Genomic DNA, 57,671 nt, shown 5'->3' with positions numbered 1-57,671 from the left:
GCAGAGCAAGTACCTGGTGCAAAAGTATCTATTCTTCGCACGAATACAGTTGCTCCGCCAAAGCGCAGTGCATGGTTAAAAGAGCAAGTAAGTAGCGGTGTGAATGTAATCATCTGTTCACAAGAATTAGTTAAGGTAGGATTGGACTTGCTGGCCACGCCAACAATAATTTTCTACCAACTATCATTTAGCTTATTTACGTTAAACCAAGCTGCAAGAAGACACTGGCGTATTGGACAAACTAAGCAATGTAGAACCTTCTATCTGGGCTACAAAGAAACATTCCAAGCTCAGATGGCTCAGTTAATTGCTCAGAAGAATAAAGCTGCTGAAGCAATGAATGGTGATGCAACAAGCGATGGACTGAATGCAATGCTTGGTGATACAGGAGATCTACAGACTCTATTAATTCAAAACATTAAGAGTGGAAATCAATTAAAAGGTTCTACAGAGGAATGGACAAAAGCAGCATCTGATGAATCGAAACGCGTCCTTGCGAACATCGGTAATGTCATTACACCTGTATTTGAATCAATTGAAATTCAATTTACGAATTGGGTGGAGAAATTACCAGAAACGATGGACGTAGCATTTATGAAAGAAGCTCAATTTGTACAAAGTGCCGTTGAATGTATTAAAAAAGAACAAGTACCTGGAGTTCGAGTGAAGCAGAATGTACTTGAAGTAGATGGAGAGATAGAGGATATCATTCGAGCTTTAACAACACTGAATACTGATAAGCGTATGCTTGTACAAAAACAAGATATCACATTCTGGGATTCAGTTATTGTTGAAGTGGATTCCTCAAAAAAGAAAGAAAAACGAAAAAACAAAGTAATCGATGGACAGTATGAGTTTGATTTATTTGGATGATCGAGAGGGGAATATTATGTTTACGAAGATTTTTATTGGTCTATTTTGTTATGTGTTTTTGGTAGTTCGTAATTCAAGGAAAAAATTTCTAATAGAAGAAGCCAAGAAAAAAGAAATGGAAAATAAACCGGTGGAAAGACCCGTTTATTGGTGCCCAAGAGAAAATAGACCTATTGGAAGGGAACAAGAGCGTGTTACTGTTCCAACAAAAGAAATCACCTTAGAAAAGGATGTAGCAAATATTTATGATTTAGTTGCTACATCTGTTCATAAAAATCTGGGTGAGGAAGAGAGTAACAGGTTAAAACATGAGGATATAGAAGAAGTGGAGTATGCTGATGCTTTTCATCATACTCCTACTCCTGAAGTTGTTTATGATATTCCTTTTCCAAGTGATGAGGATATACCAGAAGAATTATTAGAATATGAGGACATGTATTCACAACAAGAATATGTTTCAATTCCACCGGAAACGGAACACGTTTTTCCTGTTCAACAAGGAGTAGCTGATGTTGAAGATATGGATTTTGTGAGGTGGACTGCAAAAGTAATAGAACAAGAACAAGGACTAACACGTGTCATAAATATGTCTAATAAAAAGCGTTATTGGATTCATACAGAGGGAGAGATATTACCGAAAAATCAATTACTGTATATGAAATTAGAGGTCGATTCACCTTATTCTTATACACTAGTTGAATGGAGTAATAGACAACTAGGGAATATATAATTCTATTTCCTAGTTGTATTTTCTTAGTTAAATAGCATGAAGCACAGCATTTTCTCACTCATTTGTACAAGAATAAAACATTTTTTTATTTTTGTACAAATGAGTGGGACAGAATGATTCACCATATAAGGATATTCGACTATAATGAGACATTGTACGTCATTGTAATATTGAAATGTTTTGAGATTCAAGTGATTAACAGTCTTAAAACAGGGGAATTGAGAACTCTTCGTAATATTACAATGCTTAAAATAGATTAAATCCATACATGAGGATTAAATGAAGTAAAAAATATTTTGAGTTGAAAAAATAACAATTTTGAAAGGTGAATGTAAATGAATATTAATTCCATAAGTAACAATGTAGTAGAAAAATTAGAACAAACGGTGCGCTATGAAAAGAAACAAGTCCAGGTATTACGTGTAAGTAAAAGTAGTTCTAATATACACGCTTACATGATTTTTCCGGAATTCTCAGAGGTTAAAATTTCAAATACCGAACTGGATGAATATATAGAAAACCTGTCAACAAGCGTGAAGTATGTCATTGATCGCAAGTTGAGTCAACAAGAAATTGAAAAACAAAATCATTCTTTCATTATGACGTGTGAAGTCGAGGAAGATGGTGTGATAGATGATGAAACGATTCATTTTAATACGACGTATGTAAAACCACCAACAATTGCAAATAAAGTATTTAAATTAGTATGTGGATTAGGAAATCGTCTAGATAGCCTAAAAGAGTTACATATCACAGTACTAAATAATAATATTAATCGAATTGAAATTGAATTTTACAATGAAAATGAAACATACATTGCAGTAGAGAAGGAAGAAATTGCGAATGCTATTATGGGAGCATATACGAAGGCAAATATCTATTATGCAGCAGATCTTTATTATGTTGCGGAAGGAAATCAAATCAAATTAAAAAGCGTTAAACCGAAATTAGCGGGTGATGTATGATGAAACAAGAAAAAGGGATGATTGGAGTCCTATGTACGCTCATTTTAATGATTTTACTACTTATGCCCTTACAAGCAGCTCAGGCTTCTGTAAAAGTAGATTTTAATAAATCGAACGGGAATGACCTTTCGTCATCCTTTCAAGAGGGATTGAATAATCGAGCGAAAAAAACAGAGAAAGATGATTCATTCGGCTCATCAATCATACAAAAGATTGAAGGTATGTATGCACCGGCTTTTAAAGTAGGAGTAAATATCTTTTCTATTTCATTCGTATTAGGCGTTATTGTTATGGTTATGGCATTAATTACAAAGAATGGTCAATGGATGAAGTGGGCGACTGGAAGTATGATTTTCTCGTTTATTAGCATGATGTCCATGAGACTAAGTGTGTACTTCTTGTTTAGTTCCGATGTATTTTCGTTTATGAACATCTTCACGGATTTTTTAGACCTGTTTAAAGCAACAGCACTTATTTTCACACCATTTATGTTAATTGCAGGTATTCGTTTAAGAAAGATTTATGAAAGTACGAAACAGCCTGAGTATTATCGTTGGTCTAACCGTGTCATAACAGGATCTTGTTTGCTGTGTATGTTAGCCGTACTCGCTCCATGGCTATTTGCAAATATGTAAAGAATTATATATAAAGATAGAAAAGGTACTGAATCTACATTCAGTACCTTTTATCTACCCATTAGGTTCTTTCTTTCATATTCTTCAAATACTTCTTCTGAAATTGGCGATAGTATGCCGCTCAAATACACAGCGGTATATAAAAAGTATTGCTCATCCCTTGTTTTAATTGTATGAGTACCGTGTTCCTCATTGTTTGGAATAATTCGTTCAATTTTGAGTTGTTTTTTATCACAAATGATCTCTTTTACTCTATATAAATTATGTATCGGTAAACGATCAATATACAAACAAAGGTACTCTAGTAGAAATAGAATAACAGTCATTTGTAGAATGAAAGCAATTTTTAATAGAGTTGGTATGGATGCAAATAATACTAGAAATATAGAGACCAAGAAGATATTTAACTTTGAAAACCATTTTTCGTGTTGATTTAAAGAGATAATACTTTTCTTATTCGGAAACACCTGGAACCTTGTTATAAGAAAAATAATTACAAAGATTCCTTCATAACTAAACCAGGTTTTCCACTCCGTATCAGTAAGTTCTAGCAATATATATATGATACCGGTAGATACGATCAGTGGTACCAGCTGTACCAAACTAAATAGTATGGTATGTTCTAACATTCTTTTCTTGTAGATACGATTAGTAATTGAATCCAAGTTTCTTAACCCCTTCTGCAATTTTCATGATGACACCACCAATAAGAAGATGGTATTCGCCAATTCCTTTTTCATTTACGTACCAACACATATAGTGTCGGATACCTTCTTTTGCACCATGGTCATGTAAAGGAAAAGGAGATGCGTATTTTTTAGATGACATATTATTATCACCGAAAGGAACCTGTTCTGCAAGTGCAAAACGTTTCTTCGAATCATTTATAATCCAACAACCATAGTTTACTGATCCATACCATATAGCGTTTTTATGAATTGGATCAATAGAAGGTTGTGCTGGATAGCTTTCAGCTAGTATTTGCGCTTTCTCTTCACGAAGTTGCTGATGTATGTGTGAATTCAATGGATCTTCCGTTCCGATTTCATAGGTTTCCTCAAAGTTACCACACTCATAAGGGACAAGGGGATTATTAGAATCAGCTGCTAATTGCAGACTGCAAGAATCTGATTTTGAAAGATAGTATACGCAGTCTTTGCAAGTGAAAAAATTTAAAAAAGCAGAATCTTTTTCTTGTTCTGATTCGGTATTATCTACTATAAGTTTTAACATGTCTATCACAATCCTTTTTAGGCTAGTTGGTAAATTAATATAGACGTATCATATCATGCTTATCATTAAATGTAAATATTTTCCAATTATAAATACCCTTATTTATTTTGAAAGGACTGTTTGTTTTGAAAAGAAATCGAGAATATATTATTTTACAAAATTCTATTTTAATAGGTTGGCTGCTCACAATTACTGTTATAGGTCTATCTATCTATTTTTCATCTATTGTATATTTACTAATCGGATGTTTCATTCTATCACTTAAATACGGATTAATGGGCACCATAAAGAATGTAGAAAAACGTTTGCCTACCTGGGCTAATTTTGGTGTTATTGAAAAACCAGTAAATCGAAGAGTGACAAGACCATTTCAGTTTAGGGGTGGGCTTCTTGTTTCATTGGCATTAGGATTCATAGAGATGGTGATAAAAGGCTTATGTATCTCATATTTTATTTTAGGATTAGAAACGCATGTCTATCGTTTAATGCGCAGAAACACAAAGGTCTAAAAAGGAGGCTTCTATTATGAAAGTATTGATATTTGAATTAATTCTCATTGCAGTCCTGATTCCGTTGAATAGTGTTGTGAAAAAACATGTACCGAAATGGAAAGGAAAAGCTGGAGAGAAACTGGTGAAACGTATACTAGGTAAATTAGATCCAAAAAGTTACTTTGTATTACATAATGTAACGGTTTATACGGAGTACGGTGATACAACGCAAATTGACCATATTGTTATCGCTGAAACAGGTGTATTTATTGTAGAGACGAAGAACTATGAGGGATGGATCTATGGAAGTGAGAAAGCAGCAAGATGGACACAAGGTATCTTTAGAAAAAAACATTCTTTTCAAAATCCATTTCGACAAAACTATAAACATATAAAAGCAATTGAATGGGTGATGGAACAACAGCTGCCGTGTATTTCGATTGCTGCGTTTCATCCAAAATGCAGTCTAAAAAGGGTACATGTTCATTCTAAAGATAAACATGTCCTGTATTATAACGATCTACAAAAATGTATTGAATCATATACTGATGTGCAACTAACAAATGACGAGATCCAGCATATTTATCAAACAATATCGCGAGCGAACATTACGGATAAAGATATTGAAAAGAAACATGTGAAGTATTTACAGAATAAGTTTGCTAAACAATAAGAAATGGAGAAAGGCCAATGTTATATGTAGTAGGGTTTATCGTAATCTCTGTAATAGCTATTCGCCTTAACATGAAGTATTACAAGCTAAAAGGAGATTCAAAAAATCTTGTGAAAAGAATAAATAAGTAGTTTAAAATGGTAAAATTAGTAAGAATTATGAATATAAAATCCACCCGGAAAATTTCAGAGAACAGAATAATATAAGTAAAGCGCAATTGAAAATAGAATAGGAGTTTAGCTTTAAAAAACAGAAACTACTTATTTTTAATAAGTAGTTTCTGTTTTTTATGGAATTAATACTTGATATACTAATTCATTATCAGTCATAGTTGGGCATGATTGCCAAGAAGGAACAAATCTATGCCAATATTGCTGTGTCCAACCATTTTTATAAATACATAATTTCCAACGATAATGTGGGTGATGTGAATAATCATCACGTTCATAATCATAACCTGAAAATTCAGGTTGAATGTATAAATTTGTCACCATAATCCCCCCTATAAAATTTAAGTATTTAAAGCATTTTATTAGGTATAGATGTCCAAAGTTATAATAGAAATGCCTAAATTTAAAAAACACTTTATAAACAATTCAATAATTAACTTAAATTGAATGGAATTTTATAAATCACATAAGTATGACTTTGACAAGTAATGCTAGGAATAAAGGTATAAATAGTACCGTAACAAGTTTGATTGCTATGTCATTCATAACTGGACTTAATTGCTCGAAATTAATTATCATACTCACCTAACTTCCTTAAAATCAATATATATTTATAATATAATTAATGTTTTGTCCATAAAAAAAGACACTCATTTGAGTGCCTTTTCTTCGACTTGATAACCACTTTAAATTTAATAAGATGTATACGAGCTACCATCCAAATATAATCATATCATATTTTCTGAAAAATGAAAGCGGATTCCTTGACTTACTTAATTATTTTGTCCATTACTTCTTTATATTTGTTAAATTGGGCATCTTCCATGTCACCATTCATTTGTAAAAGAAAATTACCTTTTGCGTAAGTATGAGAGAATAACATTTGATTACCGTTACCTAAATCGTCGTAGTACTTTTTCGTTTGTTCAAGATCTTGATTGTTTTTAAACTCAAATATTCTACCACCACTATCTTCTCCTAGTGCTGGAACAAGAATGCGTTTCGCATCTTTTCTAGTATTCCCAAATTCTTTTTCTGGTAGATCACTAGGCTGTTCTGCTTCAAGTCCTGCAGCCTTAAATTCTTCTATTACTTTTCCTACTGTAACATTGCTAGCCACCGATTTGATGCTATCACAGGCTGCTAAACCAAATAATAGCAAAGTACCAATAAGAAATACTGATAATTTTTTTAACATATTTATGCGTTCCTCCTACTGTAGATAAATCCTTCGATATCATAACACAATATATATTTATAAAATGTTATATATTATCTAATAGATGTTTATATGGCAATTTTTTTGAATTAGAATAATATCTTTACATTTATAATAAATATTCGTCTTTTCTTTAAATATTAAAACATTAGTTCCGTTACGAGCGGGACAGGGTACTACATTTTAGTATATATTTTAATGCAACACAAATAAGGATAAAAGCTAAACAGAGTATATTTTTTAATAAAACGGTTATATTAATGTATTGATTAATATAACCGTGAGGTGACATATTTGAGCATATCTGTAAAAGTAATGAAATACCAAATAGTTTGTCCTGTAAATGTAGAATGGAAAGCTTTTGAAACATATTTACGTACACTTTCATATTATTTTAGAACTATTGAGAAACGGCCTTATAGACATCAAGCAAACCATTACCATACAAACTTTTATTAGTAGGGGTATCATTGCTAACTCCATTTTTATAAAGATATCTTACGGCCTTATCTGGATCTTTTTTTAAATTATTTTTATCAATAATTAATGCTAAAGCACCTGACACTTTTGGAGCGGCAAGTGAAACACCTACAGAGAGAGCATAACCACCACCAGGGGCGGTAGTTAATATTAGTTCTTTTAACATTAGCTTATTTTTTACCCACTGTTCTAAACCATATTGCTGAAATAATCTATTATCTCCTCCAGGTGCAGCAATATCTATAAAATTCTCACCATAATTTGAAAATAAGGAGAGTAATTTAGAGGGGCCAACAGATGAAACTGTTACTATATTAGGTAACTCAGCAGGAACATCTAATACTTCTCCATTATATGTTACCCCAGTATTTTCATTTTTCTTTCTAAAAAAATCATTCATTTCTTGCTTGTTAGTAACATTAAGACCGTCATTACCAGCTGCAGCAACTATAACACTTCCCTTTGACTTAGCATATTTAATGGCTTTTTTATAAGCTCTAATTTCAGATAATTCCTCACTAGATTCACCGTCTGAAGAAGATACTATACCATTGATGAGGTATTCGCCTAAACTTAAATTGATAACATCAACATTATCTTTAGCAGCTTCAACTATGGCTTTAATAACCCAAATAGCCTCACCCGCCCCATTACCAAACACTCTATACATTTTAATTCCAATACCAGGAGCAATCCCTTTCATAAAACCATTAGCTGCAATCTGTCCAGCAGTAAAAGTTCCATGCCTTCTTAGATCTATTAGGCGATTTAATTCACCTGTTTCTTGAGATTCTTGCCCTCTAAACCCACCTTTAGGCACTAAATTTTTAGATCCAGGTGAAATGTTATTTATTAAATCAGGATGATTTATATCAATGCCTGAATCAATGATACCAACGGTTACATTTTTAGTTCCTGGATATAGTCTATAGCTATCACCATTATGGGTTACTTGTTGCATATCCCATTGATTCTCCCATATTTCATTTAAGGGTAGGGGGGAAGGGACATTGGTTGCTACTTCTCTTGAATTAAACGATTGTAATGACTTATTATATGAATCTATATTAGGATCTGAATGAACGATATTCATTGCTTTTTCGGTAGCTTTCACTTGTATAACACCAATCTCTGGGACACTATAGACTACTTGCACATCATATTTTTGAAACTTACTAGCTAGTTTTTGAGGATTTTGATAATTATTTAACATTATAGTGTAATATTGTGATTTATCTTCAGCATGAACTGAAGCGATAGGTATGAAAGTTCCGGAAATTAAGTTAATTAACAGAAGGAATTTAATTATTTTTTTCATAAAATCAACCTCTTGATATATTATGTATAATCCTTAGCTTACTAAATTGTTAATGAAAAGAGACGTTAAGAGAATTAGTGATTTGAAAACTTTATTCACTTTGATATCGATAAAATATATTTTAGGGATAGGTTCATTAGAGAAGAGAATTAAATAAAAGAGAATGAGTAATTAAAATATATAAAGTATTTAATTACTCATTCCTATGATTTTAAATTTAAATTATAAGTCTTTTTTTGCATATACTTTCAGAGATATTATCATTGATATAAAACCAATAATAATTGAGATGAAACAAGGCATCCATGTTAGGACAGTTGGTGAGAATGGAAAAATACTTTCGAAATCAATATCACTTGATTGTAGTCCTCTTATAAGAGTAGGAGCAACAAAAGGTATTAAAAAAGCAGTTAAAAGTGATATGATTTTGGTTTTGTCATAACCAAATTTAAACTGAACAGGAAGTAGTACACCAAATAAAATACTTAGAGTTAAAAAAGTTATTCCAAGAGCGCTAGCGCTCAGGCTTTCTATACCCGATGGTGCGACAACTGAAATGATTATACGGATAATAGCTGCACAAATAAAAATTACCAAAAGAAAAAGGTACTTCGCTTTTACAAATGCGCTTCGTGTGTATGGGGTAGCACAAAGTAAAGCCGCTCCCTTGTACTGATCCTCAAATTTGGATACCGTTCCGAACAATATATATTCCATCAAAATAACGGTTAAAAGAAAGCTAACAAGACCGCCATCGTTTAATTGTAATTGTGAAGAAAGATAAATAGGAGCTATAGCAGCAAAAACGAGTAAGATTAGAAAATATTTTTTGACTAACAAAAAGTCTTTCATCACTAGGTTAATTAACATGGATGTTCCCCCCAATATATGAAAGCATAATCTCCTCAATAGTTGGTCTTTCTATTAATACATCAGGCATGAGTCGACGTACATCATCTTTTTTATTAGTAATCCCTTCAAATCCATAGTGAGTTTGATGTAAATTTAAAAAAAGAGGTCTTGTTTGTTCATTAATTAAGCAGTTGTCGCCCTTTACCAATGCATGTGTGTCTATTAAAAAATCTTTTTCATCATTCACTAAAACTTTTCCATCATCAATTAAAATAATCATATCAGCAATTTTATCTAAATCAGATGTAATATGAGTGGAAAAAAATACGCTTTTCCCCGGTTCTTTCATGAAATCAAGGAGAATATCCATTAATTCACTCCGTACTAATGGATCCAAGCCACTTGTTGGTTCATCCATTATTAATAGATCTGCATGATGGGATAGGGCTAATGCAACTGCAAATTTCATTCGCATTCCTTTGGATAGAGTAGAGATTTTTTGTTCTAGATTTAAGTTAAACTTTTTAATATAATTTTGGAAAACTGGCTCATCCCATTCAGTGTAGGATGGAGCAATAACATTTTTCATTTCCTTTACTGTTAATTCATCATAGAAATAGCCCTCGTCTAGCACAATACCAATTTTGTTTTTAGACTTTCTTTCATGCTTATCCATATCTTTTCCAAGAAAATTAATTTTCCCAGAATCTTTTAAAATGAGACCCAAAATCGCTTTAATTGTAGTGGTCTTTCCAGAACCATTTGTACCGATAAATCCTGTTATACAGTCTGTGTTAAGTGAAAAGGTAACATCTTTTAACGAAAAATTTCCGTAAGATTTATTTAAATTATTTACTTCTAACACAACATTCATTTTTCATTCTCCTCCTCTAAAATTAAATCTAAAATTGAATGGAGATCATCTGCATGAATACCTATACTACGAGCCATTTGACAAACTTCAGTAAGTTTAACTTCTACCATCCGGCGTTTGGACTCCATTAACAACTCTAAATTTGTAGGAGCTACATAGGTCCCTTTTCCAACCTTTGTAATAATAAAGCCTTCTGTCTCTAATTCTGCATAAACTCTTTTTGTAGTAAGTACACTTACATGTAAGTCGTTAGCAAGTGAGCGAATTGACGGTAATTGTTCACCCTCTTTTAGTTCATTGTTAAATATAGATTCTTTAATTTGCTCTTTTATCTGTTGATATAAAGGCAGACTTGATACATTACTTAAGACTATTTTCATTAAACAACCTCTCTATCAATAAGTGTTATGCTACGTAATGCACACCATACACACCATGCACAGTTAATATTATAAATTATAAAAAGCAGTTTAACAAGATATACTGCGATTAAATCACTTGAAAGTTAACTTAAATAACTTTTCATAAATAATAAAATTTTTAGTATCAGTTAATAAAGATATTTGTTATTTTAAATAAACTAAAAAGAAAGTTTTGTAAATATATGTCACAAAATGTTAAAGAAACACACACAAAATGTTTAAAAATTTTTGATTGTTTTTAGAAAACATAGAGAGTTATACTTTAGTCGCACCACACAATACAGAAAAGGGGGTAGGTCAAATGGAAACACCAGTAGTACAACCAAGGGATTGGACTTGTTGGAGTTGTTTAGTATGTGCAGCATGTTCTGTGGAATTATTAAATTTAGTTACTGCGGCAACAGGGGCTAGTACTGCAAGCTAATATCCTTTCAGAAGTTTTTTGGTTAAAGGCACTAAGAGAATGAGCATTTTTGGTCAAATTAGATTTTCTAGGAGAAAAATAAATAACCAAAAAGGAGATGTTCTAAATGGAAACACCAGTAGTACAACCAAGGGATTGGACTTGTTGGAGTTGCTTAGTATGTGCAGCATGTTCTGTGGAATTATTAAATTTAGTTACTGCAGCAACAGGGGCTAGTACTGCAAGCTAATATCCTTTCAGAAGTTTTTTGGTTATAGGCACTAAGAGAATGAGCACTTTTGGTCAAATTAGATTTTCTAGGAGAAAAATAAATAACCAAAAAGGAGATGTTCTAAATGGAAACACCAGTAGTACAACCAAGGGATTGGACTTGTTGGAGTTGTTTAGTATGTGCGGCATGTTCTGTAGAGTTATTAAATCTAGTTACTGCGGCAACCGGAGCTAGTACTGCAAGTTGAAATTTTAAAATGTGAGAGTGTTTATGGTGAAATTAAATTAGGACTTATTCTAATGACAAACAGTTATGTTAAGAATAAGTCCTATAAAATTATCGAAAATGAGTATGGGATTTTTGTAATACATAAACTAAAAACAAATTAAAATTTTATAGGGGATGATTAAAGTGAATGGTTATTTATTTTGGAAAGAAAAGCTAGAAATAAGAAAATTCACATCAAATTATGAATCTATGTTGGTAGTTCATAAAAACCCAAACGAAAGCGCTCCCACGCTCAAAAACGAAAATACATTTACGATAAATAAAACTGCCACTGAAATTATTGAATTAATTGATGGTACTAAAACATATGGTCAAGTTGTATCCTTCTTATCTTTAAAATACAGTGAAGATCCAATAAGTATTGAAAAGAAATTAAATGCATTTTTGAATAATGTATCCAAAGTTTACAATATGAATATTGGTACGCAAGAGGAACCTATAAATGTACCAGTTAATTTGATTGAAGAACAGACTATCTATCCAAAAGTGGCTTCAATTGAAATCACAAACAGATGTAATGTAAGATGTCGTCATTGCTATGGAGATTTTGGAGCAGTAAAGCCAAAAGTAATGAGCTTAGATCAAATAAAATCGTTATTAGATGACTTAAATAATATAGGAGTGAAATTAATTGAACTTACGGGCGGTGATATAACAGTACATCCAAATCTAAAAGAGATATTGTTATATGCACTTAAATTGGATTTTTCTCAAATAACACTGTTGACCAATGGTATAGCTCTTTCTGATAAAGTCATGGACATAATAATAAAAAATAAGTCGAAAACATTTGTGCAAATTGATATGCATAGTTTAGATGATAATTATTTGACTTGGTTCTTTAAAGTTCCTAATACACTTCATAAAATTAAAAATAACATAATGAAATTAGCAGAAAATGATGTTCGTTTGCGGATCGCCACAATAGTTACACATTTGAATGTGCACGAGGTAGAAGATATAGCTGAATGGGTACATAATTTAGGAATTGATAGTATTGGGGTATCTCCAGTAATACCAATGGGAAGAGCCTTAGGATGTAGTGATCTTTATTTAAATGAAGAGGATGTTAAAACATATGGTGAAGCATTGTTGAAAATAAATAAAAAATATCCTAAATTTGTTTCATTATATGAAGGTGCGCGCGCTGAGATTAGGAATTGTGGTGCAATAACATCACATATTGTGATTGCGCCTGATGGTGAAATTAAAATGTGTACTATGCATAGTTTAGATGACTTGAAAAATAGTATAGGTAATGTTTTTGAACAAAATATTAAAGATATTTATGATGAAAAATTTAAATACATTAATGCATTTTTTAACTTACAAGCACCTCAAATGGACTCGGAGGAATGTAAAGATTGTGAAAACAAACGTTTTTGTAGTACATGCTTCTTAAGAAGCTTTATAAAAGCACAAGAAATTGGCGATAAATGTAAATGGTTTAAAAATCATGTCCCTGAAATAATTAAGGAGCCATTAATGGTAGGGCAAAATTAGTATGATTGGATGAGATGAATATTGTTAAGTTTCTGAGGATAAACCAATATAATTCCATGGATAATGCGCCGGGATAAGGTCTCAAGATATCTATGGAATTATATCAACCTCATTATATTGATTCGTAAATTAATATAATAAATAGACAAAGGAGGAGAAAGAGGGTGAATAAGAAGATAAATAAACAAGATGAAATTCAAATTTCTTATAAAGAGTTATTATTTTTATATCCGTATTTGAAAAATACAAAAACTTTGTTAGTTTTTGGTTTACTTGGGATGGTTATAGCTTCTTTGATTATCGCACCGATACCATATGTTATTGGCTACATTATTGATAAAGTTATACTATTAAACAAAAGCTATGATCAATTATTAAAAACAACGCTTCTACTCTTATTAATTTATTGTATTAACTATTTAATATCGATAGGTTATGAGTATTTATTTACTCGTGTACAACAAAATGTAGTTAATGAAATTCGATTATCTATGATAAGTAATATTATAGATGCGCCTCTTTCTTATATTAATCAGAAGGAGAAAGGTTACATTCTTAGCAGAATTGCTGAATCTGGTAATGTAAGTGCATTATTTTCTCCAAATTTATTAAGGGTTTTTTCAGGCGTATTTGATTTTTTCTTTGCTTTATTTATAATGTTTAATTTAAGTGTTAAACTTACAGGTATCATAGTAATTATTATTCCGATATATTTTATGATATCCAAACATTCATCTAAAATGATATCAAAAAGTACCACAAACGTATACGAGTCATCGGCAGTATTAAACGCAGAAATGTATGAAACCTTAAATGGAATAGAGGATATAAAATTATTAAACGGTAAAAATATACAAACCAATAAGATTAAGGGTAAATTAAATAATGTAATTAAAAGTGCCCTAAAACAAAGTTTACATTTCATTTTCTTTATGCAAAATTTAATATTAACAAATAACTTTGTTACAGTAATAGTATTACTGGTATCAGGTATTTTAATTTTACAAAATCAGCTTACTATAGGGGTGTATACTTCTTTTTCAATTTATATGGCTAAACTCCTTGCGACTACTCAAGCTTTAGGTAGCTTAGATATAACCCTAAAACCCGTGTGTATTAGTATTAAGAGAATTAAAGAGTTCTTCAATTTAGATGTTGAAAAAACACTAGGTACAAATATAATGAAAGAACCAATTAATTCAATAGAATTTAAAGATGTTTGTTTTAAATATAATGAAAATAGTGATTTGATATTTGATCATTTAAACGTGCAGATTGAAAAGGGTGACAAGTTATTAATTGATGGTATAAATGGATCAGGAAAATCTACCTTTATAAAATTATTAACAGGTTTATATCAACCTAAAAGTGGAAAGATATTGATAAATAATATTGACTATAACTTAATACATAAAGAAAGTATTAGAGATAGAATAGGTATAGTTTCACAAAATATATTTTTGTTTAAAGGAACTATATTAGATAACATATTATATGGACAAACAAATAAAACGAGAGAAGATATAGTTAGGTTAATGAAAAGGTATCATTTAACATCACATCTCAACAGATTTGAGAATGGATTAGATACTATAATTGTACAAGATGGTTCCAGTGTTTCAGGAGGCCAAGCCCAATTTATAGCCTTTTTAAGGGCTATCCTCACACAAAGGGATATAATAATATTAGATGAAGCAACTTCTAATTTACATATTGATACAAGAAATCTTATGTATGAGATACTTCAAAATTACAATCTTTGTAATATATTAATTATGATTTCACATCAGCAAGATGGCTTGTATTTTATCAATAAAACATTAGAACTTACACATGGTAATAAAAGAAATGCTGTGAATGGTAGTATACTTTAATCATCGTGCTTTCATAGAAGGGAGCATCCTAATTATGCAAAAAATGAAACTTATTAATTTTGATACATATAGAAATTCAATAGTTTTATTTGAGAACACTGACGAGATTATATCAGTGTCAGCTCATTTTCAATTTTTTGAAGGAAGTGAAAGCTATATTCAAGGTTTTATTGATAATGAACAAGTTATTCACTTTAAATCTAATAATCCTGGTCCAACTATTTCTATATATCGATTTACGCCTAAGAATATTACCAGATTAATTATATCAAGTGAAAATAGAACACATGGAATGGTTATATTGTATACTTCAGAAATATAGCTAACATCTGAATTTTATGCAAAAATTATAAAAATCCTTGCGAATTCATTGTGTTTGAAACCATTTTGAAAAAGAAAATAACTAGCGCGCAAGTAAAAAAGTTATTAGAGTAGAATATGACCGATACAATCTCAGGATTTGAAAGTAAGAAAAACGGAGAGAAATTCGATACAAAATTAACCTATGATGTACAAAAAACGTATTACGTTTATAACGAATAAAAAGAAATAACATCATAAAATCTTTAATTTCATATATAAAATTAATAAGAACTATGATATGATGAAAGTAACAAAATACTTCTAAAACTATCTTGCAAAAGGACACACCTACGCATACATATGCTATAGGTGTGTCCTTTTTTATGTATTTTTAAGATTTCAAGACTCAAAAGGGGGATGTATATTGTGTACCAGTAATATAGCATCTGCTAATGTATCTTTTGAAAAATTGAAAAGTCAGGAAGAGAATGAAAAAAGCATGGCGTCAATATGCCTGAATTGTAAGAAACGTTCATTTAGAGAACTATATAATGATCATCCAAAATGGATACAGTTTTGCCTATGTTGTAATTATCGAGAAGTAAATACATTGGAAAGTCCGTTTGTTTATTAGACACAGCTATTTACGTATTTTAAGTAGGAGGAAGAAATTTCGATATGAAAATATGGATTAAAGCTATTTGTATAACATCATTCGTAATTCAAATGTCAGCATGTAGCAGTTCCGTGCAAACAAAAAATGATTTGAGACCTGCCCAAGCAGTACAAAACCGAATACAACAGAACGTAGAAGGGAAAGGTATTTTTGATATTCCAGAAGCTTATAATAAGAAATTAAAAGGCTTAGAGACCCTTAAAGGGAAGGTATTACATATAAAAGACGGAGATACGATAGACGTAAACGTAAAGGGGCAGAAACAGACGGTAAGGTTACTGTTATTAGATACCCCTGAGTCTGTATCTCAAAAAATCCCACCACAAAAGATGGGAAAAGAAGCTTCTTCCTTTTTAAAGAAACAGGTAGATGGGAAAAGTGTAACCTTGGTTTATGATCAAGGACCAAAAGAAGACAAGTACGGTAGGAAATTGGCTTATGTATTTTGTAATGGTATACACATCAATGAATTAATGGCCAAGTCGGGTTATGGGATTATAGCCTATATTTCTAAACTTAATACTACATTACTACCCGAAATGCTAGAGGCAGAAAAAGAAGCAAAGGCTGGAGTGTGGAGTATTAAAGGGTTTGTAAATGAAAAGAAACGGCATTATAACCGTAATGATGCAGTGTAGCACCCTAATCCATTGCAATACAAATATTTGTGCAAAATGGAGGTTTTTTGAATGAATGAAAACAAAAGAAATATGCTCTTATCCTTTATCATTTCAATTTTATTTATTTTCGTGAGTCTATTGCCATTTAGTAATAATGAATATTTGTATGTTATCTCCAAAATTGGTGCTGCAGCTGGTGTAATAAATATTGTGTTGATGAGCGTTTTCTTGTATTTTCAAAGCAAAAAAAACGGGACATTTATTAAATTAGTGAATTAAAACTTAGTAGTTTTCCTTACTTATATCTTTTTAAACTTGGTAAGGAAAACCGGAAAGGAGTGTGAAAGGTGAGTCAAGTACCTGGATTTTTGAAGTTTGTTTTAGCGAAAGAAAGACGGTATGTATATTTAGTTGTAGCAGAAAAGAAAAACAAAAAAGTACATACACACATGGTATATGGATTTGGTCCGCTTGAAAAAGCATTAGAAACCATGTACGAAATGCGTGATGATTTTGAAAATCTTTTTCCTCTAGAATTAAAAGAGAGGGGATACGACTGGGAAGATATTAATGATTGGATACTTTCTATTGAAACAGGGTACTCGAAACACGGAAATAAACTAGTCATATATTAGCAAATGTTTTGCATTAAAAAAACAGGTGAGGCGAAAATAAGATGTCGATCATTCAAAAGTATCACATTGCAATTGCTTGGACGATAGCTACTAGTGCAATGCTCATAAGTTTGATTTTTAGTGAGTGGATGAAGCTGCCTCCATGTGATTTGTGCTGGTATCAAAGGATGACCATGTATCCATTAGTGTTAATATTGGGAATAGGAATGTATAGAAAAGATCCTAATGTAAGTGTATATGCATTTCCATTTGCATGTATTGGATTAATAATAGCTGTCTATCAAATTACGATTCAGGCTTTTCCAACAAGTGAACTGAAGATATGTTCAGTAGGTGTTTCTTGTACAGAAGATCATTTGAATTTGTTTGGTTTCATCTCGATTCCTATGCTATCTTTTGTTGGGTTTTTAGCCATCATAATACTTCTATATATTAAATCTGATAGGGAGAAAAAAGAACAAACAACATAGTGGTTATGAACAATGTATTCAAGCAAACAAAACATATTTAAAAATAGATAATTAAAATAAAATATAATTATAAAAGGAGAAATTCAAATGACAACAATGCAAGTAAGTAATGAAATGTACAAAATCCCAGAGGCGGATGTAGAATTATTAAAGATTATGGCTCATCCAGTTAGGTTACAAATTGTGAAGGAGCTAGAACATCGCAAAGTTTGTAATGTAACAGAGTTAACAGATTTATTAAAAGTACCGCAATCAACCGTATCTCAGCATTTATCGAAGATGCGTGGCAAGATTCTCCGCGCGGAGAGAAGAGGGTTGGAGATGTACTATCATGTTGCAAATTCCAAAGCATGCGAGATTGTTAGTGTACTAGGTTTATAATTAGTTCAAACTAAATTGCAGAGTATAAGATTAAAAATAAAATAAGGGCAGCCTGATATGGCTGCCCTTATTTTATTTTTGATTTTGCATATATTTTTGCACTTTTAGTATAACTGTAGTTTTGAAATAAAGTTGCGATGTTTATAAAAAAGACGCGATGCTTTATCTCTTTAATCAAAGAATTGTAAATAAGCTATGACCAAACTTTTTTATAAACAGAAACATAAACCTGCTGGATAAGAAACCATTTTGATTAAACTTTTTTCAAAATGGTTTCTTTTTATTCATCATAGAATACGGTTTAACACAATATTTTTAATTAAACTTTATTTTAAAGCCACACATTGCTTTTTCTTATGGTGAATTTGTTTCTTAGTTATTTCCTGCATTTTATATCATTCACCAATCATGTAATGTTAAGGGAGATGACAAAAGAAAGGAAGAATGTACAAATGAGTATAGTAAAAAACGGAACATTGCAAGTACTTGGAGCAAGCATCTATTATGAGGTGCGTGGCTCGGGTCCAATTCTTCTTTTGATTCATGGTGGGGGTGGTGATGCCGACAAGTTCCATAATATCGCAGATCATCTTGCTAAGTGGTATACTGTTGTTACTTACGATCGTCGTGGTCATTCCCGTAGCAATCTCGTCAATAAAACTGAGGATTACCATGTGCACACACATAGTGAAGACGCTCACGGGCTGCTAGCCAATCTGACCAATGAACCGGCTTATGTATTCGGAAGTAGTTCTGGTGCTGTCATCGGACTTGATTTGTGCATACACCATCCTGAGCAGGTACAGTTACTAATCCCACACGAACCGGTTTTATTACAACTTTTACCTGAAAATGAGTTGAAGCAGGCTATAAATTTCATGGAAGACCTTAAAGGGAATCATCAAAGCGAGGTCATGAAGTTATTGTCAAATATTGATGATAGCAATTCCGGACCATCGAAGGATATGCTAACAGAGCGACTACTCGGCAATTCGATTTATTTCACTGAGTATGAAATCCCAGGAATTCTCAGCTATACTTTAAACATCGATGCATTAAAGCCTCCATTAAAACCTGCATCGATGCAGGTACGTCCAGCCGGTGGAAGTATTTCACGAGAATCTTTTCCTTACCATTGCGCATTCAACTTAGCAGAACACCTCGGAACAGAATTCGCAGAGTTTCCAGGACATCATGTGGGCTATAACACAGTGCATCATAAAGAGTTTGCTGAGAGGTTACACGACATTCTTGAGAATTAATCCGGAAACGTATCAATCGATAGTGTATGAACACAATATCGCGAATAGATATCCAAAGAGCTACAAGACAATTCGTAATTTAGGGTTTTGTCTATATGTCTAAATTATAATACGATTCATGTTGTTTAAGAAAAGAGCGCGTTTGTTGAAGAATAAAGGTAGAAAATGATCAAACTTTTTATAATATCGAAACTTAAATTTGTTAGATAAGAATTCATTTTGATCAATCTTTTTTCAAAATGAATTCTCCTTGTTTACCATAAAGTACGAGTCTGTGAGGTATTTTTAATCAAAGTTTATTTCAAAGCAACAATAACAAACATTATTCTTTTCTATCAAACCTCAATCTTATTTTTTCTCAATATGTTTCGTTTACTTTTATATTATAATCAACTTAGTTCTTTTTATTTATGCATATTTCCTGGGGTGAATCCTTTTACTGAGGATTCCTTTTTTATTTTTAACTATTTCATAAATAAACATAATTCAAATTGGATTTTAAACGGGTATTCATAAAGAAACTGTTGAAATAGCCTGTTTGTAAATGAATTGTTGCTTTCCGTGACTGGAAACTAGCACTGAAAATTTATCAACAGCGATAATGATTCCAGGTACTCTTACTCCGTTTAGTAAAAATATCGTTACTAATCTTTGTTCCGCTATTAATTTCTTATAAAAATTTTCTTGTGTATGCATTAATAGTTTCTTCCTCTCTTTAAATGTTTTAATCTTTTTAGATCCTTCTTATGGATGCAAAACGAACGGTATAATCATAATTTTTTCTGTATATTAAAATTTAATGATTTTATTATTCTTACGCAGAGATCCCATAAAAAAATAAAAGCCCTCACAATGAAGTGAAGACCTTTGTTTATTTATCATCCACCAGTATGGCCGTGAGCATATTGTGCGATTTTATCCTCGCTAAGAGCTTTTTGTGTATCAGTTACATTGTTAGCGTTAAACATAAACGTGAATACGGCTGTTAATCCAATTAAGCTAAACATTACTTTTTTCATTTTAAAGCCTCCATTTCAAAGTTTTGTTCTTCTGCTTGATGGCTAAGATAAAAATAATCGCTTGCTTTTGAACGGTTATTTTCTTGGTGGAATAAAACTGCTAATTTTTTAGCGTATTCCTGTACGTACTCATGTAGGTTTTCTCTTTCAAAATAAGAGATTCCTGTTTTAATTGTCTTCTCTAATTCGTCAGCAGAGACCTTTTGATTTAATTTTTCTAAAATTAAAAAGTGATGTTCGTATTCTTCATTCTTTAGCTCTTTACAAATCTCTAAGCCTTTCACTATAAGATTAGAAGTTTCTTTGGACTCACCGATTTTCATATGCTCCCTAGCTTTAATAAAAATTGCTTTATAATCTTTAGGGAGTTCTTGTGTTACTTCAGAGAGGTATCGTATTGCTAGTTCAGATAAATTTTGACCTGAATACATTAAACCTAAGTTATGGCGTACAAACGTGATATTCTTTTCTTCACCAGATTTTTTGAATGTATTAATAGCTGTAATGAAATGTTCTTCAGCTTCCTCAAATTGTTTTAAATGAGTACAAGCTAATCCAATTAAATTATCACATAATCCAATATTAGTTTCATATCCTGCATGCTTTTTAAAGATATCCTTTGCTTTGGTAGCTTCTTTGATTGCTGCAAGCGGTTTATAAATATGATAATGGAAAGTTGATAATTTAAAACGGAATTCAGCATGTTCAATTTCATCGGGAATGTGTTTTAAGAGTAATTCAGCTTGATTATAATGTTCTTTTGCACATGTAAAATCACCTGTAATATTTGAATGAATAGCTTTAAAGAAGTGGTAGTAGTATTGTAGAAACTGATCTGCAGGTACACCCAATGAATCTACTTTATCAAAACTATCTTTTCCAATACTTAAACTATCAAGCATATATTGATGACGAAAGTCTAAAAGAGCATAGTATAAAAGTAGGTTTTGATCTTCTTCAATGTTATGTATTTTTTGATCAATCTCAAGTTTTAAATTATGTGCCTTTCCTATATGTCTGGCACGTATCTCTATATACCAGTCATTTAACATTTTGGTAACTTGCTCGTTCCCCTTTACTGAAACAATCATTATATATTCCCCCATCCTATAGAAGTATGCTAATGTTATATATTACCATTGTAACAAAACCCCCTTTGTATTTAACTATTTTATATTTATTTTTCAATAAAATTCAGAAAAATCAATTAATAAATGCATCCCACTTATATTTTAAAAGAAGATATCTATTATTATATATCTGAGAATAGTACAATTGAGGTAACTGAACATAATTAGCTAAATGTAGGAGTATTAGAAGAAGTCCATCAGGTAGAGAATCATAATTTATTTGCGGTAAAAGGGAACGAAAGAGGCATGCTGCAGCAGTTAGATATGGACGGATTTAACTTTGAAGATGTTGATTGGGGAGACCTTAATTTATTGGATAATGAAATTATGAGTAGTACGGATGCAATAGAAGAGTGGGGAATTGAATCATTGACATTATGTAAAAGAATAAATGATTTCCCAAAAGGCTCAATCCGTAAAATTGGCACGACATAAGCTGTGGCTCGATTTGGAATGCGCTGTGTTTCGGTTCGAATAAGAAATATGTAAAAATAAAGTAGGGAAGGTGGCGTTCTATGAAGAATCACACAAGGGATTCTAAGGGACAATTACTACAAATTAATAAGAAATGGTCTCACCTAAAGCAAAAACAGAGTGAAACCATATCAAATTGGCTGAGAGAGGCTTATATAGAGAAGAGTAAGTTTCATAATCGTAGATTGAAACCGAGAGAACATGAGGATGTTTTAGAAAGTGTAATGAGTAAAATATATGATCATGAAATTTGGATTCCAAATTACGAAGTTGAAAAGTATTACAAAGGGAAAATAAATAAGTGGTATAACAATCACATTGCATTGGAAGAAAAAAATGATAAGAAGGAGAACATATAAAACATAGCATTGTGAATGTCAGTACTTCATACATAATGACTAGTTAAGAGAAACGTAAATTTCGTACGCTAAGCAAATTTCCATAGAAAAAAAGCCGTTGCCTCTACGTTTAGAGATTATCGGCTTTTTCTTTGCAAATTAAAACAGTAAAATTATATGAAATCTATAAAAACTTAATTAATTAGAAAATGAGTATTTCTGCCTATCCTCTCGAAAATTAAAAGTTTGATTTACTTGAAAATAAGTTTAAATAAAAGTATTACAGGTATTGAAATGAAATACAGAATTACGATAAATAAAAGAATCTTTTTTTTGTAGGTCTTATCAGTAGAATCTATCGTGAAAATAGCTCCTAAAATCGAAGATAACATAACAGCTAATAGAATAATTGGTTGAAATTTAACTAGACTGTTTAGAAGATATAAGATAAAACAAGCAAAAGAAATGACCACTAAAAATAAAGAAACATTATTTGATTTAAACATACTATTAAACCCCTTTCTCAAAAAATAATTGTGTTTTTTTCTGATAATTGTTATTATTTGTATTGTTATAAAAATTACAATTATTGGAGGATGCACTATGAAAATTAGAAAAAATAAAATTATTGTTTCAGCTATTACTTTAGGTTTATTAACATCTATTACCCCAACAGGTGCTTTTGCAGAAACAAATGATTCGGTTATTTCAGCTTCGTCTAGTAAAAATATACAACAAGTAGAACAACCTATTATAAAAATTTTAAAAGAAGATGCCAATGAAAAGATAGTAGAGTCTAAAGACAGTAATATCGTTGTAACGTCTACATATGATAAAAAAAATAAGGTATTAAATATAGCAACAAAAAAGATAGCAGATAATTCTGTAACAACAGAGACTATTAATATACCAAGTGCTAATGAATTTTATGCAAACACAAATAAAAAAGCTAATTATGCAATGGAAGTTTTAGACCGTGCTGTTTCTTTAGATGGAGCGTTTGAATATACCTATTATAAAGGAAATGTATGGGTAATTAAAATTCCATCTGTAGATTATGCTAAAAATCCACTTCAAACTAGTGAGAATAAAGCTGATTTAAATGGCTTTAGAACAGCAGTTAATAACTTAATGACAAATGAAGTTTCGTTTTTATCTAAAGTTGGTGGGGAAATAGGAATAGCTTGTTTAACTTTATTAAGAACTCCAAATCCATGGACTGTAATTGCAGGAGCGGCAGGTGCAATAGGTCTTGCTGCTTGGGCGGTTCCTGATTTATACAAAGTATTTGTGGAAGCTGATAACGCTACTTATTACTTCCATCAAGTTAATTAAAATAAAAGACAGCTGCTAGAGAAAACTTGTAAAAACACAGAGATTTGTCATCTCTGTGTTTTTACTTTGTGACCTATGTCAGAATTCCTGTCAATAAATATCTTAATTTTTCTGGAAAAAGCGTGTTGGATTTTTTATCTCTCCCTGACGGAATTTTATACTAGAAATAGTAAGACTAGCTTTTTTCGTAATCAATTGTAAAAATAAAATAAGCCATATCTTTACTTGTTACTCGTTTAAAAGCCTAAATAAACATAATAAAAAAGAGAATAAGAGCAGTGAAAATATGACTAAATATAAATAAAATATTTTCATTTTTGATTGAATGAGAATATCTAGAATTATGACGAATTAATTTTCTTATTATTAGTCCATATATCATTGAAATTAAAATGAGTAGAAGTAACAGCCAAACAAATTGCATCCTATTATAATTTATGGATGTAGCATTAATAATAGCAGGTTTTATAGAGATAAAATAAGTTGTTAAATATATAAAAAGACTTAGAATACAATATAATGAAAAATTCAACAAGTTTCTGTACAAATAAACTCCCCCTTTTTACTGCAACACACATGATAAATTCCGCCTCTTATAAAAATATCCTTTACCTATTTAATTATTATCATAGCAAATGTGAGTTGCTTTATAGTTAATTTTGAACCATTTATCAATAAAAACCAGAAGATAAAAATAAGTAATCATAGAATTTCTATTAATAATTAAATGTATATATTCATAAATTTTAATGCTCCAAAAGTATTATAATGAATTCAACGAATGGTAATAATATTCCTTTTTGAAAGGGTGTATATTAAATGCAGTATTCTTATATCCAGTATTTTGATGGTTGGGAGAAAATATTTCCTAGTGGTAATTTGATCGTTTTTCAAAAGAAAAGATATATAGAGCTAGATTCTATGGTTATAGACAATGATAAGGAAGCTAAGTATATAAGAGGTAGAAAATCGTTATATCAAGCGAAATGCCCTATATGCAAAGATATCATGTCGTTTAATAAAGGATCTAAGATAGTTAATAAAAATCCATATTTTTTTCATTTAGATAAAGAACACTGTTTTTCCTTTGAATCACTGGCACATGCAAGAACTAAGAAATATTTATATGAATTATTTAGTAAAGCTGGTTACATCGTAAAAGAAGAGAAAAGGCATAAAGACATTTCACGTGCGGATGTAGCGGTGTTGCAAACAATTGCTGGAAAAGAAGAGCTAAAGTTGGCAATCGAAGTACAGGCGTCTAATATTCGGACTAGTAATATTGCGAAGAGAACAAATATATATTTTGAAGAAAATGTACCAACCGCATGGGTGTTAATACTAGATAGTTTCTTTCCACCTAAGGAAAAAGAAATAAATGGTGAAAAAATATACACGGATAGTTATAGTGGTACAAGAATTAGTAGTTTTAATCCAGAAACAAATTCTTATGAGTATACATATATTTCTCCACTAAAAGAGGAATATTTCTTTGTAACAGGGGAAAATAATAAAGCATTTAACTATTTGATGGATGTATATCATGTTATTGTAACTGTTGATCATAATGGGCATGTATTTTTAATTCGAAGAACTCCTGAAAGTTCTAAGCTAAGAGTAGATGCATTGTTAGAGAACCGAGATCATTCAACACAAGATGATATATTTCTGGTGAACCGAATAGCAGAGTCTGACATTGTACCAGTATTATTAGAAACGGAATTATTGCGAGCGCCACATAGTGAAAATGATACGAGGCTGAAAAAGAATACTCAATTAAATGAAGAATTTAAAGGTCAAATTCATAGAAGTGATTCTGATCCTACGAATTTAGTAGATGCTGCTATTGAGTTTGATAAAGCCCGACAGATAGAGGAAGCATTAAATAGTATAGAATTAGCGAGAAAAGCAAGAGAAGAACTAAAAATAGCTTATACTAACAAATTACTAGAGATAGAACAAGAAAAAGCTGAGGAGCGCAGAAGGCAAGAGGAAACATTGGCTGAACAAATGGCAAAGGATTATATGAGCGACTTATATAATCAATATAAAAAGGAATTTAGCATTCTAATAGAACGCTTGGAGACAGAAAAGGTTCAATTTCATTTATCTTCAATTGGTAACTGGTATTCTTGGTTGAATTATTTAAAAGAAGAGTGCCATAAGTGGTATATATTCGTAAAAACTTTATTTAAGGGATTTCCAACAAGTTTCTTAAGTGAAAAGAATGATTATGAAATGTATTTTACTGAGGAACAAAATAGATATAAAAAATGGATTGAGGGTAGAAATTTAATTGAATTTGTAGAAGAATTACAGCAACATTATGAGCAGGTAACCAATCATACTTCAGAAAAAATGTTTTATAAAGGGCTTTTAGATAAGTATGGACAAAAGTTAGATAAAGTGCAAAAAAAAGAAAAAATACAAAGGGAGCAAGAAGAGCTACGTATCGATCAAGAAAAAATAAAGAAAGAGGAAGAAGAACGAAAACGCATTCAATTACAGAAAGAGCAATTATATAGAAAACAAGAGCTTTTAAACAAAGATTATGATGAGATACCCCATTTAACAGGAAATGAAATCGATGATTTTAGAAATCGGTTTTGGGAGGAATACGTAGGTATACCAAAAAAAGAACGTACTGCCTACGAAAGAAAATACTTTCCTACATTCACTTCTGGATTACCAAAATGGTTTGTGTCAAGAAAGTTTAGACATGAAGAAAAAGAAATTGAAGCTGTAAATAAGCAAAAAAGCAAGAAAAAGGAGAATAAAGAAAACTTAAAAGATAACGATGATGGTTTTCTTCAACTTAAGTTATTATAAAAAGAATTAATGTAATTGAACGAGAACTTATATAGATTAATTTTATTCATACATATATAATAATTTATCGTTAAATTTATTTGGAGGATATATATGAGATTAAATAAAAGTGAAAGATCATTGCCTGTATTATTAGCCTATGAAAGAGATGAAATTGGAAATCTTGCAGTTTGGTGCCCATATTGTGCGACATGGCATCTTCATGGATAAGGAGATGGGCATCGTAGTGCTCATTGTCAAAATAGGAGGAGTCCATGTATAGAAACCGGATACATTATTAAAAAAGGATTGAAAAAAGATTATGCTTTCGGTAGAACATATTATGACAGTTATGACAACTTAGATTTGAAATATTGTTACTAGAGGATTTTCTTTAAATTAAGAATCAATTTATAAGTAATGCCAATAAGTTAGTCTTATTTAATCAGATAAGTTATTAGAAGGAGGGGGAATTTATGGGGTATAGTACTTCTATCTCTTGATTTTAAAAATAAAGTAGTTGTCGATAAAACGAAGTGGAAAGAAATATGGGACGATTGTATGGAACCAGATAGTTTTGCTGAGTATGTGTATATAGTGATTGAAAATGCGACGCGCCGATATAAATTTAAACATGACTTTGAACCAGAGATATACATGTTTAATTTAAATAGCCCTTATAAGGTACATCTGAGATTGGGTAATAAAAAATACATATTGATAATGAATCCCTTTGATGAAAGTCAACTTGTTAATGCAGAATAAGGTTATTATAAGTAACACCTTTTAATCAAACTCTATTTCAAATCAATATAAATAGCTGTATTGTTATGGAGGAATTATAGTGCAACCTAAAAAAGAGCATATCTATCATTTTACGAACGTTTTAGATTTTGAATACATCTGTCTTGAGAAGAAGGGGTTTGACTTTCCAGAACTAGAAGAAGTGATGTTTAATTATGTTCTCTCTATGCCACAAGGAACCCTAGAGTTTAAAGAATGTTGGATATCCCGTGAATATGTAGAGGGAGAGGAACTGAGAACAGTCCAAGTTACTTTTGAGGATAGTAAAATAAATAAAGCGGTTCGTTTATGGGGATCTAAAAGGAATATAGATGGTAAAGTGCTTGCAATGACAATGGATTTTTAAAATTTAGAGACAAAGAACTTGAATATGAAATGGATATATTAAAGACTACTTTAGTGGACTTGGAGAACCCTGCAGTATTTAATGAATTATAAGAAGTATTAAATCAGAACCCACAGATTCTTCAATATATAAAAGATGTGATAGATAATGGGGGGGCAAGAATTATGCGAGTTCTTTGAAAATCTATAAAACATAAACACAAGACGGTACCAGCGAATGGTACCGTCTTGTGTTTACCAAACAATAGTAAAGAGAAGCTACTCAGTGAATAGGTCAATTATTACAAATGAATAAGAAGGGTTTAGAATTCGTGAGTGTGAAATTTAAATTTCAGAATATGGGGTAAAACAGTATTATAAGGCAAAGATAGATAAGTGGTATAATATGGTGTGAAAAAGCGTTTCAAAACACGCTCTTTCTTTTTGCTCATTTATCAAAGTTATTAGTATCAATTTGATCAAACAATATTTCAAGGCTACAGTAAAAGATGAATATATCCAATGTTTTAATGAATAGGAGGGAAGATATAACAATAAATCTTCTCTCTAAATAATTGCACAAAATGTTGATTATGTGCAATTATTTATGTTTGTTATTCAAATTGTCTCCGTTCTAGTCGTTTAATAGCTTCACGTTTAATATCTGTGTAGATACTAGTAAAATGCCATAGAAGTACGGCCAAGTTGGTCTCGAAGTAATAAAAGGTCTTTGTTGTTTTTATAATGGGTTGTTGCATATACGGCCATAGTTTATGAGGGCTATGCTTCTCATAAAATGCATTTGAATATTTATCACTTAACTTCTGTCTAGCTTTAACAGTTAGCTTCGTATATCCTCTTATTTATTTTTACACTAGAGGGTGTATTGCACATGCCCATCAACTTAAGAACGAAAACAAAATGAACTTTCGTTCAAACAAACTAAAAAACACGTAATGTACTTTTGGTATTGAAAAGTACACACACCAAATAAACTCTAACGAGTTTCATTTTAAAAATTATGCAGCTTTCTTTTGTTTTCCAAACCCATTATACTCATAGACAACACCCATAATATCAAAGATAGTTTTCTTCTCATATCGATGAGATTTCCGTCCATTCTTCTGTAGGAGGTCGAACAAACGGATTAAAATCTTTGTTAGATTTTGGGTGTTTCTCTGTATCGCTTGATATAACAGCGATACATGATCTTGAATCATCCCAATGGCTTTATATTCACTTAATTCTCTTTTGTTCTTTTGCAAAAGAAGTTTACGCATCTTAAACATCGTAGAAGAACAGATAAAGATGGCAATAAGTCTTCCATACACATGACATTCTAATCGCTCTTTTTTGATAGTTTGCCAATGATGAATTTGAAATAAGGATTTCCACGTTTTAAAAATAATTTCTATTTGCCAGCGAAGGGAGTAAAAGTCATGTATTTGTTCCATCGGAACAACTCCTTCAGGCGTATTTGAGACATATATGTTGATACCCGTTAATCGTTTACTCTTTTCTGAAAATGTAATACCCTTTTTACTTTCAGTGTAACTTTGTTTTTTTCTACGTTCCTGTATCTGTTTGTCTGTTAAACGATAGATAATTACACGTGTGAATAGTTTTTGATTCTTTCCAATGTAAGCTTCTTTTATTTCGTATGTTTGACCGGGTTTTAAATTGTTCATAATATGTTCTAAATCAACTTGGATATACTGTGATTGCTTTTTTACGGTTCCGTTTCGAAAGTATTCTGGAAACGGATTTTTTACATACACGGTATGGTTTAATTTTAATCTGGATATATAATAAGCACCTCGTTGATCCATTTGATCTAAGTCTTCTAATGAAAAATAACCTAAATCACGGATACATAAATCGCTTGGACGTAATGTGTCTAAGCATTCTGTTCCAAAGGTCTTATCATTATTTTTTCCTGGACCTATCTGAAAGTTTAGAAACTGTCCGCTATGTAAGTCATATTCTAATTGAATCTTGATACCCGCTGTTTGTGCACAACCACCTGATCCAGGATATACATGGGCTAAATGTTTTGGTACTTGGAAAATCGTCGCATCTAAAATACGAATTCGTTGAAAATACGTGAGCGCCGCGCTTGAAATGGCCGATGTTTCACAGATTTTACTTTTCCATAATGCCGAAAAAATATATTTCAAAAATTCAACCGCTTTTTTATCAAAGCGTTTATTGAGTCCTTCTGGACTCATAAGAGTGCCTGTGGCCGCATGTAATTGACTGCATAGTCGAACAAGCGAGTCACTCGCTGTACGTTGACTTACCCAAATACATATGGTAGCTAATTCATTTCCAGAAAACTTTCGTTTTCTTTTTACAAAACCTAATTCTTTTGCGAGTTCTTCCAAAAGAGAAGGGGTTAAATGACGATACAGTTCTTCAGAAAATAGTTGTAATTCATCTTGAATCGAAAGATTCATAAAAAATGTCACCCTTTCTAGCTAGCTTTTTAGAAAGAATAACGTTTTTTGTCACTTGGGGGTAGTGAAAATTCTTAAGTTGATGGGCATGTACACAGACCCCAAATCCAAGTTTAAAGGTTATATCGGTCATATTATTACTTAATTCTGATAATAGTTGTTTTGCTTTTGTTACTCTAAACTCTGAAATATGCTGATGAGGAGTTTTACCATATATTTGTGTGTATGTTCTTAATAAATGATTTGGAGATAGACAAGAAATTCGTGCAATGTCATTTAATTTAATAGTTTTGTCATAATAAGCTCTTATGTAATCATGGGCTATACATATCCTTCTATATAATTCTTCACGTGTAGAGGTCCTTATTGCACTTAAAGATTCAACTTCCTTGTATGTATTAAAATGTTCATTCAAAATATATTGCATTAACTTATGAAATTGTTCCTCATAACCAACAGAATTAATTTCGAGACTAGGTAAAATATGTTTGAAAGTTTCAAGTTGAAAAGATAAAGTATTATTTTTATGATAGGTTTTATCAAAAAAAACAATAGAACTCGTATCCATAAATGGATCGTTTAGAAGATTATCGTTTGTTTCTTTTAATGAATTAAAGACCTCGGCTTCAAACCCATCTTTAAAGAAAATACAAAAAGATTCCACATCCTTCGTTTCATCAATTGAAATTGTGTATGAACCTTTATTAAGGAGTAGGTATCTACTTTCTTCAACAGCAAACATGCCTTTATTAGTCTTATAATGGGCTTTACCATTTGAAAATGTTTTTATGGACAGTTGGCCAATTCCTTCCCAGTAAAATTGGTCACTTTTTGCATGTAAAACGAAATTGGTAGAATCATTTTTTGACATAATACACTCTCCATAAGTGGCGTCATTATTTTTTTAACTTTATTATACATAATAATGGAATCTAAGTATGAAAATATATATTATCAATCTAAAACAGTACGGTGGATATGCGTATTGTAAGTGTTAAACTTAAACAACTTATTGTAATCTTAACGTATCCTTATTGCAAATGGTGACAGCTTCGCTGGTACTCACCCTAATATTGCCGTCTATAGCAAAAATATTCATTTTAGTTACAACCCTTAGCGTACCTAAATCAAGGATTTGAATTCCAAAAAATGTCTTAACGTGGGTTTTATGTCATTTGGTTGGCGGGACCCCTTAACGACTAGAAACTTGTTACTTTAGGTCACAACTAAAATACGCCAGCTGCTTCTTAATTGAAACTGAATAGCTTTATCATGGCTACTACTTCTTATTTGAAACTATGTAGCCTTATTATGGCTATAAGCTTTTATTTCAAATTTTATAGCTTTATCACGGCTATTACTTCTTACTTGAAATGCATAGCCATATCGCGGCTACTACTTCTTACTTGAAACTGTATAGTTTTATCATGGTTATTACTTCTTATTTGAAACTATAGCCTTATCATGGCTATAAGCTCTTATTTCAAATTTTATAGCCATATCGCGGCTACTACTTCTTACTTGAAACTGTATAGCCTTATCATGGCTATTACTTCTTACTTTTAATAATGAATAGCTATATAATGGCTACAATTTCGTAATTTATGAAACGTTATAGCTATATGATGGCTACAACTTTGAAAAAATGAAACGAGTATATCTTGAAAATCATTTGATTAAAAAATTTTTTTATTCTATTAAAATTAGTAATAAACGTTGATACAAAGCCATTTCATAAAAAACGTAAAAAAACAAGGTAAAATCATTATAGCTATATGATGGCTACAACTTTCACTGTGAAAATCCCAACAAAGCTATACACACCAAGGGTTACAGCAGTTTTCAATAAAATATAACTTGTTGTAAAAACATGAAACGTTATAGCTATATGATGGCAGTAAACATGAAACGAACTGAAACGTTTATAGCTATATGATGGTTACAACTTTCACTGTGAAAATCCCAACAACCTATATGCACCAAGGGTTACAGCAGTTTTCAATAAAATACAACTCGTTGTAAAAACATGAAACGTTATAGCTATATGATGGCTACAACTTTCAAACGAGATTAGATGAAAACCCTATAAAATCAATGGTTTCGAGGGATTTATCTCACTACATAATACGTTTCATATTCAAAAAACTTCATAGCCCTATGGTGGCAACAAACTTTTTTTAATGAAACGTCAAACCCCTTGTCGCACAAGGGATTGAGGCACGTTTCATTTTTTTATTTTTCCTCTTAAAGGGACAGATTTCACCAGTATTCGATTTGATATAATCAAAAATGAAAATCTATATCTAATTGTGGGGAAAACTGCAACTTAAAATAAAAGGAGGTGAAAAAGATGGCAAAACCTTTCGTTATAAAGAACAAACGTAGTTTGAATGGTGAAACAACAACACCAGTAATTGTAACAATTAAATCATGGCAAAGGTTAGTAGAAGCTTTAGAAGGTAAGTATTACAGTTTTAAAGATACTTATCTAGAAGACATTGTGAAGTCAATGTCCTATGAAGAACGAATTGCAGATGAAGAAGGATTTGTTGCTAAAGCAAAGCCATCTTTTTCACTGAAAATGAAAAAGATTGTAGATAAAGTAAGTGAATTTGATAAAAACGAAGGCAGAAAACATAAACTATATGGTATTACAAATGCTGATCTAGAAGTATTTCTATTTCTTCATAAAAAATGTAATACATATGGTGAGCTTTCACATGTATCGATCCACATGCTTTGGGAAGATTATAAAAATTATAAAGAAGCATTTGCACATATTCACCACTCACAATTTTATGTAGCTTTGAAGAAGTTAAGTTTCCATAACATCATTACAATCGAAAATGAATACAGTGGTAAATATAAAATTACCTTAACTGATTTCATGAATAAAGAAACGAATAAAGCAAATGCCTATACATTTATTAGCCCGATAGTATTTACCAAAGAATTCTTTGAGTTATCAATTGCAGCTAAGAAACTATTCATGGATGTAGCAATGCAGCAGAAACGCGAAACTACCCTGAAACGTTCTTTATTCAAAGTTGATGAGCAAGGAAACTCAACTCATTTTGGTGGTATGTATCATTACTTACATAAGAAATACCCACATCAGATTCGTGCTGTACTAGATGAATTAGAAACAAAACTTTCTGCAACTGGATCTCCTTTATTTAAAATTTGTAAGTTAGAAAAAGGGAAGAGGAATAAAAAGCAATACACAACATTGCATTTATCTGTACATCCTGATTTCTTATGCGCGAAAGAAGAAGGAGCAGAATACCGTGATCCTTTTACACCACGAGATACATATAAGCGTAAAGTTAAATTCATTGAAAACTTGTTAGTTGAAATGAACATTGCTGAATTTGCAAAGGATATGAACCAATTCATTAACGTTTTAAAACACTCTTGTCACCGTCAAATTCGCCAAGTAGTTCGTGGCTTACGAGAAATGATTGATCGACAAGAAGGATATCCTAAAAAGCTTGTTTATACACTAAGTAAATTATTAAAGCAATCTTCTCAATATCGTGTATTAGACACAGCTGCTAAAACTGGTATTTATCCTTTAATTACACACAATGTACCTAAACATGATCAAGAAGAGGCCATTTTTAAATTCGGTACTCATTTTGCTATATACTCTTTACGCAATGTTCAAAAGCTATTCCGAAAAGCGCATGACCTGCTTCATGCAAAATATGCTGTACCTGTAACTATAGATGCTTACCATCGTAATTACATGCAGTATCAAGAGGAATCACTATTTAGAAAATATGCTTATGAACAAGGCGTAAATATTAACGCATATACAGCATTAGAAATTGAAATTCGCGAACTCTTAAAGTCCAGTGGACATAAAGGAAATCAAATCCCTAGCGATATTCGTGAACTGTTCATTGAAAAAATTGATAAATTGCCGAAAGAAAAGATTCGTGTGATTGAGGTCCCTGAAGACTTTGATTTAATCCAGTTTCTTCATTCTTTAGAAGCATACTACCGTTCAACAAAAAAAGTGCCACATACTGTTGATCAGCTGCTTCCAGCAATGTAATGATAAGCTCTCTATTTTTGAAAAAACCAAAAGTAGAGGGCTATTCGTGTTGGAGATAACATTTAAAGTGGATTGCTTCAAATAAAAAAGAGAGGCGTTTTCATTAAACTTGAAAACTTCCTCTCTATTTTTATGCAATTTCATATATTGCAGACTGCGTAAATTTTATTATTCACAAGTTTCCAAGTTTATAAATCTGAATTTTCTGTCTTGAAATTCGTTTATTATCTACAAAAAAACATAAACTTTTTTTAATATTGTGTTGATATCTTAATAAATTAGACCATGTGTGTATAATATATTGCTCGAAATACAGTTCTTATAGGCTTTTATCTTTAAATCTACTTAAAATCAGAAAAATCTATGTTAGTTATGTTTAAAAAGTGGATACTGTTTCTAACTTTGATCACTTTGTTAGTAGTTTGTGTATAGTTTTCATCTAAATGTGGAAAATTTGTTTGTAAGTCCTTAAGATTTAGCTTTATTATTTATTCAGTTTTCCGCATCAATATAATGATGATTATATGTAGGTTTTATATTTCCACTTTTTGATTTTATGTAGTTTAAAAACGTAACCATAAGTAATAATTACGTTTCCAGTATTTGTTGTTTATGATTTTTTATGACTAAAATAATAATGGACCCTTGCTACAGCAAGAGTCCAACACTACTTTTTCTTTGTATAAAAGTTTTATCTTTATTCTTTAAATATATTAAAGATATATATTATATTAGGTTTTATATTAGAGTAATACTTACTATAGGGAAGCGATTCTGTGTAAAACCAATTTCATTTCTAAATGGAATTGGTTTTTTATGTATTCTAATAAACATTATAACTGATTCTAAAAAAATTTAATATAAAACATAATTTTTTTCATTTTCTCTTAGATTTCCGAAAAAAGTAAATCATACTTAAATTAGATAGTTGATTAGTGGAAATTACAATGAAATTTGTAATCTCCTAACCATTTAAAAAGAGAGGTGAAGACATGGTAAAAAAGAAATCCCAGAAAAACCCCGAAAAAAAGAAATTTACATTCTTTAAAAAAGCAAAAAATAAAACAACAGAAATATTAGATATGCAACAAGAGAATTCAGAAGCTCTTAAAGAAAAGAAGAAACGTAAAACAAGGGAGAAAGTTCCAGCGATAACAGGAAGAAAAGTAGGGAAGGTTACATTTTGGTTTGTAATGGGATTTGTGGTTGTAGGAAGCTCCCTTTCATTTATCCAACTTGCCGGTCCTCCTAGAGCAGTAGCTGTTCAGGAAAAGAAAGAGGAACCTGTAAAAATTAAAATGTCTGAAGCAGAATTAATTGCATATGCGAATAATTTTGCTGCTAATTATTTTAATTGGAAAGTTGATATGAATGTAGCTGAAGAACGAAGAAAACGATTAGAGAAATTTCTAGTTGAAGGATCTGATGAGCAAGGTGGATTAAATAGAGACACTTTAAAAAACGCTTCTAGTACTTTAGTTAAATCGGAAGCAGTAGAGGTCCGACAAAAGGGAAATGAAGCAGAAGTTACATTAAAAATCATTCAAAAACTAGAACCTGTAAATAATCCTGCTCCTGGAACGACACAAGCTCCAGACACACCAAAAGAACCAAAAGAAGTAACAAGATACTTCTCAATTCCAATTTTAATGGAGAAAGGGAAAATGGTAGTCCCTAACAATCCTACAATCGTTCATGGAGAGAGAGAAAAGGCAGCTTATAAAGTAGCAACTTTCAAATCAGAAGGACGAGAAATTAATACAGATGCAGAAATAAAAAAAGTAGAACAATTTTTACAATCTGTATTTAAGGTATATACAGAAGGAACACCAGAAGAAATTGCTTACTACTTTGAAAAAAGTAATATAACAAATGGACTAAAAGGTATTATGACATTTAGCAAATTAGAAAATCTACGAATTTATGAAGATAAGGATAAAGGATACAGAGTCTTAGTTGATGCCAAGTTAAAAGACAATGATAGCAGCTTAGAGTACACATACACATATGATTTAAATCTTGTAAATAAAGATAACAAGTTTTCAATTAGCTCTATGAAGAAATTTGAAAACACATTAGAGAAAGTGGAGGGTAAATAATTATGGAGCTTTTGGGATTAGATATGGTTGCTCAGCAATTACCTGCTATTACGGATGCAGCAGTCTTAGGCAACATTAACTTTGGAGTGAATGCAAAAAACTGGTTAGTAGCTCAGTTAGGTCCCATTTTTTTAGTTGTAGCAATCATCGGTGTAATAGTTTTACTTGTAAAAAGACAAATGGCTGGTCTAATTGGTTGGTTAGTACTATGTGCGATTGTATCTGTGTTTGTATTCACTCCAGACGTATTCAAAGACCTTGGAACAAAATTATATAATTTATTATTTAAATGATCATTTGTAAAAAATAGAAATTTTAAGGAGTTGGTATAAGTGACTCAGAAACCGACTCGCAAGGAAGTAAGGACTTACAACTCTATTTGGGATATTCCTAAGAGTTTATATGGGATAAGGGATATAACACTCCCTTTCCCTGTACCTTACAGACAGCTGGGGATTTTTGTTGGAACACTATTAATAATAATATTCTTAGAACAGATTTTACCACTAGGAAATAACGTCTTTTTCAAATATCTAATATTACCTGGTGGTATAGCGTACTTCTTTGGAAATGTAGAATTGGATGGAAAAAGTCCACACAAATTTATATATCGATTCTTTGTATTTACATTTGAAAAAAAGAAGTTGAGTCGTTATAAAGATACAACTGGCAATATTGGAAGCTATCAATATAAGACAGTAGTTCGATTTAAGGATGATTCAATTAAGAAAAAGTAATTAATTAATCTATACGGAAGAATTAGTTTAGTCTCATATTCTTCTCTAAGGAGGCACAAATGAATCAGGTTGAATTTCCAGTCAAATATTTTCATGATAATTTGATTTTTAACCAAGATGGTTCTTGCTGGGCGTATTATGAGGCATACGGTATTCCTTATGAATTTAAAGGAGACGATGATAAAAATACGTTGTTTATGCGCCAACTCGGATTATTTTGGAATTACGAAGAAGAAAAACACCTCTTAATGATACCTGTTTATCAGAATTTTAAAGAGAAAGCCGATGAGTTTAAACAAACAATCAGTGGAGAATTAAAAGAGCTGGCAATAGATCATACTGACGACGTTGTCCATGAGTTAGAAAGAAAATTTGGTAAAAATGCTGTAGAGTATCGTTACTTTATTGGTGTGAAATTAAAAGTACGTCACGTACAAGAGGGACTTAAGGAAATGCTTTACACTGCATTTCATACCTTTAAAAACACTGCAGAGCAGTTTGGATTGCTTGGTGATACCAAAATATTAAAAACTGATTTGGAGATGTATAAGCGGGAAGCTAGTGCCTTTAGAAACAAAATAAGAAAACATTTAGCAGTAAGAAGTTTAGAAACAAATGAAACACAATGGATTGTATTACGAAACTTCTATCGTACATTAGAAGCACCAGTTACAGCAGGATGGACACCACCAGTAGTTGATGACGATTCTGCAATCTTTCCGAATCAAGAGAGTCTATTACGTTTAACGGAATCAGAAGTAGAGGTTAAAGGAAGACATATAGAAATGAACCAAATTGGTTCTGATGGATTAGATTATCCAGCATATATGAGTTTCTTATCAGCATCCAAGATTCCATATACAATGGAGTTTCCAGACCAAGAGTGGATGTATATGATTCAAAATATCGATTTTCCAATTGAACTGAGTGTACGCACAGAAAATATTAATCATCGCAAAGCACTATCTAAACTAAATAAAAAGAAAAAAGATTTAGAAGATCAAGAGGCACATGCAAGGGAAAATTCACAAACTGTTGGACTAAACGTGTATGAGGGTGTTCAAGAAGCTACTGAATTACAAGCCCTTATACAAAAGACACGTATGCCACTAGTTAAGACATCAGTATCTTTCTGTATATGTGCTGAAGATTTGGATACAATGCGTCGAAATACCAATTCACTCATTTCTATTTATAGAGAGATGATGATTGAACTAGTAAGACCATATGGAGATCAGTTCCTGCTGTTTAATGAATTTATCCCTGGTTCTAGAAGGTATGTAAATGATTATATACACTTTATGGAACCTGGAGTTCTAGCAGCCGGTATGTTTGGTGCAACACAAGATTTAGGAGATAATATCGGGTTTTATATTGGAACAACTGGTATTTTAAATAAAGCAGTTTATATGACACCCTCACTTGCAGCAACTAATACCGTTGCAAATCAAAAAACAAGCGCACTTTCAGTTGCAGTAACAGGAAGTACTGGTTCCGGTAAATCATTTGGAACGAACTTAATTGTTTACCTAGCCGTACTTGGAGGAGCTCAAACACTGATAGTCGATCCAAAAGGTGGTGCGACACGTTCCTAAGTGAAAAGCTTAGGCATTGTCGAACTTACAGTTCAACAGTGAACTGTCATTCCAAGAAGTCAAATGATAGGGTAACGCCTTGAAGGACTTCCTTTAATACTCCGACATGCAGTGAAGTTAGTAAGAACTGAACTGTATGAAGCTCGGTGAAGTCGGTTGAGAGTTACCGTAATCCTATAGGATACGAAAGTCACTCAGAGGTGGGTGGTGTAACCTATAAACCGGAAGTCTATAAATTACCTATGGTTAGTATGCACTATGAACCAATAGAGTATGGTATGTGCGGACGAATCTCTGATGGTACGGGTCTATATCGGAAGTAAGTCGAAAGGCTTACTGACACAATTAGTGTCGCTACTGTGGATGAGTAAAACTCGCCTTTATGAAAGTCCATATATTGTTACAGGCAATATCAAGGTAGCAGGCTCATAGGAGAAACCTAACGGTATATGCACAGATAGGAATGACGGAACGTGGTAAGCTGTCAACACTGAGGGCTTGCTTCCGATGAAGTGGTTCTAGGGAAAACAATTGTAAATTGTATAACCTAGGTTTATGACAGTGAAAGTGGTGGCACAGTACCTATGAAACGTGTAACGAACGTGGAGGGATAGCCACTAGTCGATTGAAAACTGACTGTTACTTATGGTTGACATGGTTTCGAGTAAGACTAAAGAGATGTAAACCTCCAGTAAATAAGGGGAGGTTACAGCCCATGTTAAAGAAAACTAAACTAAGGCACAGTGAATATTACGACATGCAAAGAAAGTATGATGAGTTATATTCTAATAACCTTAATGGTAACAATTTCTATAAATTAATTGATATTATCGGTTCGGAAGAAAATATTAGATTAGCATACCGCAACATCAAAACTAATAAGGGGAGTAACACGGCTGGAGTTGACAATTTAACCATTAAAGATATTTGGCACCTAAACGATACAAAGATTATTCATGAAGTTAGAAAACGATTAAATAACTATCAACCACAAGCAGTTAAAAGAGTCCTTATCCCAAAAGAGGGCAGTGATAAGAAGCGACCCCTGGGGATTCCAACAATTTGGGACAGATTAGTACAACAATCTATCCTCCAAGTATTGGAACCTATTTGTGAAGCTAAGTTTCATAACCATAGTTATGGATTTAGACCGAACAGAAGTACACACCATGCACTAAGTAGAGTTGTAAGTCTTATTAACATAGGTCACCAACACTACTGTGTTGATATTGACATTAAGGGGTTCTTTGATAATGTATGCCACAAAAAGCTATTAAGGCAAATGTGGACTTTGGGAATAAAAGACAAATCACTTCTATGTGTTATTTCAAAAATCCTTAAATCTGAGATAGAAGGAGAGGGTATTCCCAATAAGGGTACTCCGCAAGGAGGAATTATTTCTCCTTTACTTTCCAACATTGTTCTAAATGAACTTGATTGGTGGATAAGTAGCCAATGGGAAACCTACAAACCTCACAGAATCTCTACTCGGCATTTAGGGTTTCGACAATATGCTAGGAAGTACACGAATCTAAAATGTGGTTATGTAGTGAGATACGCGGATGACTTCAAAATAATGTGTCGGACTTATGATGAAGCACAACGCTTTTATCATGCGACAGTTGATTTTCTCAAATCCCGCTTGGGATTAGAAATTAACCCCAAAAAGTCCAAAGTGGTTAATCTCAAGAAAAACTCGTCAGTTTTCCTTGGATTCAAAATCAAAGTGGTTAAACAAGGTAAAGCTAAATTTGGATATATTGCAAAAACCAGTATGTCCGACAAAGCTATTACAAAAGCTAAAAGACAACTAAAAGAACGAATCAAAGGAATTCAAAAGGAGCCCACTTCAGAGAAAGTTACTCAATTTAATTCAACCCTTCTTGGTATACAAAATTACTTTAAATATGCGGTTACAATTTACATGGATTTAACGGAGGTAAATTACTCTCTGCGAAGAGTCATAAGAACCAGACTTAGAAACAATATGAAGCACATGAAGTTCTGTGAAACATCTGTGAATTTTAAAAGGAAGACCAAAGGAATACAACCTAACACTAAGATTTACGTTGTACAGAACACTCCACTCTTACCAGTTACAGGAATACATCATAAAAACCCGTGGAATTTTTCGCAGGTTATCTGTAACTATACGGAAACGGGGCGTAATAAAGTACATAGTAATCTTAAGGCAATACCTAAGGATGTTCTCAACCAAGTTATGAGGACTTATTCGAAGAATAAAAGTATTGAGTACAACGATAATAGGATATCAAAATACGTTGCTCAATATGGTAAGTGTTATGTAACTGGTGAGGAAATTGGTATTGAACGTGTTCATTGTCATCACATTGTTCCCATTAAACAAGGTGGGGATGACAAGTACAACAACTTGGTAATTGTAGATTGGTTTATACACAAACTGATTCACATGACGAATCTTAATAAGATTACACATTACCTTCGGTCTTTTAAACTTAACAAGAAACAAATGGATAAACTGAATGTGCTAAGAACTAAAGCTGGAAATGAACCGATAGTAACATAATTTGATTTTAAAGTCAGTTGGAAACGATGGAACGCCGTATGCTAGGAAACTAGCACGTACGGTGTGAGGTGGGGGAAAAGGTGGAGATTACATCAAAGCCTTACCTATCATCATAGAGGGGGAACTGGACAGAAGATTTACACGGCTTAGAAGGTAAGGTAAATGTAATTACACTAGGGACTGATAGACGAGATGAAGGGAAACTAGACCCATTTATCATTCATAAACATAGCCGAAAAGATGCAATTGAGTTAGCTATGACAATTCTTACTTTCATTACAGGTATTAAACCTGATAACTCGGAGAAATTCCCGCGCTTGGCTTCAGCTGTAGAATTCGTAGCAGGAATGGAAGAGCCGTGCTTAACAGCTGTGTCTCAATACCTTGAAGATAGTGATGATAAAGTGGATCAACAATTAGCTGCTCATATTCAAGCATTTGAGAATTTATCATTTGCACACTTAATCTTTGGTGATGGAACAAATAGAGATATTGAACTTGATACAGCAGTAAATATCATACAAATTCAGCATCTTGACATGCCAGATATTCAAAAAGATCCAAAAGATTATACATTACAGGAAAATTTATCAGTTAGTATGTTGATGTCTCTATCTTCTTTTGCAAGAAAATTCTTTCAAAAGGACCCTACTAAATTCAAAATTGTTCTATTAGATGAAGCATGGGCAATCATGGGAACTTCTCAAGGGCGAGAGTTAGCTCGTAAGCTAGTTCGTGAGGGTCGTGCCTTAAACTCAGCAGTATACTTTGCTACTCAAAGTGCAAGTGACCTTGGAGATGAGACATTTAAGAATAATATCGGTATGAAGTTCTCATTCCGTAATACCGACAGTAAAGAGATTTCTTCAATCTTAGATTTCTTTGGATTACCTGATAATGAAGAAAATCATGCAATTATTACTAATTTAGAAACAGGACAATGTTTATTCCAAGATATCCAAGGAAGAACAGGTGTTGTCACAATGGATGTAGTGTTTAAGGATTTATATGATGCATTTGATACTAGACCAAATGCGAGGAAGAATTATAGAAAGTCAAATGATGATGAAAAGCAGGAAGTTAATGCAACCTTTGTCGAAGAAGGGGGAGAAAAAATAAATGTAGGAGTGAGTTAATATGCTAAAAACTAAACTAAAAAAATTAATGCTATCTAGCCTATGTGCTGGCGCTCTAATTTTGAGCGCAGCATGTGGAAATAGCGAAACAAATGTAGGAGAAGAAAAAGATAAACAGGGGCACACTCCTAGAGAAATAATGCTAGATTTTGTAAAAGCTGATTTACAAAGGGATCATAAAACAATACTTAAGCTTGTGGTGGATGGAGAAAAAGATACTATATTAGATAAAAATCAAGGTCCTAAAAATAATTTGTCTTACAAAGATTATAAAGTAAAAGAGTATGTAGTCGATAAGGATACGATTATGTATAACTTTATATCAAAAAAACCCCCTAAAAATATTGATAAAGAAATAAAGTGGATAAGGGTGGTTCGAACAGATAAAGGTTTTAAAGTACGGAGTTATGCTGCCCCTTATCGAAATGAAATCGATGAAGTAGCAAATACTAAACCGACAAATGAGTTTAGTTCGAAAGATTAATAGGTTTCCCTTGAACTACCCCCACTTTCACTTCGTTTAGAAGTGGGGGATTCCTAAGTAAAGAGTTCTATCGAACGCTAATTTATTAGGCTAACCCCGCAGTCCTTGCGGTTAGAAGCCTTATCGCTTCATTCTTTAGATTGATACTTGCGTTAATATCCCTATCATGATGTGTATGACAAGAAGGGCAATCCCATTTACGTAGGTTTAGATTTTTAACGTCTTTATTTTGATACCCACAACATGAACATAATTGGCTGGAAGGAAATGTTTTGGATACGACAATGACTTGTTTGCCATACCATTTTGCTTTATATTCCAACATAGTTCGAAATTGTGACCATGATACCTCACTAATTGCTTTTGCTAACTTATGATTCTTTAACATATCCGATACTTGCAAATCCTCTATACCGATAACATCGTGGTTTTTGATGATTTCAGTCGAGATTTTGTCCAAGTAATCTTTTCTAGCATTCGTCATGTATTCATAAATTCTAGCTACTTTTAATCGTTGTTTATTCCATCGAGAAGATCCTTTCATTCTCCTAGAAAGAACACGCTGTGCTTTTGCCAACTTCTCTTCTAATGATCGAAAAAACTTTGGGTTTTTATAGGTTTTTCCATTTGATAAAATGGCGAACTCTTTTAGTCCCACATCCATTCCAATGTAAGAGTTTGTTTTCGGAAGTTCTTGCACTTCTGTTTCAATTAACAATGACACAAAGTATCTACCAGAAGGGTTCCGTCTAACGGTCACATTTACAATACGTCCCTCTACTTCACGACTTTTGGCAAATCGAACAAGGCCTAGTTTCGGTAACTTTATTTTGTTCCCTACAATGGCAATGTTTTCATTTGTTTGTTTTGTGGTGTAAGATTGTACGTTGTTCTTCTTAGATTTGAAACGCGGGGCACTGTTTTGTTTTTTGAAAAAGCGTATATAAGCATCCGCAAGGTTGCGAACAGACGACTGAATCGCAATACTATCCACTTCTTTTAGCCAAACAAACTCTTTCTTCAAGGCAGGAAGTTTGGCAGAGCATGTACCATATGTCAAACCTTTTCCTGTTTCTTTATATGCATGATCCCATAAAGATAGGAAGTGATTGAATACAAAACGAGAACAACCAATCGTTTTATTGATTAGTGCCGCTTGTGATTTATTTGGATAGATACGGAATTTATATGTTTTATTGATCATCATTCATTTCACCTCCATTTCGATATGGTTCTATTATACGACAAACATACATTCGATAGGTAGCGAAGTAACAATTTATGTATGTCGAACGATTAAGATGGCTTTCTGCCATCCCTTGTCCGAAGCCAAGTCATCTCCTACCTACTCACTTCTCGTTCCTTGAGGAAGGAGTCTTCTTGGCTAAAATGATAAAAGGGGGAGTAACATGTAATGAAAAATTTTATTACCCTATTGTTATTAATTTGTACTTTGCTTTTAGCATTTAATTTACTTTTTAAAGCTGCTCCAGTATATGCAGAGGAAGAGCCCAGACCTTCTCTTATAGACGATATCATTCCAAAGAATAAAGAAAAATTGAAATATGAAGAATACCCTCCAAGTAGCTATGGAATTGACATATATACACCAGAAGGTGGATTTGGTGAATCCCTTAAGTTTTGGAAATGGGGAGACAAAGTAAAAGAACAAATGGTTGCTGTTTTATTTAGTCTTGTAAGTATTGGATGGACCATTAATCTTGCAGTTAGTACTTTTGTTACAAGTATGGTCGGCCAATCTATGAGTCTCAATATTGTAGCTGATGTAGGAGATAAATTAGGCGATGTAATATCTAAAGCAGCAGGATTCAATGGTTCTTGGGGTAATGGAATATATAGTGAATTAATTGGACTTATGTTAGCTTTATTAGCCTGCTGGGTTATCTGGGTAGGTTTTGTACAACGACGCCAGTCAGAGATGCTAGGAGGGTTGTTAAAAGCATTAGGGATCTTAGTTTTTACTTTAGGTTTTTTCGCAAACTCAAGTTATATTATCAAAGGACTGAACACTTTCTCCGAACAAGTAAATAAAACTGTTCTTGATTCCACTCAAAGTATCAGTGGAGCGAGTGAAGGATATTTAAGTGGTGTCGACTCCATTACTGATTTAACACACACCTTGTTAATAAAACAACCGTATACATTACTGCAGTTTGGTACAACGGATATGAAAAAAATCGGTGATGAGAGAATTAAGAAAATGTTAACAACAACTAATGCAGATGAAAGGCAAAAACTTTTAGAACATGAAGTGAAAGATGAAAATAATAAAATTCTGGTGTTAGACGCTACTTTTGAGCGTGGAGCTTTAGTATTACTACTTTTCTTAATCAACGGACCTTTATGGGTTGTCTTAGGTTTATGTAGTATGGCGATGTTGTTCTACCAACTAATGTTTATCATTGTAGCGCTAATGTCACCAGTAATGTTATTGATGGCTTTAGTACCTGCATGGACTGGGACAGCTAAGAAATTTTTATCTGAATTGTTCCGAACGCTGCTTATGAAAGTTGCAATTGGCTTTCTTATAACTTTAATGTTTTGGGTTTCTTCAATCTTATTTAGCGCAACAGATAAGTATGGTTATTTAGTAGTTGCCGCATTACAAGTACTTTCATTCTTAGGTGTTTGGTTATATCGTAAAACTATTTTCGATGCTATTACTACAGTACCAGCAAGTGCAGGGGTAGCAAAAGCTTCAGATGCTATGAGTAATATTAGGCAGAAATATCGTGATGTTAAACGTGGATCTAAGACAGTTGGAAGAGGTGTAGCAACTGGTGCTGCAGTGGCTAGTAATGCGGGGAAATCAGGCTATAGTAAATTTAAACAGATGAAAGCAAACTATGCAGACAGAAAAGAAAAGGTAGGAGAAGGAAAACGTAAGGAAAAAGAGCAAATGCAAGCAGAAAAAGAAAAGAATATTAATCAAATGAAAAAAGAAGAAAATTTAGGTGTTCGCGATAGAAAAGGAAATCAGGAGCAAGAAAGGGTTAAGGAAGAAGTAGCCGCAACAAAAGAAAATCCGGAATTAGCAGTACGAGGGCAACAACAAGATAATAATCCTGAAATACAACAAGCAGAAATAAAAGATAAAGAAGAAGATGTAAAAGCGGATGTTAAACCAGTAGCGCAATCAAGTGAGGAACTAAATAATAAAGAAGAAGATGTGAAAGCTCATGTTAGACCGGTAGCAAATCAAAATAATGGTGGACTTGAGAATAAGCAAGATGATGTAAAGGCGGAAGCAAAACCAGTAGCAACAATTAAAACACCAACAGGTCAAACAAAGCCAGTTACAACACCACAGTCAGGAACAACACCATCGCCAGCGAATCCGTTAGAGAGCAAACCAATCACAACACCACAGTCAGGAACAACACCAACACCAGCGAATCCGTTGGAGAGCAAACCGATCACAACACCACAGTCAGGAACAACACCAACACCAGCGAATCCGGTGGAGAGCAAACCGATCACAACACCACAGTCAGGAACAACACCAACACCAGCGAATCCGGTGGAGAGCAAACCGATCACAACACCACAGTCAGGAACAACACCAACACCAGCGAATCCGGTGGAGAGCAAACCGATCACAACACCACAGTCAGGAACAACACCAACACCAGCGAATCCGTTAGAGAGCAAACCGATCACAACACCACAGTCAGGAACAACACCAACACCAGCGAATCCGGTGGAGAGCAAACCGATCACAACACCACAGGCGGGAACAACACCATCGCAACCGAACCCGAGTGAGAATAAACCAGTCACTACTTCACATGTAGGTACCCCACAAAAACAAGTAGAAGTAAAACCGGTTAATCCACAACAAACTAAAAGTGTTCCTAAAGTGAATAATCAACAACAGGTAAAAGAAGGGGCTGCAATTAAAAAGGTTGAAACGAAAGCACAAACACAACAAGAAGCTTTAAAAAATGTAAAAGCGAAAGAAACTATAAAACCAAAATAATTCAGCTCGTGAGGGAGGGTTTATACATTGAGTGCGGAACCAAATCGCGACTTTGAAAATGAACATCATCCTGAAGCTGAACTAGGGAATGCTAAGCCTGCCTTGAAAAAGGCAGGCCATTCTTTAGGAAAGGCGGCTGGAAAAGGATCCAAAATAGCGGGTAAAGCAGTTGCACAAGTAGGTAAGAAAGTAGCAGTTAAAGTAGCACAGAAGGCAGCTACAGTAGCCGTTGCAAAGCCATTATTAATAGTAGCCGGTGTTATTTTGGCTGTTGTTGCAGGTTTAGGCATTGTGATTTTTTTATTAACTGCGAGTATGAGTGAAGATGAAGTTAGTCCCGGGGGAATTGGTGGTCCTTTTACACCAGGTACTGCAAGTGTTAGCCCTGAAGTAATGAGATGGGAGCCATTGGTGAGAAAGTATGCAGCACAACATGGAATTGAAGCAATGACTCCATTAATACTAGCTCTTATTCAACAAGAAAGTTCTGGGACTCAATTGGATGTAATGCAAAGTTCGGAATCACAAGGATATGGTCCAGGGTATTTTACAGATCCAGAAGAAAGTATTAAATATGGTTTAATGCATTTTGCTGATTGTCATAAAAAATCCAACGGCGATCCGAATATTACACTACAGTGTTATAACTATGGTACTGGTTATGCAAACTATGCACTTTCTAACGGTGGATATACACATGCGAATGCAAGAGCATTTTCAGCAGAACAGACAGCAAAAACTGGTTATAAATGTGCTTCTTGGCGAAGTGCAGAAGCAGTAGCCAATAATTGGTGTTATGGTGATCCAGACTATGTTCCGCATGTACTAAGATATTATCAAGGTGGTAGTGGTGGTGGAGCAGTAGCCGGCGGAGATGAATTATTTAAAAAGGTAATGGATGAAGCCATTAAATATCAGGGGTGGCCTTACGTTTGGGGAGGAAGAACACCACAATCATCATTTGATTGTAGTGGACTCATTCAGTGGGTATATGGGCAAGCAGGTATTAATTTAGTCGGTACTGCAGAAACACAATTTAAAATGACACAGCGAACCAATGATCCACAACCAGGTGATTTAATATTTTTCCAAGGTACGTATAAACCAGGTATTTCACATATTGGAATTTATGTTGGTAACAATCGTATGTTCCATGCAGGAGATCCAATTGGTTATGCAGATTTAAATACACCGTATTGGCAGCAGCATTTTGCGGGTTATGGTAAGGTGGCAAGATAGGAGGGGTGAAATGAAAAAAACGACAATTTTATTAATCGTATTGCTTATAGGTAGCATAGGATTAAATTTTAAAATAAATGCAGATAATGCCCAACTTAAAGATGAAAAGGCAAAGCTGTCTAAGAAAATACAAAAAGTAGAATCACAATATAAGGATACGGAGAAAGAATTGCAAGCTTTAAAGAGTAATAACCAACAACAGGTAAAGGAAGCAGCTGAGAGATTTTTGAAAGCATTTCGAACATATGATACTGGTAAAGGAGAATCATATATTACAAACGTTGAAGCGTATATAACTCCAAATGCGAAGAAGGAATTGACACCTCCTGGTGCACCAAATCCACCTGCTTCAAGTACTGCAGAGGAAAAAGATAAGAAAAAGTTAGCTTTTAAATCAGAGTACATTGGTGGCGAATTATACTATGCTTTCATAGATACTACCAAAGCCAACGTACTTGCTAAGGTTAAAAGTAAAATGATTATCAATGGTGTATCGTCTGAAAATATGTCATTGATGCAAATCAATTTAATTTATGATGGAAATAAGAAGTTATGGCTTGTTGACAAGGTTATTCCACTAGCTGATTTAAGGGATCAAATGCCGTAAGATTAGTACATACTTAACATGTAGAGTACTAGAAAAAGTGCCTCTTTTCATTTTTAATGAGAGGGGCCTTTTTGGGCTTTTGTACACTTAAAATAGCGTCGTGACCTGATTTACTAATGTATGGGTGCTTTATCTCTTCGATCATGTAAATAACATCTGATAGATTGTTCTGAACGTGTATTTGAAATAAAGTCACGAAGTTTATAAAAAAATTACGACTCTTTACTCTTTTGGATATTTTTATATGAAGTGGTGTTTTTATAACAAAAAAAACACATGAATAAAAGAAGGATTAAGGAACTCTTAAGTGACATAAAGTTGTTCCATTAAAGGGTTAGATTGTGGGATAAGATTAACAAGTTAGTTAAAAAGCAGGAAGTTTATTTAAAAATATAAAATCTCAACTGAGCTATAAGGATTTTTCTTGCTCAATAATGAGGCTATTTAATGGAGTAAGGGTACTAACATACAAGGATGATGTTGAATTAAATTTTCTGTGATGAAGAATCTATAAAGAAATCTAATCAGATATTTTTATGGGAATTAATTATTGACTATTCCCATAAAATACCTCAATATGATAATGAGTGAGTCGCTCACTCATTAAAAGAGGGAAGAGGGCATGTTCAAATGAGCCAAACAAATATCCTAAGGGAAATCGTTTTGCGGAAGCGTAATCAGAGCAAGAATGCCAAAGAACTTCAAATCAACACACCAAACAGCATAATAGAAGGTTATTACGTTAAAATTGGCGGTATCGATCAGTGGATCACGATTCGTGGAGAAAATCGGAACAACCCCGTTTTGTTATTGATTCATGGTGGTCCGGCTTCAACCTATTCCATCTTCAGTCCGCTGTTGCGATCATGGGAGAAGCATTTTGTTATCGTTCAGTGGGATCAGCGAGGAGCAGGAAAGACTTTTGGAAAGAACGGTAAAGAAGGCAGCGGAACTGTCACTTTTAATCGTCGCGCGCAGGATGGGGTAGAGGTAGCGGAATACTTACGTGATAAACTCGGTCACCGAAAAGTAATTCTCATTGGAAGCTCTGTGGGTAGCCTGATTGGTATCATGATGGCAAAACTTCGACCAGATCTTTTTTATGCCTATGTCGGCACAGATCAGAATGCCTCAGATCCACAAAGACAAGATCTTTTATACAAGTTAACAGTCAATGCTCTTCGTACAGCAGGTAATACCAAGGGTGTTCAATTACTTGAAAAAATGGGGCCGGATATATCCCAGTGGAGTCGTAAAGACTACGACATGATGAATCGATTGAGAGTTAAAGCTATAACGGATGTTCCCAATATGATTACGGATCTAATTTTGCCTTCAATGCTCTCATCCCCGGAACACAAAATTAAAGATATGATAGATATCTTTAAAGGCATGAAATTTTCCCTTGACCAGCTATTTGATGAATTAATGGCTTTTGACTTAAAAGAAATCGGACTGCAGTTTGAGGTGCCAGTCTTTATCTTTCAAGGAGATAAAGACATTTTAACACCTACTGAGCTGGCTAAAGCATATTACGAAGAGATTGAAGCTCCCTACAAGGAATTTGTTCTAATCAAGAACGCCGGTCATCTTGCTTGTTTTGCCCGTGCCGATCAGTTTCTTGAGGAGTTGATTGGAAGAGTGCGTTCACTAGCACCCACGTCTATCTCCTAATAGTAGAAATGATAAATTTACCAGTTTGATGGTACAATAAATATAACATTTTTCAAAGATTCGGAGGTTGGAATGATTGTCTCCATTAAACAGACAGAAACTTGATCAAATCCGTGATGAACGCAGGGAGGGGATAAAGCAAGCAGCACTTAAAGTGTTTGCCCGCCGAGGGTACACAGGAACAAAAATGAGCTTGATTGCTAAGGAAGCTAGTATTAGCGAAGGACTAATTTACCGCTATTTCAAATCAAAAAAAGAATTGTTTATTACACTCATACAAGAATTGATAGAAGAAGCGAGAAGGGAACTAGAGCATGTTCAGCATTTGCCTGGAACACCCTTTGAACAAATTAAAAGTTTAACTGAAAACATGCTTGATGAAAATAATAAATACGCCTTTATGCTCATAGAACGGGCTCGTAAGGATGATGACGTTCCAGAAAAGGTCACCCGGATTTTTGAAAATATTCCTACTAATGGTCTAACTGATTTGCTTGTTCCAGTCTTTATTAAAGGACAAAAATCTGGTGAGTTTTCCTCAGGAGAACCACGGAAGCTGCTTACCTGGTATTTTACCATCGTCATCAGTCTTCTCACTCAGGAACAGGAGGAGGAAGAGTATGGGTTGCCGGATGTGGAAGTGTTAATGCGTATTTTAGCGAAATAATTTCTAAAGAAGTTTTTAATATCTAAGGTGAAAAGTGATCAAACTTTTTTATAAAACCGAAACTTAAATATGTTAAAGAGGAATCCATTTTGATCAAACTTTTTTAAAAATGGATTTCTTCTCATTTACTGTAAAATACGATTTGTGAGGTGTTTTGGATCAAACTTTATTTTAAAACCATATCAGGGTAATAAAAATCACATTCTGTATCAGGATCAAATAATTTCTTTATTTCTAATTCATTATTAAGCTCTTCTTTTGGAATCTCTCTTTTTTCGGTTAATATTTTTTTGTATGAAGAGAGTGGCAGACTTTCTAATTCTTATTGAAAGACTTCTTTCAATAACCAGCACTTATCACTTGTATCTAAGGTATAAAATTGATATCACTCATCGTAATTTGTTTTGTATAAGTATGTTTGTTGCCCATTAACTGTTTTTTTGTATGATTCTACAATGTACTGATCAAAAAAGTAATGAGTTTGATCATACAAAGTAATATCATCATAATGCTCTTCTTTTTCAATAATGAATTTTTTCTTTTCACCTGCGAATCCATATTCAGACCCATCTACAATAGGGAAATCCTCTGGATAAACGTTCATACACTCATTTTTAATTAAACAATCTTTCACTTCTTTTACAGCATCTGTGGGTATTTCTTCTAAAGTCAAAAATTCTTCAAAGCTATTATTTATATGTATTCCATGAGAAGCCAATATTTGATCTAACTGCTTAGCTCAACCAAACTCTTCAAAAATTATGTATTCATATTCGTTAGGGTTAAATTTATCTAGTAATACATAAGAATCCAATGAATGCATTTTATAAGTATTTATCCATTTAACAGGTTGATGAAATTCCCCGGGCCTGATTAGATAACCCCAAAGTCCTACGTATTTGTGAAATGCATCGGAAGGTAATACGAATTAAAGAGATCCTTCTTCTGTTTCTTTTTCTAATATTCTTATTCCGGTAAGCAGTTTATGCATCTTTTTTCCCCCTCGCACCAAAATTCAAAGCAAAAATAGTTAATCATTTTCAGTATATACATATTTTTTTGCAAGAATTTAATTCATTAAATATATAACTATTTTAACAATAATTCTAATAAATAAGGTTAGTAGCAGGCTTAGTATAAAGAACAAATAAAAATTTTAGAAAATATTTCTAAAAAACTTAGTTTCTCAGTTAAAAGTACCAATAATTCAAGTAGAAGTATTATTTTTGAATTTTATAAATATTGAACGAGGGAGAGGAGATATTTTTATGGATTCAAAAACTTATGAAAAGCTACAGGCACTACGTAGATATAAAGAGCCAATTCAGGCAGTATTGAGAACGGTTAAAAGACATGATAAAGACGATCCAGATACTGAATATGCTGAATTTGCCCTTGAAAACGGTAAGATTATAGGTATTTGTAAAAAAGAGGACTTCTCTGATTATTCTTTTAGAAGTATTACACAATTCACAGGTAATATTTTTAACGTAGTAATTACTCAAATGTCTGATGAACTGGATGTAAATAAAGTTCAAGTATCAGTAAAAGAAGCAAGTAGAAGATCGGCAGATGCTTTAATTCGTGAGTTAATAGAATTGGAGCAAGATGAAAGACTGCAAGAGCCAACCTACGAAGCAGAAGTAACTGGATACAATATGAATGCTCAGGTTCCAACTATATTCTTACGCATCAATGGTGCCGAATGCTTCATGAAATTACATGAACTAAACTATGGAAGAGTGTATAAAAATGCTGTGGATCGTTATGCCCCTATTGGTGAACGCATCCCAGTTAAGGTTCTGCAATTTAATCCAGAGCAACGATTAATCCACGTTTCTAGAAAAGCAGCAGTGGAAAACCCTTATCAGTTATTAGCTGAATTAGCTGAAGGAGATACAATCGTTGGAAGGGTAGTAAATGTTGACCCGCGTTTTGGAGTTTTTGTTGAATTGGACCAAGGCTGCACAATTAAAGGAATTGTCCCTAAAACAATCGAACAGCCAGTATTGGATGAAGTAGTTAGTATGAGAATTGTGCATGTGGATGTAGAAAAAGAGAGAGGGTCGGGGGTTATCTTCAAGTTTCCTTTTGGACGCAAAAAAGTTAACGACCCAACGGCGTTTTTATATAACTAATGAGTGCGCCGCAGGTTTCCGTACAAGAGAATGGAAAGGCGGTTCAATATTGGCTTAATAGGGACCAATCTTTATCACTTTGGGATGACCCCTCTTTGCAAGGGGGACCAATTCTTCCAGATAAATTCAAACCACTCACAGATTTACGTAGTATTTATGACAGGATTAATTCAGGTTTTATAAATGAAAAAGATAATTTAATACTAAAGCTTATTTGGGATTCATTAGCTATTACTGAAGCACAAATCAAAAATTTTGTGGAATCTAAAATTAGTAGGTCACAGGTTTCAGAATCGTTGAAAAAACTGGTACTGTATGGATTTGTTAGTCGATGGGAGATAAAATCTGGGCTATTTCCGGATCAACCCAAAACTTCTGCTCCAATTACATTAAATACTGCTGGTCATTTAATGATGTGGGCTTACCATAATCGCAACACAAACTATTCTTTGAAGCCAGAACAGTGGTTAAAACTTGGAGTAGCGGGGGTACAAAGATTTGTCACTATGAATCAAATAAAATATGAGTTTGCAATAGGCCAACAATTATTAAAAAACTGGTGCTGGTATCCGAAGTTACAAGGTACTGGTACTGGTACTGGTACTGGTTATAATCCAATTGCTGTTGGAGAAGTTAAAACTCCGATTGGAAATCAAAACTTCATATTTGAAAGGGTACAACAAGGTCAGCGGTATGCACAACATTTAAAATCACGATTGAAAATTTGGGAAGAGCAAATTCAAAATGGACCAAATAATTTATTGAATTTCGAAAATACGAAGAGTTTACCAGGAATTTTTATATTATCAATATCTAATCTTGCTTTAGCAGAACATGTTAGAAAGGAGCTAATGTTAGACTTACGAAAGATTCCAATAATGCTTTTAATAGACGAATGCATTCACAGTGAGGGATTCGCAAAATCTTTTTATATCTCAACTCAAAACGGAATTCAGCAAGCACCATTACCATTTTTGAGATAACAAGAGCTGCTTCAGGTAAATATGCTGAAGCAGCTTTTTGTAGTTAAAAGCAAAGCGGGTAAGGGTCTGTACAGAGTAATAAAGGAGATGGAGCTGTTAAAAATGTTCGATACAAATCGATGTCAAAAATTATTTGTAAGATACAAATATAAGTTAATTGTGTCTGTAATGGTTTTAATGGCTTTAGATGCACTACTTATAAAAGGCTTTATAGATATGTTTACAGCAACTCTTAACGGTTCTTTTTTAGTTTTAACAGTAGCAGCGTTGTTTACTGTAGGGTATTACAGAAAGAAGTATCATTACTATAAAGTTCTGATATATGGTGAAGAGGAGTTTACAGAAATCGTAACAGTTACCCATTATTAGTTTAGTAGGTATTCTTTTAAAGGATTAATAAGAAGTGTAGAAGAAAATGATATTTGATATATATATTTGTTTAATAAAGTGATTTGTCATAATAAAGGTATTATCCAAGGTTTTAATTAGTTAATCAGTTATAACACCTTTATAATCTTTAACACACTTTATTATTTGTCTATATAAAGGAGTGAGGATATGTGTCAAATAAGGGTACGCTAGATAAGAACATCGCTAGATATATATAGAAGAAACAACTTTGTTGCCGAAAGCTTACACTGATTTGTATAAGAAAAATACAACAGTTACAGTTAAGGTTGAAAATGTAGTGAAATATGGAGTTTTTGTGCAAATTCAAGATGAAAATAAAGGGAAAGGTTTATTGCATATTACAAAGTTTCAAAATATGTATGTTAAACGTATTGAAGATTACTTGCAAATTGGAGATATAATTGAAGATGTTAAAATAATAGATGTTACTCAGGATAGTCTGGCATTCTCAACCTTACATTTAAAAATTGAACAAAAATATACGGGGAAAACACAAGATCAAACAGATATACAAGAAATTAAAGATATGATTGCACAAAGGGTTGGTATTATTTCAAAGGATGCAGAGAAGAAAATTGATAATGTTATTAAGAAAAAGGGAATTGTACCATTTGTAATGGCCATGGGTACAGTCATAGACGATTTTAATTATGACCTTTCAATTAAATTGGTTGAAGAAATTGAAAAAAAAGCGCGTGATTATCTTTAACAAAAAAAGAAAAATAATCATAACGGACCATGCAAGTGACGCATTTAATAATCGTAATGAAGAAGCTGAATGTATAGAAGCCTCCGTATATAATGCGAAAATTATACTCAAGAACAAGAATCAACTATATATGAAGAGCAATTCATTAAAGTATCCATGTTTAATTGTAGGTCAAGATCTGATTGTTAAGTCGACAATTAAGGAAAATATGAAAATGATACCTTATGATTAAATGATTCTATTGAAAATTATTGTTTGAAAATTCAATTTACTATATAATGGTAACATATCTTTTTTATATTTTTCTAATCCATAACTAATCTAAGCCTTTCGGGTTTACTCATTATTAACGCATTGCGTACATTTTGTTCGCATGTCTAATAACGATGTAATCCTGAAAGGCTTTTTGTGTTTCGGGAATGGAATTAGGAAAAATGAATAGGGGGAAGAAACAAGTACTATCCAATGTTTGGATAATCAATTGTGATTTAAAGAATTACAAATTATAAAAAGTGAGAGGGGAATTAATATGAACGTTGTTTCTAAGGAAAAAAGTGTACTTTTAAGTCATTTAGATCGGGTATTTGAAAATCTTGAAAAAGAAAAAAAGTGTAAAGCTAAAGATGATTTTCGAATAACTGAGGAGTTGAGTGTTGGAGACACGATTTTAAAAATATACTTCGTTGATGAAAAATCAAATGTCTCAAAAGTACCTATAATTCTTACATTAAATCAGCTACAACATTTTCAAAACTATCTTAAGTCTAAACAAGTCATAGTTAAGGATGTAGCAGATAATACACTATTTACACTTTTTGAATTAGGTGTTTGTGAGCCAAATACCAAAATTCATCTTAAGGCGAAAGATATCATTAATGTTTTGAGAGCGTTTGGAGTAAAGGTCCAAATATAAATTGTAAATATTAACGTGCGCAGCAAATAAAAAATTGCTCTTTTGGGGGAGAAATATAATGGGTAAGCGAATAATGATACAATCAGTAAAACTGGTTAAGGAAAGTAACAAGATTTATGATATTGAAAGAAAAAGAATTACTAGTCCAGATGATTTAAATATTCTTGCTAGAGTTGTGTTGTGTGCGGATGAAATTCCACTTAAAGTTTTTGGGTTATTTAACTTAAATACAAAGAATGAAGTTATTGGTTGTAGTATTGTATCGCAAGGATCAATAAATAGTTCAATAGTTTCGCCCCGTGCAACTTTCAGAACAGCCATACTCAATAATATAGTATGCTTTCATAATCAATGGGGAACGTGTATGTTCTACTACAAGTAAAAAAAGACGTTCGTTGAATAATCAGTACCCTTTTTAGAGGACATTTAAAAAAGTTAGACAGCCGTAAGAAGATGATTTCTGTATTCAACAGGAGTCATCTTCTTTAAATTCCACTGATACCTATGCTGATTATAGTATTTCATATAAGCTTTAATTTTTTGTTTTAGCTGGGCAAAAGAGGTACAAGTTTTTATGTGTGCTTCATCTTTAAGGTGTCCAAAAAAGGATTTTTGAGGGGTATTATCCCAACAGTTCCCTCGTCTTGACATAGATTGTCCAAGCTTTAATTTTTTGAGTGATTTTTAATAAGTAGGAATTTTGTAATGAGCGCCTTGATCAGAATAGATATAGGCATCTTTAGTGAATCAAACTCTCTTATTCTTCTTGAGTTAGTGAAGAGTCGCCATTGCGAAATCTAGTGTAAGTCGTTCTGAAACGTGATGAGCCAAAATTTCATTAGTAGGCTTGTCTAAAATGTTAGATAAATATCCTTTCTGATTCTTACCATAAAACAGATATGTGGTATCTGTAAGAAAGGCTTTTCCTGGTACTCCTTGTCTGAATGCTCGATTTAAGTGATTTGGTACCACAAAATGTTCTTTCGTCGTTTTCATCATTCTTTTGTAAGGATTTGCTTTACGAATAGGACAAATAATCCCGTATTTCTTCATAATCCTACGAATACGCTTCAAATTATAAACAACTTGAAATTGACCAGCCAATGTCATTTTGAAATTTCTCCGATTCGCATTTTTCTCTCATTATACAAGAAATACCCTATAGAATAGACTTTTTTTAAGTGTCTATTCTATAGGGGACATTTTAAAATACTTCATTCCTTTCTTTTACTGCTTGATCTTGTAATCTTTTTTGTTGCTATTGTTTTGTTAATCGATGAACAATTACACGAGCTTGCACTTTATCAATCATATCTGCATAAGCATCAGCTATTTCACATGCTTGTCCTGGTTGAAGAGAGTTCATTACCGTCTCCATATCTATCTGTATATACTCTGGAC

The 57,671-nt window shown here is 32.7% G+C and carries 55 protein-coding genes and 8 pseudogenes (2 of these 63 cut by a window edge); 44 read left to right on the top strand and 19 right to left on the bottom strand.

The features are described 5' to 3' along the window. The 4 genes from NST14_RS29185 to NST14_RS29170 all read left to right on the top strand — a co-directional run. On the top strand, nt 1–873 hold the final stretch of the coding sequence (locus NST14_RS29185) for a DEAD/DEAH box helicase (protein WP_048520062.1). It extends 2,418 nt beyond the left edge of the window; 873 of the gene's 3,291 nt are visible here — the last part of the coding sequence; the start codon falls outside the window, past its left edge; its stop codon occupies nt 871–873. A gap of 16 nt (nt 874–889) precedes the next feature. Next, entirely contained in the window at nt 890–1,603 is a 714-nt protein-coding gene (locus tag NST14_RS29180; protein WP_000494367.1) for a hypothetical protein, read from the top strand. Between the two features lie 335 nt (nt 1,604–1,938). Beyond that, on the top strand, nt 1,939–2,568 hold the full coding sequence (locus tag NST14_RS29175; RefSeq protein WP_048520061.1) for a hypothetical protein: 630 nt from the start codon (nt 1,939–1,941) through the stop codon (nt 2,566–2,568). Then, a complete protein-coding gene (locus NST14_RS29170; RefSeq protein ID WP_048520064.1) occupies nt 2,568–3,203 on the top strand; it encodes a hypothetical protein in 636 nt (211 codons plus the stop codon). Before NST14_RS29175 ends, NST14_RS29170 begins: the two co-directional genes overlap by 1 nt. Nucleotides 3,204–3,253: 50 nt before the next feature. Here NST14_RS29170 and NST14_RS29165 read toward each other — a convergent pair whose 3' ends face one another. Further along, complete coding sequence (locus NST14_RS29165; RefSeq protein ID WP_080450259.1) at nt 3,254–3,832, bottom strand: hypothetical protein; 579 nt, start codon at nt 3,830–3,832, stop codon at nt 3,254–3,256. Between the two features lie 19 nt (nt 3,833–3,851). After that, entirely contained in the window at nt 3,852–4,436 is a 585-nt protein-coding gene (locus tag NST14_RS29160) for a hypothetical protein (protein ID WP_048520059.1), read from the bottom strand. 125 nt (nt 4,437–4,561) lie between these two features. Here NST14_RS29160 and NST14_RS29155 point away from each other — a divergent pair, with 125 nt between their 5' ends. Further along, nucleotides 4,562–4,945, top strand: coding sequence for a hypothetical protein (locus tag NST14_RS29155; RefSeq protein WP_073541656.1), 384 nt, complete (start codon nt 4,562–4,564; stop codon nt 4,943–4,945). A 16-nt stretch (nt 4,946–4,961) separates the two neighbouring features. After that, entirely contained in the window at nt 4,962–5,600 is a 639-nt protein-coding gene (locus NST14_RS29150) for a nuclease-related domain-containing protein (RefSeq protein ID WP_048520058.1), read from the top strand. A gap of 287 nt (nt 5,601–5,887) precedes the next feature. On the opposite strand, the gene NST14_RS29145 is transcribed toward NST14_RS29150, so the two are convergent. The 6 genes from NST14_RS29145 to NST14_RS29120 all read right to left on the bottom strand — a co-directional run bounded on the left by NST14_RS29145 (nt 5,888) and on the right by NST14_RS29120 (nt 10,893). Continuing rightward, entirely contained in the window at nt 5,888–6,094 is a 207-nt protein-coding gene (locus NST14_RS29145) for a hypothetical protein (protein ID WP_001996139.1), read from the bottom strand. A gap of 445 nt (nt 6,095–6,539) precedes the next feature. Then, nucleotides 6,540–6,968, bottom strand: coding sequence for a hypothetical protein (locus tag NST14_RS29140; RefSeq protein WP_048520057.1), 429 nt, complete (start codon nt 6,966–6,968; stop codon nt 6,540–6,542). Nucleotides 6,969–7,389: 421 nt separating this feature from the next. Beyond that, a complete protein-coding gene (locus NST14_RS29135; RefSeq protein WP_048520056.1) occupies nt 7,390–8,787 on the bottom strand; it encodes a S8 family peptidase in 1,398 nt (465 codons plus the stop codon). 222 nt (nt 8,788–9,009) lie between these two features. Next, nucleotides 9,010–9,657 carry an ABC-2 transporter permease gene (locus tag NST14_RS29130; RefSeq protein WP_048520055.1) on the bottom strand — a complete coding sequence of 216 codons (648 nt, stop codon included), beginning with the start codon at nt 9,655–9,657 and terminating at the stop codon, nt 9,010–9,012. After that, nucleotides 9,647–10,513, bottom strand: coding sequence for an ABC transporter ATP-binding protein (locus tag NST14_RS29125; protein ID WP_048520054.1), 867 nt, complete (start codon nt 10,511–10,513; stop codon nt 9,647–9,649). The genes NST14_RS29130 and NST14_RS29125 overlap by 11 nt, the downstream gene beginning before the upstream one ends. Further along, nucleotides 10,510–10,893 (bottom strand): GntR family transcriptional regulator, encoded by a 384-nt coding sequence (locus tag NST14_RS29120; RefSeq protein ID WP_000706800.1) that lies wholly within the window; start codon nt 10,891–10,893, stop codon nt 10,510–10,512. The genes NST14_RS29125 and NST14_RS29120 overlap by 4 nt, the downstream gene beginning before the upstream one ends. Nucleotides 10,894–11,236: 343 nt before the next feature. On the opposite strand from NST14_RS29120, the gene tucA (NST14_RS29115) reads away from it, so the two are divergent. The 13 genes and pseudogenes from tucA (NST14_RS29115) to NST14_RS29055 all read left to right on the top strand — a co-directional run bounded on the left by tucA (NST14_RS29115) (nt 11,237) and on the right by NST14_RS29055 (nt 19,582). Continuing rightward, nucleotides 11,237–11,359, top strand: a complete 123-nt coding sequence (tucA, locus tag NST14_RS29115; RefSeq protein WP_000449799.1) for a subclass IId bacteriocin thuricin17 — start codon at nt 11,237–11,239, stop codon at nt 11,357–11,359. A 106-nt stretch (nt 11,360–11,465) separates the two neighbouring features. Then, complete coding sequence (gene tucA / locus NST14_RS29110) at nt 11,466–11,588, top strand: subclass IId bacteriocin thuricin17 (RefSeq protein ID WP_000449799.1); 123 nt, start codon at nt 11,466–11,468, stop codon at nt 11,586–11,588. A gap of 106 nt (nt 11,589–11,694) precedes the next feature. After that, nucleotides 11,695–11,817 (top strand): subclass IId bacteriocin thuricin17, encoded by a 123-nt coding sequence (tucA, locus tag NST14_RS29105; RefSeq protein WP_000449799.1) that lies wholly within the window; start codon nt 11,695–11,697, stop codon nt 11,815–11,817. A gap of 155 nt (nt 11,818–11,972) precedes the next feature. Further along, on the top strand, nt 11,973–13,361 hold the full coding sequence (locus NST14_RS29100; protein WP_048520108.1) for a PqqD family peptide modification chaperone: 1,389 nt from the start codon (nt 11,973–11,975) through the stop codon (nt 13,359–13,361). Between the two features lie 164 nt (nt 13,362–13,525). Next, entirely contained in the window at nt 13,526–15,235 is a 1,710-nt protein-coding gene (locus NST14_RS29095; RefSeq protein WP_048520107.1) for an ABC transporter ATP-binding protein, read from the top strand. Nucleotides 15,236–15,269: 34 nt separating this feature from the next. Beyond that, a complete protein-coding gene (locus tag NST14_RS29090; protein ID WP_041185259.1) occupies nt 15,270–15,557 on the top strand; it encodes a hypothetical protein in 288 nt (95 codons plus the stop codon). 14 nt (nt 15,558–15,571) lie between these two features. Then, nucleotides 15,572–15,788 (top strand): annotated as a pseudogene (locus NST14_RS29085) (topoisomerase C-terminal repeat-containing protein); the annotation flags it as partial. A gap of 428 nt (nt 15,789–16,216) precedes the next feature. Beyond that, nucleotides 16,217–16,852, top strand: a complete 636-nt coding sequence (locus NST14_RS29080; protein WP_048520105.1) for a thermonuclease family protein — start codon at nt 16,217–16,219, stop codon at nt 16,850–16,852. A gap of 51 nt (nt 16,853–16,903) precedes the next feature. Continuing rightward, nucleotides 16,904–17,113 (top strand): hypothetical protein, encoded by a 210-nt coding sequence (locus tag NST14_RS29075; RefSeq protein WP_048520104.1) that lies wholly within the window; start codon nt 16,904–16,906, stop codon nt 17,111–17,113. Between the two features lie 68 nt (nt 17,114–17,181). Continuing rightward, entirely contained in the window at nt 17,182–17,469 is a 288-nt protein-coding gene (locus NST14_RS29070) for a hypothetical protein (protein WP_001996145.1), read from the top strand. A 41-nt stretch (nt 17,470–17,510) separates the two neighbouring features. Then, nucleotides 17,511–17,939, top strand: a complete 429-nt coding sequence (locus NST14_RS29065) for a disulfide bond formation protein B (protein ID WP_048520103.1) — start codon at nt 17,511–17,513, stop codon at nt 17,937–17,939. Nucleotides 17,940–18,026: 87 nt separating this feature from the next. Further along, entirely contained in the window at nt 18,027–18,320 is a 294-nt protein-coding gene (locus NST14_RS29060; RefSeq protein ID WP_048520102.1) for an ArsR/SmtB family transcription factor, read from the top strand. 452 nt (nt 18,321–18,772) lie between these two features. Next, nucleotides 18,773–19,582, top strand: coding sequence for an alpha/beta fold hydrolase (locus NST14_RS29055; protein WP_061536429.1), 810 nt, complete (start codon nt 18,773–18,775; stop codon nt 19,580–19,582). 510 nt (nt 19,583–20,092) lie between these two features. Here the strand turns inward: NST14_RS29055 and hfq are convergent. The 3 genes from hfq to NST14_RS29040 form a co-directional block, all read right to left on the bottom strand. After that, nucleotides 20,093–20,278, bottom strand: coding sequence for an RNA chaperone Hfq (gene hfq / locus NST14_RS29050; protein WP_048520017.1), 186 nt, complete (start codon nt 20,276–20,278; stop codon nt 20,093–20,095). Nucleotides 20,279–20,460: 182 nt separating this feature from the next. Further along, nucleotides 20,461–20,601 carry a hypothetical protein gene (locus NST14_RS29045; RefSeq protein WP_175550440.1) on the bottom strand — a complete coding sequence of 47 codons (141 nt, stop codon included), beginning with the start codon at nt 20,599–20,601 and terminating at the stop codon, nt 20,461–20,463. Then, nucleotides 20,598–21,692: a Rap family tetratricopeptide repeat protein gene (locus NST14_RS29040; RefSeq protein WP_048520018.1), complete on the bottom strand. Its 1,095-nt coding sequence runs from the start codon at nt 21,690–21,692 to the stop codon at nt 20,598–20,600. The genes NST14_RS29045 and NST14_RS29040 overlap by 4 nt, the downstream gene beginning before the upstream one ends. A gap of 141 nt (nt 21,693–21,833) precedes the next feature. Here NST14_RS29040 and NST14_RS29035 point away from each other — a divergent pair. The 3 genes and pseudogenes from NST14_RS29035 to NST14_RS29025 form a co-directional block, all read left to right on the top strand. Beyond that, nucleotides 21,834–22,166, top strand: a pseudogene (locus NST14_RS29035) (helix-turn-helix domain-containing protein); the annotation flags it as partial. Between the two features lie 80 nt (nt 22,167–22,246). Continuing rightward, nucleotides 22,247–22,564: a hypothetical protein gene (locus NST14_RS29030; protein WP_048520019.1), complete on the top strand. Its 318-nt coding sequence runs from the start codon at nt 22,247–22,249 to the stop codon at nt 22,562–22,564. 582 nt (nt 22,565–23,146) lie between these two features. Then, complete coding sequence (locus NST14_RS29025) at nt 23,147–23,878, top strand: geobacillin-26 family protein (RefSeq protein ID WP_048520021.1); 732 nt, start codon at nt 23,147–23,149, stop codon at nt 23,876–23,878. 244 nt (nt 23,879–24,122) lie between these two features. Here NST14_RS29025 and NST14_RS29020 read toward each other — a convergent pair whose 3' ends face one another. Continuing rightward, complete coding sequence (locus NST14_RS29020) at nt 24,123–24,425, bottom strand: NADH dehydrogenase (RefSeq protein WP_073540743.1); 303 nt, start codon at nt 24,423–24,425, stop codon at nt 24,123–24,125. Between the two features lie 272 nt (nt 24,426–24,697). On the opposite strand from NST14_RS29020, the gene NST14_RS29015 reads away from it, so the two are divergent. The 3 genes and pseudogenes from NST14_RS29015 (at nt 24,698) to NST14_RS29000 (ending at nt 27,928) form a co-directional block, all read left to right on the top strand. After that, nucleotides 24,698–26,707 (top strand): competence protein CoiA family protein, encoded by a 2,010-nt coding sequence (locus tag NST14_RS29015; protein WP_048520022.1) that lies wholly within the window; start codon nt 24,698–24,700, stop codon nt 26,705–26,707. Between the two features lie 540 nt (nt 26,708–27,247). After that, on the top strand, nt 27,248–27,451 hold the full coding sequence (locus tag NST14_RS29005; protein ID WP_227585687.1) for a hypothetical protein: 204 nt from the start codon (nt 27,248–27,250) through the stop codon (nt 27,449–27,451). 79 nt (nt 27,452–27,530) lie between these two features. Further along, nucleotides 27,531–27,928: pseudogene (locus tag NST14_RS29000) on the top strand (hypothetical protein). 500 nt (nt 27,929–28,428) lie between these two features. On the opposite strand, the pseudogene NST14_RS28995 reads toward NST14_RS29000, so the two are convergent. The 3 genes and pseudogenes from NST14_RS28995 to NST14_RS28985 all read right to left on the bottom strand — a co-directional run. Then, nucleotides 28,429–28,668, bottom strand: a pseudogene (locus NST14_RS28995) (tyrosine-type recombinase/integrase); the annotation flags it as partial. 165 nt (nt 28,669–28,833) lie between these two features. Further along, nucleotides 28,834–30,270: an IS4 family transposase gene (locus NST14_RS28990; protein WP_001053964.1), complete on the bottom strand. Its 1,437-nt coding sequence runs from the start codon at nt 30,268–30,270 to the stop codon at nt 28,834–28,836. Then, nucleotides 30,248–31,141: an AraC family transcriptional regulator gene (locus tag NST14_RS28985; protein ID WP_322361035.1), complete on the bottom strand. Its 894-nt coding sequence runs from the start codon at nt 31,139–31,141 to the stop codon at nt 30,248–30,250. Before NST14_RS28985 ends, NST14_RS28990 begins: the two co-directional genes overlap by 23 nt. Nucleotides 31,142–32,620: 1,479 nt before the next feature. Here NST14_RS28985 and NST14_RS28980 point away from each other — a divergent pair. The 8 genes and pseudogenes from NST14_RS28980 to NST14_RS28945 all read left to right on the top strand — a co-directional run bounded on the left by NST14_RS28980 (nt 32,621) and on the right by NST14_RS28945 (nt 42,929). Continuing rightward, on the top strand, nt 32,621–34,330 hold the full coding sequence (locus NST14_RS28980; protein WP_001118186.1) for a hypothetical protein: 1,710 nt from the start codon (nt 32,621–32,623) through the stop codon (nt 34,328–34,330). A gap of 992 nt (nt 34,331–35,322) precedes the next feature. Continuing rightward, on the top strand, nt 35,323–36,429 hold the full coding sequence (locus NST14_RS28975; protein WP_000239389.1) for a conjugal transfer protein: 1,107 nt from the start codon (nt 35,323–35,325) through the stop codon (nt 36,427–36,429). Nucleotides 36,430–36,431: 2 nt separating this feature from the next. Continuing rightward, on the top strand, nt 36,432–36,722 hold the full coding sequence (locus tag NST14_RS28970) for a hypothetical protein (protein ID WP_000421394.1): 291 nt from the start codon (nt 36,432–36,434) through the stop codon (nt 36,720–36,722). Between the two features lie 39 nt (nt 36,723–36,761). Beyond that, nucleotides 36,762–37,166, top strand: coding sequence for a TcpE family conjugal transfer membrane protein (locus NST14_RS28965; protein ID WP_000192353.1), 405 nt, complete (start codon nt 36,762–36,764; stop codon nt 37,164–37,166). 59 nt (nt 37,167–37,225) lie between these two features. Then, nucleotides 37,226–38,743, top strand: a pseudogene (locus NST14_RS28960) (ATP-binding protein); the annotation flags it as partial. A gap of 733 nt (nt 38,744–39,476) precedes the next feature. After that, complete coding sequence (ltrA, locus tag NST14_RS28955; RefSeq protein WP_016117798.1) at nt 39,477–41,309, top strand: group II intron reverse transcriptase/maturase; 1,833 nt, start codon at nt 39,477–39,479, stop codon at nt 41,307–41,309. Nucleotides 41,310–41,425: 116 nt separating this feature from the next. After that, nucleotides 41,426–42,445, top strand: a pseudogene (locus NST14_RS28950) (ATP-binding protein); the annotation flags it as partial. Nucleotide 42,446: 1 nt separating this feature from the next. Continuing rightward, nucleotides 42,447–42,929 (top strand): hypothetical protein, encoded by a 483-nt coding sequence (locus NST14_RS28945; protein WP_000920905.1) that lies wholly within the window; start codon nt 42,447–42,449, stop codon nt 42,927–42,929. A gap of 85 nt (nt 42,930–43,014) precedes the next feature. On the opposite strand, the gene tnpB is transcribed toward NST14_RS28945, so the two are convergent. After that, complete coding sequence (tnpB, locus tag NST14_RS28940) at nt 43,015–44,136, bottom strand: IS200/IS605 family element RNA-guided endonuclease TnpB (RefSeq protein WP_000973323.1); 1,122 nt, start codon at nt 44,134–44,136, stop codon at nt 43,015–43,017. A 207-nt stretch (nt 44,137–44,343) separates the two neighbouring features. Here tnpB and NST14_RS28935 point away from each other — a divergent pair, with 207 nt between their 5' ends. From NST14_RS28935 to NST14_RS28915, 5 genes are all read left to right on the top strand, one after another. Then, complete coding sequence (locus tag NST14_RS28935; protein WP_341119470.1) at nt 44,344–46,929, top strand: CD3337/EF1877 family mobilome membrane protein; 2,586 nt, start codon at nt 44,344–44,346, stop codon at nt 46,927–46,929. A 27-nt stretch (nt 46,930–46,956) separates the two neighbouring features. Then, a complete protein-coding gene (locus tag NST14_RS28930) occupies nt 46,957–48,168 on the top strand; it encodes a bifunctional lytic transglycosylase/C40 family peptidase (protein WP_062821228.1) in 1,212 nt (403 codons plus the stop codon). 10 nt (nt 48,169–48,178) lie between these two features. Beyond that, nucleotides 48,179–48,775: a hypothetical protein gene (locus tag NST14_RS28925; protein ID WP_000753850.1), complete on the top strand. Its 597-nt coding sequence runs from the start codon at nt 48,179–48,181 to the stop codon at nt 48,773–48,775. Nucleotides 48,776–49,405: 630 nt separating this feature from the next. Next, nucleotides 49,406–50,449 carry an alpha/beta fold hydrolase gene (locus NST14_RS28920; protein WP_000084204.1) on the top strand — a complete coding sequence of 348 codons (1,044 nt, stop codon included), beginning with the start codon at nt 49,406–49,408 and terminating at the stop codon, nt 50,447–50,449. Nucleotides 50,450–50,525: 76 nt separating this feature from the next. After that, nucleotides 50,526–51,116, top strand: a complete 591-nt coding sequence (locus NST14_RS28915; RefSeq protein ID WP_000074750.1) for a TetR/AcrR family transcriptional regulator — start codon at nt 50,526–50,528, stop codon at nt 51,114–51,116. Between the two features lie 385 nt (nt 51,117–51,501). On the opposite strand, the gene NST14_RS28910 is transcribed toward NST14_RS28915, so the two are convergent. Continuing rightward, nucleotides 51,502–51,834: a hypothetical protein gene (locus NST14_RS28910; protein ID WP_000146398.1), complete on the bottom strand. Its 333-nt coding sequence runs from the start codon at nt 51,832–51,834 to the stop codon at nt 51,502–51,504. A 550-nt stretch (nt 51,835–52,384) separates the two neighbouring features. Here NST14_RS28910 and NST14_RS28905 point away from each other — a divergent pair. The 6 genes from NST14_RS28905 to NST14_RS28880 all read left to right on the top strand — a co-directional run bounded on the left by NST14_RS28905 (nt 52,385) and on the right by NST14_RS28880 (nt 56,652). Beyond that, complete coding sequence (locus NST14_RS28905; protein ID WP_000377604.1) at nt 52,385–53,254, top strand: hypothetical protein; 870 nt, start codon at nt 52,385–52,387, stop codon at nt 53,252–53,254. Continuing rightward, on the top strand, nt 53,254–54,237 hold the full coding sequence (locus NST14_RS28900) for a hypothetical protein (RefSeq protein WP_001275784.1): 984 nt from the start codon (nt 53,254–53,256) through the stop codon (nt 54,235–54,237). Before NST14_RS28905 ends, NST14_RS28900 begins: the two co-directional genes overlap by 1 nt. A gap of 102 nt (nt 54,238–54,339) precedes the next feature. Further along, a complete protein-coding gene (locus NST14_RS28895) occupies nt 54,340–54,606 on the top strand; it encodes a hypothetical protein (RefSeq protein ID WP_002170375.1) in 267 nt (88 codons plus the stop codon). Nucleotides 54,607–54,856: 250 nt separating this feature from the next. Continuing rightward, nucleotides 54,857–55,357, top strand: coding sequence for a S1 RNA-binding domain-containing protein (locus NST14_RS28890; RefSeq protein ID WP_000937006.1), 501 nt, complete (start codon nt 54,857–54,859; stop codon nt 55,355–55,357). A gap of 529 nt (nt 55,358–55,886) precedes the next feature. After that, complete coding sequence (locus NST14_RS28885) at nt 55,887–56,270, top strand: hypothetical protein (RefSeq protein ID WP_001103657.1); 384 nt, start codon at nt 55,887–55,889, stop codon at nt 56,268–56,270. A gap of 58 nt (nt 56,271–56,328) precedes the next feature. Next, the gene (locus NST14_RS28880) at nt 56,329–56,652 is read left to right on the top strand and encodes a JAB domain-containing protein (RefSeq protein ID WP_000518042.1); all 324 of its coding nucleotides are present in this window, start codon (nt 56,329–56,331) and stop codon (nt 56,650–56,652) included. A 53-nt stretch (nt 56,653–56,705) separates the two neighbouring features. Here NST14_RS28880 and NST14_RS28875 read toward each other — a convergent pair. Then, nucleotides 56,706–57,392: pseudogene (locus NST14_RS28875) on the bottom strand (IS3 family transposase); the annotation flags it as partial. A 139-nt stretch (nt 57,393–57,531) separates the two neighbouring features. Continuing rightward, a pseudogene (locus NST14_RS28870) lies at nt 57,532–57,671 on the bottom strand (IS4 family transposase) (its annotated part continues 734 nt past the right edge of the window); the annotation flags it as partial.

The organism is Bacillus sp. FSL W8-0519 (genome assembly GCF_038005585.1).
Taxonomy (GTDB): domain Bacteria; phylum Bacillota; class Bacilli; order Bacillales; family Bacillaceae_G; genus Bacillus_A; species Bacillus_A paranthracis.
The sequence above is the reverse complement of the archived record's forward strand: the minus strand, read 5'-3'. Positions and strand labels throughout refer to the sequence as shown.

What these genes read in the sequence shown, in the direction of transcription:
- NST14_RS29005 (WP_227585687.1), top strand. Translation starts at nt 27,248, where the DNA reads ATGGAACCAGATAGTTTTGCTGAGTATGTGTATATAGTGATTGAAAAT.
- NST14_RS29140 (WP_048520057.1), bottom strand. Translation starts at nt 6,968, where the DNA reads ATGTTAAAAAAATTATCAGTATTTCTTATTGGTACTTTGCTATTATTT.
- tucA (WP_000449799.1), top strand. Translation starts at nt 11,237, where the DNA reads ATGGAAACACCAGTAGTACAACCAAGGGATTGGACTTGTTGGAGTTGT.
- NST14_RS29100 (WP_048520108.1), top strand. Translation starts at nt 11,973, where the DNA reads ATGATTAAAGTGAATGGTTATTTATTTTGGAAAGAAAAGCTAGAAATA.
- NST14_RS29170 (WP_048520064.1), top strand. Translation starts at nt 2,568, where the DNA reads ATGAAACAAGAAAAAGGGATGATTGGAGTCCTATGTACGCTCATTTTA.
- NST14_RS29180 (WP_000494367.1), top strand. Translation starts at nt 890, where the DNA reads ATGTTTACGAAGATTTTTATTGGTCTATTTTGTTATGTGTTTTTGGTA.
- NST14_RS29130 (WP_048520055.1), bottom strand. Translation starts at nt 9,657, where the DNA reads ATGTTAATTAACCTAGTGATGAAAGACTTTTTGTTAGTCAAAAAATAT.
- NST14_RS28990 (WP_001053964.1), bottom strand. Translation starts at nt 30,270, where the DNA reads ATGAATCTTTCGATTCAAGATGAATTACAACTATTTTCTGAAGAACTG.
- NST14_RS29165 (WP_080450259.1), bottom strand. Translation starts at nt 3,832, where the DNA reads ATGTTAGAACATACCATACTATTTAGTTTGGTACAGCTGGTACCACTG.
- NST14_RS29055 (WP_061536429.1), top strand. Translation starts at nt 18,773, where the DNA reads ATGAGTATAGTAAAAAACGGAACATTGCAAGTACTTGGAGCAAGCATC.
- NST14_RS28980 (WP_001118186.1), top strand. Translation starts at nt 32,621, where the DNA reads ATGGCAAAACCTTTCGTTATAAAGAACAAACGTAGTTTGAATGGTGAA.
- NST14_RS28895 (WP_002170375.1), top strand. Translation starts at nt 54,340, where the DNA reads ATGTTCGATACAAATCGATGTCAAAAATTATTTGTAAGATACAAATAT.
- NST14_RS29160 (WP_048520059.1), bottom strand. Translation starts at nt 4,436, where the DNA reads ATGTTAAAACTTATAGTAGATAATACCGAATCAGAACAAGAAAAAGAT.
- NST14_RS28945 (WP_000920905.1), top strand. Translation starts at nt 42,447, where the DNA reads ATGCTAAAAACTAAACTAAAAAAATTAATGCTATCTAGCCTATGTGCT.
- NST14_RS28925 (WP_000753850.1), top strand. Translation starts at nt 48,179, where the DNA reads ATGAAAAAAACGACAATTTTATTAATCGTATTGCTTATAGGTAGCATA.
- NST14_RS28970 (WP_000421394.1), top strand. Translation starts at nt 36,432, where the DNA reads ATGGAGCTTTTGGGATTAGATATGGTTGCTCAGCAATTACCTGCTATT.
- NST14_RS29080 (WP_048520105.1), top strand. Translation starts at nt 16,217, where the DNA reads ATGAAAATATGGATTAAAGCTATTTGTATAACATCATTCGTAATTCAA.
- NST14_RS28880 (WP_000518042.1), top strand. Translation starts at nt 56,329, where the DNA reads ATGGGTAAGCGAATAATGATACAATCAGTAAAACTGGTTAAGGAAAGT.
- NST14_RS29090 (WP_041185259.1), top strand. Translation starts at nt 15,270, where the DNA reads ATGCAAAAAATGAAACTTATTAATTTTGATACATATAGAAATTCAATA.
- NST14_RS29015 (WP_048520022.1), top strand. Translation starts at nt 24,698, where the DNA reads ATGCAGTATTCTTATATCCAGTATTTTGATGGTTGGGAGAAAATATTT.
- NST14_RS29075 (WP_048520104.1), top strand. Translation starts at nt 16,904, where the DNA reads ATGAATGAAAACAAAAGAAATATGCTCTTATCCTTTATCATTTCAATT.
- NST14_RS29025 (WP_048520021.1), top strand. Translation starts at nt 23,147, where the DNA reads ATGAAAATTAGAAAAAATAAAATTATTGTTTCAGCTATTACTTTAGGT.
- NST14_RS29145 (WP_001996139.1), bottom strand. Translation starts at nt 6,094, where the DNA reads ATGGTGACAAATTTATACATTCAACCTGAATTTTCAGGTTATGATTAT.
- NST14_RS29045 (WP_175550440.1), bottom strand. Translation starts at nt 20,601, where the DNA reads ATGAAAAAAGTAATGTTTAGCTTAATTGGATTAACAGCCGTATTCACG.
- NST14_RS29120 (WP_000706800.1), bottom strand. Translation starts at nt 10,893, where the DNA reads ATGAAAATAGTCTTAAGTAATGTATCAAGTCTGCCTTTATATCAACAG.
- NST14_RS29040 (WP_048520018.1), bottom strand. Translation starts at nt 21,692, where the DNA reads ATGATTGTTTCAGTAAAGGGGAACGAGCAAGTTACCAAAATGTTAAAT.
- NST14_RS28885 (WP_001103657.1), top strand. Translation starts at nt 55,887, where the DNA reads ATGAACGTTGTTTCTAAGGAAAAAAGTGTACTTTTAAGTCATTTAGAT.
- NST14_RS29175 (WP_048520061.1), top strand. Translation starts at nt 1,939, where the DNA reads ATGAATATTAATTCCATAAGTAACAATGTAGTAGAAAAATTAGAACAA.
- NST14_RS28935 (WP_341119470.1), top strand. Translation starts at nt 44,344, where the DNA reads ATGAAAAATTTTATTACCCTATTGTTATTAATTTGTACTTTGCTTTTA.
- NST14_RS29030 (WP_048520019.1), top strand. Translation starts at nt 22,247, where the DNA reads ATGAAGAATCACACAAGGGATTCTAAGGGACAATTACTACAAATTAAT.
- NST14_RS29150 (WP_048520058.1), top strand. Translation starts at nt 4,962, where the DNA reads ATGAAAGTATTGATATTTGAATTAATTCTCATTGCAGTCCTGATTCCG.
- ltrA (WP_016117798.1), top strand. Translation starts at nt 39,477, where the DNA reads ATGTTAAAGAAAACTAAACTAAGGCACAGTGAATATTACGACATGCAA.
- NST14_RS28920 (WP_000084204.1), top strand. Translation starts at nt 49,406, where the DNA reads ATGAGCCAAACAAATATCCTAAGGGAAATCGTTTTGCGGAAGCGTAAT.
- NST14_RS28900 (WP_001275784.1), top strand. Translation starts at nt 53,254, where the DNA reads ATGAGTGCGCCGCAGGTTTCCGTACAAGAGAATGGAAAGGCGGTTCAA.
- NST14_RS28985 (WP_322361035.1), bottom strand. Translation starts at nt 31,141, where the DNA reads ATGTCAAAAAATGATTCTACCAATTTCGTTTTACATGCAAAAAGTGAC.
- NST14_RS29065 (WP_048520103.1), top strand. Translation starts at nt 17,511, where the DNA reads ATGTCGATCATTCAAAAGTATCACATTGCAATTGCTTGGACGATAGCT.
- tucA (WP_000449799.1), top strand. Translation starts at nt 11,466, where the DNA reads ATGGAAACACCAGTAGTACAACCAAGGGATTGGACTTGTTGGAGTTGC.
- NST14_RS29060 (WP_048520102.1), top strand. Translation starts at nt 18,027, where the DNA reads ATGACAACAATGCAAGTAAGTAATGAAATGTACAAAATCCCAGAGGCG.
- hfq (WP_048520017.1), bottom strand. Translation starts at nt 20,278, where the DNA reads ATGCATACACAAGAAAATTTTTATAAGAAATTAATAGCGGAACAAAGA.
- NST14_RS28975 (WP_000239389.1), top strand. Translation starts at nt 35,323, where the DNA reads ATGGTAAAAAAGAAATCCCAGAAAAACCCCGAAAAAAAGAAATTTACA.
- tnpB (WP_000973323.1), bottom strand. Translation starts at nt 44,136, where the DNA reads ATGATGATCAATAAAACATATAAATTCCGTATCTATCCAAATAAATCA.
- NST14_RS29125 (WP_048520054.1), bottom strand. Translation starts at nt 10,513, where the DNA reads ATGAATGTTGTGTTAGAAGTAAATAATTTAAATAAATCTTACGGAAAT.
- NST14_RS29135 (WP_048520056.1), bottom strand. Translation starts at nt 8,787, where the DNA reads ATGAAAAAAATAATTAAATTCCTTCTGTTAATTAACTTAATTTCCGGA.
- tucA (WP_000449799.1), top strand. Translation starts at nt 11,695, where the DNA reads ATGGAAACACCAGTAGTACAACCAAGGGATTGGACTTGTTGGAGTTGT.
- NST14_RS28905 (WP_000377604.1), top strand. Translation starts at nt 52,385, where the DNA reads ATGGATTCAAAAACTTATGAAAAGCTACAGGCACTACGTAGATATAAA.